The organism is Bacillus sp. FSL K6-1338, assembly GCF_038006965.1.
In the GTDB taxonomy this organism is placed as follows: Bacteria; Bacillota; Bacilli; order Bacillales; family Bacillaceae_G; genus Bacillus_A; species Bacillus_A thuringiensis_S.
In genome coordinates this window covers 57672-115342 of the sequence record NZ_JBBOWI010000003.1, presented here as the reverse complement: position 1 = coordinate 115342, position 57671 = coordinate 57672, and the positions used below count along the sequence as shown (strand labels likewise).

Below are 57671 nucleotides of genomic sequence, written 5' to 3'. Positions count from 1 at the left end.
ACTTACAACTCTACTTAGTGCATGGTGTGTACTTCTGTTCGGTCTAAATCCATAACTATGGTTATGAAACTTAGCTTCACAAATAGGTTCCAATACTTGGAGGATAGATTGTTGTACTAATCTGTCCCAAATTGTTGGAATCCCCAGGGGTCGCTTCTTATCACTGCCCTCTTTTGGGATAAGGACTCTTTTAACTGCTTGTGGTTGATAGTTATTTAATCGTTTTCTAACTTCATGAATAATCTTTGTATCGTTTAGGTGCCAAATATCTTTAATGGTTAAATTGTCAACTCCAGCCGTGTTACTCCCCTTATTAGTTTTGATGTTGCGGTATGCTAATCTAATATTTTCTTCCGAACCGATAATATCAATTAATTTATAGAAATTGTTACCATTAAGGCTATTAGAATATAACTCATCATACTTTCTTTGCATGTCGTAATATTCACTGTGCCTTAGTTTAGTTTTCTTTAACATGGGCTGTAACCTCCCCTTATTTACTGGAGGTTTACATCTCTTTAGTCTTACTCGAAACCATGTCAACCATAAGTAACAGTCAGTTTTCAATCGACTAGTGGCTATCCCTCCACGTTCATTACACGTTTCATAGGTACTGTGCCACCACTTTCACTGTCATAAACCTAGGTTATACAATTTACAATTGTTTTCCCTAGAACCACTTCATCGGAAGCAAGCCCTCAGTGTTGACAGCTTACCACGTTCCGTCATTCCTATCTGTGCATATACCGTTAGGTTTCTCCTATGAGCCTGCTACCTTGATATTGCCTGTAACAATATATGGACTTTCATAAAGGCGAGTTTTACTCATCCACAGTAGCGACACTAATTGTGTCAGTAAGCCTTTCGACTTACTTCCGATATAGACCCGTACCATCAGAGATTCGTCCGCACATACCATACTCTATTGGTTCATAGTGCATACTAACCATAGGTAATTTATAGACTTCCGGTTTATAGGTTACACCACCCACCTCTGAGTGACTTTCGTATCCTATAGGATTACGGTAACTCTCAACCGACTTCACCGAGCTTCATACAGTTCAGTTCTTGCTAACTTCACTGCATGTCGGAGTATTAAAGGAAGCCCTTCAAGGCGTTACCCTATCATTTGACTTCTTGGAATGACAGTTCACTGTTGAACTGTAAGTTCGACAATGCCTAAGCTTTTCACTTAGGAACGTGTCGCACCTCCTTCTGGATCGATAATCATTGCATGCGTATCTGCAAGTGACGTTTCACGAGCTAATTTCATTTTTAAAAGTAAACTTTTTCCGGAACCTGAGATCCCTGTTACACCAATGTTATAGTTTGGCGGGCGATAATCTGCATTACCAAATGAATTTAAAAATTCTACTTGCCCAGTAATTTTATTCTTTCCTATTGGTATGCCACCATTAAATCTCCCCGATCCTGATACAAATGGTGCAAACGTACATAACGCACGTCTATCGATATTTCGATAGGTATCTTGCAGTGTATTTGGTGCACCTAATGGCATAGTAGCTTTCAAACCACTCTTCACACGGTTCCAAGTACTTGCTATCTTAAAGTGAGATGCTTGCATTTCATCTTCAATATACTCACATAAAACGTCCAATTCTTTCTTTGATTCTGCGTAAGCAACACCCATTGTACTCACCATATAGGAGTCGTTTTCATTGAACTGGATTTCATCCATTAAATTGTTTGTATCTTGAATTTTTGCATCTAAGTCTTTTTCTTGGTCAATGTTTCCTCGTGTACGTTGGAAAGAAAGATTGGAACGTAACATCGTCAGCTGCATATCTAATGATCGCATTGCTTTAGCTTTTGGTTCTTTATGAATATCGATCATGACATCCACTTCCCCAGCCGAAGTTAACATGTTGAGCCAATTGGTTTGCATCATACGCGGGTACCCATCACGTGGAATATAAAACGGACGAAAGAACGTATTACTTCCTAAAGATTGTTTAATGACCCCATAATCTTCTGCATCAATTTTCATTCCTTCTGGAGCAATAACATCAAACACTGTTGTTTGATTGTCTAATTGCGTCGGTATTTCCTCTTCTTCCAACTCTTCCTCCTCTAGCTCCAATTCGTCCCTCTCTTCTGCTTCTATTTTTTTCTTTTCCTTTTTCTTTTTTCCGAACAACTTCATGTTTACGCCACCCCGTTATTTGATTTTTCTGCCTTTTCTTCCGCTAGCACTTTCTTCATTAACTCTAGTTTTCTTTCATTCGTTTCCCCTGTTGAATAGAGGGAGAAATTCTCGTTTTCAATTAAGTCCTGGAAACGAGCTTTTATAGCTTTACGACGGTTAAATGCTACATATAAAAGTTCTATTAATTTATCTTTCGTTAACATTTCTACATTAATTTTTGCTTTCGATAGTAGATTTCGAGATGCATTATAACGACGATATAGTTCGTTAAATGCCTTATCTACAATCTTTTCTTCTAACTCGTCCTCTGTATCAGCCGTAATTGTACTAATATCAACCTTGTATGGATAAATTAAATAACGTTTTTGTTCATATCGAGGTTGCGAACGTTGCCAGTACTCTAAATTATCAATAACTTCTTGACCATATAGAACCGTCTCTGGTGTAAGGTCCTTCGCACCTTTCATCGTTTCTGTCATTTTTCGTACAGGATCTGTTAAATCTACAAACTTACTTTGAATATATACTTTCGTATTAAACTCTAATGTGGTTAACCATGATTCAATTTTGATATCAATCGCTTCTTGTTCCATATTGGAAAGTAAATAATAGTTAACTGGATGTGCTTCCGCAATCAGGACAAATGTGTCATCATGATACCGAATCATATGATTATCGATTTCCTTAATGTCTTCTACAAAATTACGAAAGAAGTCAACATTATCCTCATCAATTTCCGGTTCAGCAGACATATTTTTTTTATTTTTCTTTCCAGCTTTTTCAGTAGTGTGTTTCTCTACTCCACCTTGCTTTTTCCCTTTTTTCTTAGAACCAAACAGCGGTTTTCCATTCATTTTCCGATAAAAGAAAAATCCTACAATGGCTATCGCCGCAAAATATATCATTTCTAACATTTACAGATTCTCCTTTGCCCATGTAGTTGGCTCGTACCCTTTTCTCCACTTACCTTTTTCGGAGCGGCTACGCATTTTAATAATTAAATACTTATCTAGATACATGTGTTGTTTTTCTTTATATATAAACGCAAACGCTATTACACTTACTACCGTTGGTAGTGCTAAAATTAAGCAAATAAAAAATGCTACTACCGCATCAATAGGTGCAAATAACCGCCATAAGAATGGTACATATAAATAAAGGGATGCCCCGCCACCCAATAGATAAATCAATTGGCGTTTGCTCAGCACACCTAATAGTGTTTTTTGCTCCGAAGTCATATCAACAGGAACAGTTACTTTTCTCATTCTTTTTCCTCCCTTGTATAAGAGAAGCTCTCCCCAAATCGAGGAGAGCTTGTACAAACTCTTATGTTAGATTGTCGTAACCCAAGCAGCGATATCGTAAGCTTTGATCATGACAAAGCCTCCAATTGCTGCGCAGGCTAAACCAATCATAGCTTGTGTACGGTTTTCAGGATTCTTCCCTTGTGCACCAGATAGTTTAATAGCTGCAAATACAACGCAAGCTGCCACCCATATTCCCCCAAAACCAATTAAGGTTTTCACCAAAGTGTTCATGCTTTTTTGGACGGTTTCAGCATTGGCACCACTGCCACTACCACCAAGCCCCTTCGTAAAGCTACTTTTTGCCAGTAAGAAATCTCCTACAGATGTTGTCATAAGTTTTGCAGACAACCAATTCAACATAATTCCTGCACCTCCAGGTGTTTTTGCTCGCAAAACGCAAAAAGACCTCAATACACGCACACGTCCCCTAAGGACATGGCGCATATTGAGGTCTTCTCTTATATGCGAACTGATTAATTTTATATTTTCATTGTAAAATCTTATTACTTTTATATTATAGCAATACGTTTTTATAAAAACAAGTCCTTGTTTACACCTTTATTTATACCCTCTTTGTTAGGATCGTACCATACTATAAGAATTAAAAAAATATTACCGTCCTTAAGACCTAAAGCATTCATATCTTCTTTCAGTGAGCAACATGATTCTATTTTATCCATTTTGGAATTTTATCTCTAAGGGTATTCGCTTCTTTTTTCTTATTCATTTTAATCTCTCCAACAACTTATTATGCTCCTTAATAAGAGTATACTACCTATTAAGGAGTGTCTAAGCCTTGTGTTTATCAAACTATTCATTAGAAACAAAAAACAGGTAATTGTGCGTTTTTCACAAGTACCTGTTTTTCACTACTTCTATCTACTCTTTGTTTCTTAAAATTTCATTAACCTTTTCGACACTTAATTCAGTGGCTTCCGCTATCTTCTCTATAGGTACACCTACTTTAATTAAATTATGAATCATTTCTATTCTAGCTTCTTTTGCAGCTTTTTCTTCTGCTGTCTCTATTTCTGATATTCTATCTTTTATTGCCTTCTCTCTCGCCTCATATAAGCGTAAAAAGTCTTTATCACTACTTAAACGCTCCCAATCCTCTATTGCCTTTTTCAAAACTGGATCTTTTTCCATCGCGATTCCCTCCAGGATTGTAGTTAATTTCTCATCTTCATATGCAGGAAATAATAATAGCCAACGTGCTAATATATCCTCCCATGGATCCATTCGATCTTCTTGCCATTCTCGAATTACTTTTGGAATCTCAAGAAAGTGCAATTGCATATTCTCTGAAATTATGTGCTCCGATTTTTTGTTCATGACTACACCGACATTATGAAAGTCCTCTTCTCCTGGAAACAGAATGAAATCCACTATATTAATACAAATAGTTGGTCTTAATTCTGTATACTTCATCCCCTGAGTCATTTGAGAATAATACATGCCAGCCCAGTAGAACAAAGATCGCTCAATCATGTCTTTTTTGTCGCGAACCTGTATCTCTATATTTAATTTTATACCATTATTCAGAGTAGCTCGCAAATCTAAAATAGACAATTTATCATCCTTTTGTTCCCTTGGAAGATGTGGATCATCTAAATGCAAAGAAATAATTTCCTCATCTAAAGAAGATTGTAATACCGCATTAAGAAAAGCAATGAGTATACCCTCGTTTCCTTCTACTCCAAACAAGCGCTTGAAAGCAAAATCAACTCGTAAATTTACTAGATTTTTTTTCATAGATGTATTCATATTCTTCTACCTTTCTTTTAGTGAATTTTTATCCTCTGTAGTAATTAGATATAAGAAAAAGATAGAATTACAAACTCTATCTTTTTCAATCTACCTATTTATGAAAATATCAACCTACTTTATTGTTTAATTACAACAAACCCTTGTACTAATATGCTTTTAAAACATTATATTTAAGACCCTTAAGAGAAAATAATTACAAGAAAGTTTTACACTAATGTATTTCCTTTAGGAATGCATACTATCTTAATTATTACAAGAAAGTTATGGACTATCCTACTAAAATAAATTATTAAAAATTTATACACTCCCACTTAATACTTGAGCATAAATAAAGAGTGTGTTCTGAAAAGGATCAAAACACACTCTTTATATTTTTTCTTGTAAAACAAAAGTTCAGAACAAAATGGGTTAACTTTCTATCTATATCCCTTTGTTTGTTTATAAATTCGATATTAATTTTCTTCTTCTCTTATTTATTCATCATGCTCACTATATCTCAATAAAAAAGCCGAAATCATAGATAGATTTCAGTTTATCCTTTTTATAAAAGAGTTATATTTATTTTAAACTCACGAATGAATTTTTTTGTTTTAAAAACGATGATTTATAATCCTTAGCCCACACTATCTTTTAGTTTGTTTGATTATGAGCCTTGATCAATTTTTCAACGTATTCTTTTATATCCCCTTCGCCTTCCCTTACAGCCACCTTTATACTTGCAGCCTCTTTTATTTTAGATAAAGTAACTACTTTATCTTTGAATTTTGTATTTAATAAATATCGAACTCTTCTTTTTTGAAAATCTTGTAAAGATTCTTCAACTGTGACAATGTAACTTTGTAATAAAGAATGATTTTTCTTTTTTTGACATTTCTGGTATACACCTAACATTTTCGTAACAGCTGCATACGTTTTTCTAATTAACTTGCCTCTATTTTTTTCATATCCATCCCAGTTATTAACTATTTTTTTTGCTTCTTCGATTAATATCAAATCTTCTCTATTGTAGCTTTCTACACTCTTTTTTTTTGAATACTTCCCCAAAACCTTAGGTGGTGAATGTTCCTCTAACCACGCTCTCTCATAATTGCTTAGCCACGCATATGCTGCTCTATTTAAATCACTTAATTTCGCTCTCGTATACGCTGGATATTTATTTCGTAATTGTATCCAATTATGCTTGTACTGAGCTGTTTTCTTTTCTCGAGCGACCTTCAAACTGTCTTCTCTCAATTTTTTAATTGAGACATTTTTACGATCCTTTAATATTTTTCGTATAGTCCGTGGTGTAAAACCCGTTTTCATAGCTATTTCTTTTTGTGTTAATCCACTAGATAAAAGTTTGCTAAACTCTACTTCCCATACGTGACCTTTTTGAATAATCCTATTATTAAAGAATGCAACTTCTAGGGGGTTTTGTTCCCATCCCCTAAGTCTATATATATAACCACAATCACACTCAAAATCCCCTTGAATTTCTCGATTCAATCCGTGAACACTGATTTTCACCTTATCTACACATTTTTGTAAATAATGATTCGATAGGGAATTCATGCATAACCATGGACCTTTTCCAAAGGGTTCATACAAATATTCATTTTCAAAAAATTTTTTTACTGAGCCACACAAACATCGCATAACCAAAATATGCCTAATGGGATGACAAAATTGTATACTACCCTTCCCCAGAATATAATTTCCCCATGATGATCTTTCATCTATGTCAAATGAAGATTCTAACATCCTTAATAGGGTTTGCGAATAATGATCTTGAAGTAACTCCCTTAAGCGCTGATGTCTTTTTAAAGCGGGGTATCCAATCCCTTTAACCTTCAAAAGTGTCTCATATTTCTCAACGTAATAATCTTTTGAAAAAGACGAAAAATTTTTATCCAGCAAATATTTTACATCTTCTGCAATTCCTATTAATTCATCCACAAGTTCACTTTCCATGAATACTTCAATGCTGTTACTATCCTTTAGATTTGGATAGATAAAATTATGAGACCGAAAAGTCGTAATATTAACCGGATGTTTCTTTAGAGGTAATTGATGTTTAATGCATACAAAAACTCCTGGAACCTGATGTACTCTATTCCAATAACCTTCACCATAAAGTTGATATTGTTCCTTTACGCATACAGAGCAATAATATAAATGCTCTTTTGACTTTATATTCCCTTTTTTCAAACTAAATAAACTCTGATAAACTTTTGAAGAGATTCCTATGCTTAATTGTTCGTACCATTCTTTTGTTTTAAATGGTCTTATAAGTGGAATCAGTGAATGCCTTTCTATAAAATACTTTTCAGTAAACACATCTGAAAACACCTGTAAATTATCAACTAAATATTTTAATTCACCAATGGATTCAATCCCGAGGAAACAGCCACTTTTATTAAACAACTTCTTCATAGTATGCTTTTTTGATAAATCTGGACTTCGAATATGATATCTAGAGACTATACTATAAAACAATTCATCCTCATACGGTACAGGAAAATAATCAAGCATTTTACATCACCTTGATTCTTTATAATTAAATTCTTTTAAAGGGTCCTTAATATATCCTTCACCATTGAGAGCCTCATACGCAGACTTTCTATTCTTTTTACCTTCATCAATGATACACTTTAATTTATTTCTATCCTCTACTACAACTTGTTTCTTTTTGTTCTCTTTATCCTTAATATATTGTAAAGCTTCTTTCATCAACTCACTAATTTTAGAGTTAGGTGATTTATTTAATACATATTTCGTTGCTCTTTCTGCATCCTTCTCGTTTATATCTAAGTTTATAAGGGAAATAATCAATTTCTCTACCTTTGTTGGTTCTATTTTCTGGCGCTCTTGTGCGATTTTTTCTTTTTTATCTTGGAGTTTAGCTCTCATATCAATTACTGGAAGTTTATTAAATATATAATCTTGTATATCTAACGATACAATATCTTCATATTTTGCAATCTCTGTTTCACAACCAGATTTAAGAGCTTGAAGCATAGGTTGAACAAGTCTTAAATCTTCTTTACCAACTTTTCTGATTAGTTCTGATGAAATTTTTTCAATGCCCGTTTCAATCGCTCGCCCCTGTGCTAGTAAAAACAACTTTATAGCTATATCAGTAATACCCTCGCTTTCCTCGTAAATAACATCTAATAAACCTTGATTTAGTTCCACATGTTGCTTTGTCCACTGATAATCCCACATACTTGTAATTAAAACTTCCCAATCTTCTTTATTACTCATTTGTTGCCAGACCATGTCTCCTTGTCCACTACCACGACGTGCTTGTCTAAAATCTTTTTGTAAAAGGCTCCTAGCTCTCATGGTTCCAATTATCATTACCGGAATTCCAATTTCATTAATAAGAGTAACAAAAAAATTCATCATTTTCTCTGAGGCATCCCCTGTCGCTGCCAACAGATGTTGAATTTCATCTATGATCAATGCACCAACACAATGTAATCTAGAAATTTGCCCCATCCTAGTTACCATTGAACTTATAGAATTAGAGGATTTCCCATAACTTTCGAGATAGTTTGTACCAATTAATTGATCTATCTTGTCAAAGAAGTTTTGACATAATGACTTTAACGACCCATCATGTGGGCAATTTAATTTTAACCAAACAATTTGAAGCGTATTGAGGGGATATCTATGAATAATAAGTTGAGGATATAATGAAAGTATTCGTTCTATAGCTGTTGATTTTCCAATTCCAGAGAAACCCATTAATGTGAAACTAGATGCAGTAGCCCGTATATCCGCCGGCAGACTTAAATTATTTCTTTCTACTAATTGATGATGTAATTCATTTAGTACTTGAACATGTTGCTTTTGAAGAGGATTCCGATTCACATATCCATAGCGTAAAAATCTTGAAAAACGTCTTTCCAAGTCTAATGTTTGAGAGATTGGTTGAAAAAAACGAGTTAAACGTAATAAAGCATGAAATCGATGATGATCTGATAAATTTCTTTCTTTTTCATGATAATTGGGTAAAAAGCTAAGTTGATCAAAAGCTTCTTCATATGACAATATGCCAGGTAAAGCTTCTATCAACGGATTCCCCTGATAATCAACTAATTGCTGTTGTTGATAATGAGCTAGAACAGCGTATGTCCCATTATCTAACTGTATTTCTCTTAGATTGTCACTCATGCTTATGCCCCCTCCTTTTATTGAATAATTCTTTAACTGAGCGACGCTTGAATTCATCTTCTTGTTGTTTGTCCAAATGAATAACCTCTGGTAGAGCCTCTTCTTCATTGTTATCAAGTTTAAATACTTCCTTAGTTCTTCGCATTTTTCTCTCCAATTGGGTATGATGCTTAATGTCTTTAATTTTCTTTTTCTTTGTTACATGCTTTGTTTGTTTTTTGCTTGCTTCCTTAACAGCTTCTTTAACAATAGATTGAATATTATCAAAAAAGTTAATTTCATTTTGTAGTAATATATGTTCTTCTTCTTTGTAACCTTTACTTTCTAAGCTATTTAACTGTCTAACCTCCTCTAAGGCTTTATCTTGATACCGCTCTTGATGTTTTAATAAATAGCAGTTTTCAAATATCTTTTCATCCTTTGTATGAATATAAATATTATTCATATTTCGAGGATCATAAGAAACATCCACTTTCCAACTTTTCTTTGTTCTTGCTGTAGCAAACCATGATTGTTGTATTGCCGTGTCACAGCTATACAACATTTTTTCAAATCTGATTCCTTTTGCAGTGACTGTAGCAACACCTCTCGGCATTAAATAAAATTTCATGATATCAGGATGAATGACTCGTAATTTCCCAGAGCGATTTTTTATTCCCCATTTCCACAATTCAATTGGTGTTGGTTTTACATTATCAACTATCATATCTTTGTCCCGTATATAATTCTTCATATAAAAATTTTTATTGTAATGCAGAATAAAATTGATAATAATTTTTGTATATTGTTCTATATCGAGTTTCGCCTCTAAACGTGGATCTTTTGCCCCCCTTTCACCCCAATCTTTTGAAACATATCCAGGTAAAAAGGGGCGTATTGTTTCTTGAGATGTATCAAATAATTTTTCTACAATTCCTTTCCAGTCTGGACGAAAAGATGGATTATTTTCCACTGTAATATTAAGCCCTTGTATCAAATGATTTACATTATATCCTTCTAACTCTCCGCGATCTCCTAAAATAATCTCTGGTAGATGTGCTGCTGGCCAACAATTATCTGTAATATTAATACCATAATCCGCACAAAAGTCCTTTTTATAAACTGTAGAATTCAAAAGTGCCATCATCATTCCAGTCCATGAGGGACCTTCAATCCCAATATAAAAACCAGTAATTAAATGGGTAAAGACATCCGTTACATAGTATATAGTTGGTCTCTTCAATACCCAATCAGAATTATAACGAGAAACTATATATACGTTAGCGATTGTCGCATCAATTTGATATCTGGATCCTGGTCCAAAAACTTCAAAAGAAGACGAACCTAAAACGGCCCTATGATCTCTTTCGAATTTCTTTCTCCCATGCTTAGCTGACGTAATTTCTTCAACTCCATATTCTTTATGAAACCAATAATAAAACTGTCGAAAAGTAGGAACGGTATCTGCGTCTTCAATCACAATATACTTTCTTCCATCTTGATAACGAATGCTTGCCTGAAAAGCATCCCTAATCATCATTTTGTATGTAAATGTCAGTGTATTTTCTGGATTTGTAAAATAATAATTTTGTATAGCTTTCTTGAATATTTCTTTTAATTCCGATGTAATATTGATTCCCGTGCTATTTGTCATTCTCGGTCTACCCGTCTTATTTCCGCTCCAATTCTTCGACTTCCCCTTATTACCGCAATTTTTAAAATCAGGAAGTAAGCTATCTCTGACCTTTCCTCTTTGCCAATACCGCTTTAAATATTTGTAAATCGTTTGCTTTGAGCAACCAAAATTCCCTCTCATTTGTCTAATTAACGTACCTCTTTTATCTCTTTTATAAATGTTAGGTTCTTGAATTATTAAATCTTGTATAATATTCCATGCCTTATCTCTCATAAGGATATCTTTTTCTGTCAATTCTTGATGATTTACAACTGGAAATACTTCATCATTGCTTACTTTCATATACTGTCCATTCGAAAAGCCTTCTTGAAGACTTTTCAGTGTATCTACAAAAGGCATAGCTTTTTCATCATACACATCGATTAAATATGTAATAACATTACTTTCATCTATCCAGAGTAATCTGTATATCTTTGAATCATCAATTGATTTAAATATTTCATTAACTGATAGCGTAATCAAAATTCTCATCGCCTCTTTCACTAAAAGCTAGTTCGCTTATACTTAAACCTCGCATATTTAATTTTTGCGTATTGATATCTACAAAAATTAACTTTCTAGCTAATAAATGTTTAAAATAATTAATTGACGCACCTTGTTCCAAATTATACTGTTCTTCAAACTCATTGCAGCTTTCTATAAGGCTCTTATCCACATTTTGAAATGTCATTAAGTAACTAAAAAAGAATTTTACAAAAGTTTCATCTTCAATTTCCTCGAGATAATAGTGCTTATGAATCCACGAAATATTATGACATGTTATATCAGGAAAATCCTTTTCTGTTACAACTCCCCAATCGATTCCTTTCCTTTCCCAATATTCTCTTTCTATCTCAAACTTTTCAATTACTCTTTCATTTTCTAATTCACTACTAGGTTTTATAGTCCTAGCAATATATTTAATTTCTTTTCCGTCACGAACCGTCAGGAAAAAATCTGTTGTCAGAACTATTAACGTTTCAGTTCCTTTACAAATAGGATGATGTATCCCTTTCTCTCCAGCAATTTTATATGTCAATTCTCGATTTAATGGAAATTGTTCACGAATATCAATAACTTCTTCTATCCATTCTAATATAAAAAAATAATCCCTCTCTAAATCTGATAAAAACTCATGTCTCCTATTAGTTTTCCATCCCATTAAACGAGAGCTATTACCCGTTGAAGATACATTTTGTATCGTTAACCAGGGTTTATAGTTATTTAATTCACCTTGTCCTCTGCCTTCTTTTATATACTTCTCTATTTTCTTTTCCGTCCAATCATTTTTACGCTTTGCCATTTATATATCCCCTCTTAAAAAATTTTTATTATTTACATTATCGGATATTTTTATGCGTACAATACATATTCTCATTTATAAAAAAATGGATATCTTTTATAAAATATCCGTTTCACTCTTAGTGTTGATATAGATTTTGTAATACTTGTTTTAACTCTGGTTTAATTGCAATAATAGAACGCACTGTTCTTACTTGTTGTTCTGCATCTTCTGTATTAGAAGCATGACCTAATTCTAATAATAATCCTGTAGCAACTGTACCTGTACGATTACGTCCGCCAGAACAATGGAAAAATACTTTTTTATCTTGTTCAACAGCTTCCCTGACCGCTGCAATTGCATTTCTTACTGATTCATCTTGTCCTTCTACACCTTCTACGATTGAATAAGCATGACGTTTAGTTCCAGCCGGAAACCCTTTTGGTTCTTCTCCTCCAGCACGTAAATCAAACACCTCTGTAATCCCGTGCTTTTTTACTGCGTCTTGTATAGCGTCTACTCCACCAATATATACTTTTCCTTTTACGAGTTCGTGATAGTTAGTCATGTTTGTTAATCTTCTTCAATTAATACTTTGCAGCAATTCGATTCGCCACCTATTACAAGTCCTGCACCTTGTTGATCTTCTGCATAGTCTAGTGTCAATGTATTTACAATATCAACGACCTTTGGATCCATGGCAACTTCAATACCATTTACTGTTTCTGTTACATCATTTTCTTGCGCTTCTCCTAAATTAATACCGTAGCTTGGTCCACAGCATCCAGCACCCTCAAATGTAAAACGTAGTGTTGAAACACCGTTTTCTTTCATAGTAGTTTCAATAAAACAATGCTGTAAACATTTATTTTTATAATAAAAGAAAAACTCGTATCTAAAAAAGTTTGTGCAAAATACGAGTTATATTTGTTACTAATTAATTGTTTTTATAAAAAAATTTATTAAATTTTTTTCATACCTTGAACTTCTAAACAATTAACCTATTATTCGAAATATAATTCTTCAACTACTTTAGATTCGTTTAACATTTGATATAAAATAGAAATATTACCCTTGGAGCAATACGCCCATTCACGACTTTCTGAAAACGTAAAATACAAATACCTTTTAGCTCTAGATAAACCTACAAAAAATGTACAAGTATCCTCCTGTTGTTGTTGAGAAAAGCTCCAAAAAGCATTATCATCAAATCCTACAAAAAATACCGCTTCATATTCCAATCCCTTACTTTTATGAATGGTCATAATTGGAATAGAGTTTTTCCCTTCAAAAATATCAATAGCAAGTAACCAATCTTTTGTTTCTTGAAAATAGTTGTATAAATGATATTCAACATCTTCCTTCAATTTGTTAATATATTCACCTTGAGAATACTGAGGATAGTATTTTCGTATTTGATTTAAATCGAAAAAATTAAGTATTTCTATAACCAGCTCCCTCAATTCTTCTACATGGGCTACTGAAGATATTTTTTTCTTTACAAGCTTCAAAAACTCTTTCAGTTCCCTTCTTAAATTATCATAAGAATATTCATTTTTAGATCCTTGTATTCCTTCAAAGATAATTTTAGAGTTCCAAACCAAAAGCCAGGCATCGCTATTATAAATATCTAAGGCCGCTTTTAATACATTAAGAATAAGATTTACTACATCTTCCTTTAACAAGTCTTGAAATACAGTTTCATTTCTAGCCTTAATATTCAATGGTTTTAGTTCTTCAATTATTGATGTTGCATATTTGTCAACTGTTTGTTTTACAATTATGCAAATCTCATTAGGAGTAGCTCTATGAGTCTGTATTAGTTCCTTAATTTTCGAAACTATTATTTTCGTCTCGATTTTATAATCTGAAAAATACCATATTTCTGCTATACCATCATCTTTAGACCATTTTGGATTAGGTACCGGTGTAAATGGATTATCCTGTAAATAATTATTTACAATCTTCTGTATTTCTAATAATCTGGGTGCCGATCTATGATTCATTTCTAAAGAATATTCTCTAGCTTTAAAATCTTGTTTATAACACTCAAAAATATCTTGTTTTGCACCAGCCCAAATCATTATTCTTTGTCTATTATCTCCTACTGCTGTAATAAAAGTATGAGTGTTAAAAAAGCAAACCTTTACAAGTTCATACTGTAATGCTGTAGTATCTTGAAATTCATCTAAAAATACATTACTATACGTCTCCCTTAAGGACATAAGAATATATGGATTATTTTCTAGAATATGAATTGCTAAACGAGTAATCATCGGAAAGCTCAAAGTAGCTTTATGGTTTTCATCTCCTTTTAATAACAGATGCCATACATTTTTTATTAAATCATTTTTTTCATTCGCCAACCTCCCACTTACTAAACGATTAAGGAGAATTTTTTTTGTCTCTTTATCATTAATATACATATTAAACTTATTAAAAGCCCTTACAATTGCATTTTGCTGCCTATCAACTATTTCATAATCAGGGTTAGGTCTATATTCTTCTGGTAGTGCATTTAAAAATCTATCTAATATACTTTTAGCAAACGAATCAAATGTCTGAGATGTAAATCTATTCATCAATTCATTAGATACCCTTAAACCAACTCGCTCTTTCAAATTAGATGCTGCATCTTTTTTAAAACTAATTGCTAAAATTTTTTTAGGATTGGTACAGTTATTAGTCTGTAATAAATAGCTTGCTTTTTGAGCAAGCAACTCTGTTTTCCCTGCACCTGGTCCTGCGACTACTAATAAATTTTTCAAATCCTTTACAGCTTTTAAAGCTTGATTCTCTAAGATTAACCCATCACTTGGATGCCATTCTTCAATAGAATTTCTCATCTCTTTCATTCCCTTATAAGAATAGTTTTTGCTTTTTCACATAATCTTTGAATTACTACAGGCATATCTTCCTTTAATTTTTCATCTTCAATGTAATTTACGGCTTGTAAATGTGTTACGGGTTTCCCTCTTGTTAAGAAGAAGTAATTATACCAAACCATTAATTCTTTTTGAGTATCAGTATATGTTTCCCCACTTCCCCCTTTTTCCTTGAGAGTCCGTTTAATACTTTCTTTGATTCGTTCTTTATATACTTCTAATTTTTTTTCTTCACTAGTTAGGTTATGGAGTCGTTTCTGTTTTTCACCTTCCCTTATTTTAATAAGCGGACCTTCCCCTTCATTTAATGTCATTAAATAATGTGCTAAAAATTTCTCAATCATTAAAAAGTCTATATCTAAAGGACTAGAAAAATATATATTATAATTTTCAAGAAATCTGCCCCAGTTCCCTAAATTCTCAACTTTTGCTTTCGAATCCAATTTCCACTTATGCATATTTTCTAAACGATCATCTGATAAAACTGCGCCTCCTTTTAGTTCTAGAAGGGATTCTTTCTTAGCTCCAATTTCAATTAATTGTTTCAGAGCATATTTAATTCTTCCCCAACCTCCTCCTTCTCTCTCTCTATCTAAATCTAATAATGTAATAAACGGAATATCCAATTGACTTAACAACTTCCAAAAGTGATTTACATGTCGACCACCTAAAGGTACAACAGAAATACCTACGGAATCTAATTCATCTGTATATAGACGTAAAAATTTAGGTAAAAGTATTTCTTCACTATCACCTTCACCTAAAATTACTAATGAAGAGAAATAAAGTTCTGGGTAAGCTTTAACAGCCTCCTTGACATATTTATATGCCACATCTTGTTTGTCTGGTAAGGTAATTTCTTTTACGATAGTAGTGCAATTTTCCCTGTTAATTCTCAAATGTCTAATTTCAGTCGGCTCTATTCTTTGAATTATAGTCGGGTTATGAGAAGTAATTAGAATTTGAGCATTGTTATGACTTTGTATACTTTTAAGATTTTTAATAACTTTACCTAATAAATGCGGACTAACATGATTTTCTGGTTCTTCAACTAAAACTAATGTTAGTGCAGGAGGATCGACATTCAAAATCCTTTCTCCCTCCACAACTTTTCTTTTTATTTCATCTATTGCTTCATTTTCTAACTCTAAAAGGGAGTCGATTAAAGTTAAATAAAATAGGGACTGTAACCCATCACCTAATTCATTAACTTTAAATGCTTTTTCAGTATGTGATGGAGTAAATTCTACATCTAATTTTTTTAAAATTGTATCTAAATCACTACTACCAAATTTTATATTGGCCTCTTTATATCTAGAGTCATTATGATAATTTTTCCATTGGGAGGAAATTATTCTTTTTATTGTAGCAATACCTTGTTGATTAGCAACCTGCATATCTAGTGCCTCTATTTTTTCATTAACCAATGTTTTATCTGTTTCTTTCCAATTAATTTGTTTTAAAATTCTCCATAGAATTGTACCCGTAGCGTTTTTTAATTGTTCTGTAGGGTTTCTTACAGCGGGTATGTAAATAACTTTTATTTTCGATTTATCATGCATTGATAACGGTTTAAGATTGTTACTTCCATCTTCCTTTTTTTGTGTTACATAATAAAATTTATAGTCAATAATCCCTTCTGGATCACTTCCTCTTTCCCAACTAGCTTCTAGGCGCATAGCAATATAAGGTTTACCACCTTCTTTGTTTACTACAAAGTTTTCATAGTATATTGGGATTGCATAACTATCTGCCTTTTCGTCTTCTTTAAAGAATTCAAAGTGTGCTTCTATAGATAAATTGTTTTTTTCTATCTCTTCAGGTGATTGATTAAAAGGAACGTGAAAATCAGCTTTTTTTATTTTACTATCTCCAAACAGTTTTTGAAGCGCACTAAGGACTGCTGTTTTACCTGCACTATTATGCCCTATGAATGCCGTTAAATCTGTAATATTAATAGTAGTAGATTTCGGTCCAAAACTACGGTAATTATTCAATATCAATTGGGTCAATTTCATAAGAATCTCCTTTTAAAAAATATTTTTATTAAATATAAAATATGCTACTTTTACTCACACTTCCATTATAAAACAAAAACCAACACTTGGAGTATCAAGGTTGGTTTTTTTATCCATTTAATTAAATATTGTAATCCTCCAAAAAATGTTTTACACTATGTTCGCCTATCCAATACTTTATAATTTGAATTTATTTATTCTACAGATAATAATTTTCCCATTTTCATCACATCTACACGCTCGCCGTCCATTATTGCGTTAATTTTTTATTAAATAAAAAAGGAACAACACTGCTACCTCAAATATTAGTTCTTTTAAGTATTGAAATCAGCGTAATTTATATATTTCCCCTATAATATTACTATGTCAGACATTTTTATACTTAAAATGACTTCTTATCCATTATAATTCTAGGGGGATACATAGTGACCAAAATTAAACTCGACTTTTTTGAAGAACTAATCTCATCACACAATACAGGCTTAATTGTAGGAAATGGATTCAGTATGAACTTTGATAGCTGTTTTAGCAATATTTATGGCTGTTTAAAAGAAGGAAGCTATGCTTTATCTAAAAATGGTGTATTTTCCATTTCACCAGGTGCTAAACCTCATACTAAAGCAATAATTAAGGAAAATTATAATAATGTATTAAGGTATGTTCGTACCCTTAATCAAAAACAATTAGAGGAAATTTTTAAAGATGCTATAGCCTTTGCAGGATTTATTACAACAAACTCAACTATTTGGGATTTTTTAAATCAAAATAAACATTTAAATCGATTAAAAGTTGGACCAGATATGCTAGAAATTACAGAAAATATCTATAGAATTGGTATTACTAAAGGATTTCAATTTGTTAATATTGAAAATTGGCCAATACTTATATGGTTATTTCACTTGATTGAAGACCTAGCTGAATTTAAAAATTATAATCAGCAGAATAACCGTTTCATTACCCTCCTTAAAATAGGTGGACGAAAAAGCATATCGCCGCCTAACTCAGCAGGAGATGTAATCGTAAAAACAAAATTTAATGGTTTTGCAATTTACTATCGTTTGCTTATGTTAACTATCATCTTTGGAAACGGAAAAGCAGTTGATTTAAAAAAAGCAGAGTATGTAGAAAAAGTTAATCGACACTCGTTGACATGCTGGTTACAAGAATTCAAAGAGCTGTTCAGCTTAAATTATGATCTACTTCTGGAACAAATCGGTCATCGACCTGTAACTTATCTACATGGGCATTTCCGAAATAATGCAGCAGGGTTTTCGTATTTTCAGTCATACTCTATGAGATATGGTGATAAACAATATTATACCAACGATATTATATTAGGTGACTACGCTACTACGAAGGTATTAGATCAACTCATACATTCCCTAGCAATGAAAGATATCGCCTTTGAACAACCACGAGTTGATCCATTAAAAGAATTAACATTAAAAATGAATGAATCCAAAATAAATCATATTGTATTTTTTGGTATGCATCCAGAAAATGATTACCACATTTTAAGTGGAATATACCATAATTTTTTAACGACTAAACTAGATACTCCCATGATTACATATTGCTACTTTAATGAACAGGAGATAGAGGATTTCACTTACACTTTCTATAAGATTACCGATTCAATTTACAGAAATAAAAATTTAATTCCTCTGCATTTTGTTGACTCTAAAGAAGTTATTAATCGATATTTTGTGTAAATATATATATCAATCTATGTTATAACTGGTAACTGTTTAGAAAATAATAAAAAGATGTTTTGAACAAATTACCTAAAAATGTCCAAAGATCCTAAGTGTTTTAATTATATGTTTGTAAATAAAGTAACCATCTATCTAGCTATCATGCATAATAGCTAGATAGATGGTTACTAAGGTTGTTTAAATACAGACACTTACTTTCATTGTAAAATTTTTAAAATAATAAAATATTTAACTTTCGAAGAATGAATCATTTACAATGACTTCTTAGAAAATCAGTTCAAAAAATAACTTCTCAATACTTTTGATCAATCGTTGAACTAAATATTTCTTCTAAAAAAATTTCTGTTAATTCCTTATAAACAAACATTTTAACACTGTTTTCAATATTACGGACATTAGTAAATCGATCTACATTTGTTAACAAAAAGGATTTTAAGTCCTTTTTATGTAGATATTCAACATCTTCTTTACTGAACTCCATAAGAACTTCTTCATAGAATTTACTTACAAGCCTAGTTTTACTAGCAGTATCTAAATGATTAAACTTTATAAAATGCGTAAACCTAGAGTAAAGAGCTGAACCGATTGTATCATGTATTTCTTTTACTGAATTAAAATTAGATGTACAGATTATGATTGTGTTTGTAAGATCTACTTTATAGTTGTTATCTTCATAAATTCCTTCATCGAATATTTGGAAAAATGCCGAATAAAAATCAGATGGGCATTGACTAAATTCATCCAATAAGATTACATTACCTTCATTTCTTATTAAATCTTTTGTCAGCGCTTTCCCTCCCATTTCTCCTCCAAAAAGGTAGTTATAAAATTCATTTGCTTTAAACATGGACAATTGCTGCCTACACAAAGGTGCTGAGCTTATACAATTATTAATAATCTTAGCACTTTCTGTTTTCCCAACACCCGGGGGTCCATAAAACATTAATACGATTGGCTTACTGGATTGTTTATTTATTAAAGGGTATAAGGCTGTTATCATTTGTTTTAATACACTATCTTGCCCTAAAATTTTCTCATTAAAAGTTAAAGCAACTTTCCTTAAATCATTTTTCGTTAAAGGTTCTCTCTTGTATTTTTCCTTCATAACTCCTACACATTGTTCTGAATGCTTTAGACTTTCTAAACCTTTAATAAAGTTTTTAGGAGGGTTTTGAATAACTGCATGTGATATATAACCTAGTTGAATCCAGCTGTATATGAGATACGGTAAGTTATCTATAAAGTGATCTCGAAAAGAAAAGAAGTCCTCTGTCTTAGCTACTAATACTATTTCTTCATCTTCATTTTGTTCTTTAATTGACACAAGTATAGTATCTAGAGAAAATTTATCTAGATTTTTAGCTAACTCTTTAAGAGGAAATCTTTTAAAACTTTCATATATCCTGTGTTCTTCAGTAAATGTGTTGAAAGCTGTATCTGGTCCTTCGAAAACAAAAAAATCGGTCATTCTTTATTCAACCCCCGCTAAAATAATATCTATAATATCTAAATTATCCTTTTCGCTAGAAGGCTTTTCATTTTTTTCATTTTCAAAAGCATCGAACCCTAAACTTTCACTGTTCACATCCTTCTTCGGCTGTATTTCATACATGAAGTTCAATGAAGCTTCCGTTGCTTCTCCTACCTTTACTCCATAAAGTGTTAAAGACATCAATTGTAAATCTTGTAATCTATAATTATTTCTAAATCCATCTAAATTGAATCTAACAATAGATTTTTTTGAATCCCCATCTACTGCCACTAGCTCGTAATATCCTTTTGCACTTTCTAATATCTCGTCCATTTTATGAAAGTTAAAATTTTCAATATCACTTTGTAATGTATTTTTACCAAAGTCTTCTTTTAAAATTTTTATAAAAGGCGTGATTGATTTCAAATACGTTGCAGACTCCGCTAAAATTGATAAATCGTTCACTTTAATTGTTTCTAATTGAATTTCTTTATCTCCTTTTTTCGGTTTGGGATTATACAACAGTTCTAAAAAACTAGTTAAAATGGTATTAGTAATATTGGTAAAGATAATATTTCTTTTATTTCTAGATAAACCTGCTTTTAAACTTCCTGTAATACCTGTAGTTAAATTATCTAACCATCCTGTACCAAAAGCACCTTCCCCACCAAACTTACTTGCCTTTTCAACCATACTTTGCAAAATTTCTTCAGATCTACCTTTATTCTTAATATCTATTAAGTCTAAAGCAGACGCTTCATCAAAATATATGATTTTTCTCATTTTATACGCTCCTCAACTATATAGAATACTTATAAATAAAAAATCTCTTATTTGTTAACTAAAGGAATAAATACATTTCCTTCTATTATATAAAAGAAATGATAAAGATGATATAAACGTACTATTTAATACCATCTTTTCAAACAATTATTTTTAGTATTAGTACACAAAATTCTGTAATTATAAAATAAAAAAGCATGACTTGAAATTGTCATGCTTTTCCTTATGTTTCATGTTTCATTCTTCATTCATACATATATTTACTGTTCTTTTTTCAAGATTCTCTGTATTTTTTCTACACTTAATTCCACTGCCTCTGCAATTTTTTCGAAAGACAAGCCCATTTTACTCAATTTTAGAATTATTTGTTTTTTCTCCCCCATGGCTCCTTGCTCTCTAGCGGTCTCTATCTCTGATACCTTATCTCTTAGCTCTTTTTCTCGTGCTTCATACAAACGGCGAAAAGACTCATCACTACTCATATGTTCCCAATTCTGGATTGCTTTTTTCAAAACTGGATCTTTCTCCATTGCTATCTCCTCCAAAATCGTTGTTAATCTTTCATCTTCATGTGCAGGAAAGAGTAATAGCCAGCGTACTAATGTATCTTTCCATGGATCGACACGTTCTCCCTGCCATTCTTTTATGAGTTTTGGAATTTCAATAAAATGCAACTCCAGATCCTCTGTTATAATACGCTTCGATTTTCTATTCATTACCACTCCTACATTATGAAAATCTTCTTCCGGAAAAATAATGAAATCGACTAAATTAATACAAATTGTTTGACGTAAAGACTTATAAAACATGCCTTTTTTTAATTGAGAACTATACATGTTTGACCAATAATACAAAGAACGTTCCTTCATATCCTTTTTATCTCGAACTTGTATCTCTATATTCACTTTTATACCATTGTTTAAGGTAGCACGCAAATCTAAAATAGACAGCTTATCATCCTCATGTTCCTTTGAAAGATGTGGGTCATCTATATGTAAAGAAATAATTGTTTCCTCTAAAGTTGATTGTAACACTGCATTCAGGAAACTAGTTAAAATTTCCTCATTTCCTTCTACTCCAAATAGCTGTTTAAAAGCAAAATCAACTCGTAAATTTACTAGATCTTTTTTTGTATTTGTATTCATATTTATTCCCTCTACCTTTCTTTCCTACAGTGGATAACTATAAAAATCCCTATCTATAGACATAACAAAAAGATAGAATCATTCATTCTATCTTCGATATCCTAGTTATTCATAAAAAATATAATTCGCTTCGCGGGTCTTATACTTTTTATAATTTTCCTCTAATTGCAAAAGCAACCGAATTAATATATTTTTGGAATTTAACAACTCATTTGTATTTACACGTCATTACTTTAATTATGCATTAGTCTACAACTTTGTTGTAAAGTCCATAACTATGTTGTAAATTCTACAACCTTCTTGTATAATCCACGACTTTGTTGTAATTATACATTTATGACCTTCACAATCTCTGAAATACAGGTTTAAATCCCGCTTGCATTGTATCATCCAACCCCTTACCTTGCGTTGGATTCCATGCAGCTATGATTACGTTATAGCCCTCTGTCTTTAACTTTGTCGCAAAGTCTATAAGAGCTTTTCTTACTTTTTGATTCTCTACTAAATCGGCATCAAACGCTAAATAGACATTTTCTACACCCATATCCTTTAATACAGGCATAGTAATTCGCCAAGCATTTACACCAGGAATCGCAAGAACCGTTGTTCCTATTTCAGAAAGCTCCTCTTTATTAAATCTCTCTGGAAGCAAATCAGCAACCAGATCTGCTTTCATAGCTCCCTCTGTAATCATTACTGAGTTGGTTTGATGTAAGGTACCAGAATTCCAATGTTTCAAATGAGAACTTGGTACAGCTACATGTACAGGAAGTGGATTTTCACTACCGCCTGCACCAGTTCCTTGATTTTTGTTTGCTGATGAGACCCACAGATATTTTTGCCCTTTATGAATCTTTACAACAATTTGTCCCTCTTGAAATGGAATCTCTACCTTTTTGCTCACTTCTAGTTCGCCTTCAAAGATACAATCACCATTTTTAATTATCTTCACAACATTAGGCTGTTCGATTAATTCTGCTTGAACTCCAGTAGGTGCAGATTTCACATGAACGGAGTTTTTCACTTCATCCACACGAACCTGCCATCCAACAATTTGATTGTACTGATTCCGAAAAGGAATCAATATACCAGGAGATCCTGACATCAAACGAAGAGAACGTTGACCTTTCTTCATCTCATAGAAACCCGGGATTCCCTGCCAGCAATTTTTATTCCCCATCTGTTTAAATAGCTGCTCCCAAACAGTCGTATACGTATTATCCTCCTCTAACACAATTTGTTGTTTTAAGAAAGAACGATATTGACGTATTTGTATTTGTTCTTCGCTCATTTTTCTATCTTTTAATAAATGTGCATGATGATGCTCTTGTAATGGTATGAACTCCATTAATTTACGATTAAACACATTTAATTCCTCATTACTTTTCTTATCATGAATCTGAATTTCATCCACCTCAGGCAATTGATATTTATCTTTTCCTTTTATGTAGTGAATGTAGCTTGGATTGCCCGTGTTTTTTCCATAAATCCATTTACTTTCTACACGTGTACATGCTACCTTCTCTTGCGAAACATGCAGCATGCAATTACCTGTATCATGACAAATCGGACACGTGACACGGTAAAATTCCCACCAGCTACCTCTTGGATAAGCACTCGTTAAACGAAATTGACCTTTTTGAATGTTATAATTCATTATTCCCCACTCCTTGTATACTGTTTATTATATATGGAATTGCTACTTCCATTAAACTCTTTATAATTCTATTTAGATATTCTTTTTGTTCATCAATAAAATAAAAAGACAGAAATTCATAGTCGTTTTTAACTACGGATTTCTGTCATTCCCTCTGCATATACACTTTTACATAGTTTTGCAAATTACTCATTAAGATACACTCACACCCGTTAAAGAGAATAGATCTTCTTTTGTCGGATTAAGTGCCTGTAACCAGCTATCTACATTTAGAAAGTTTACTTTTTTTAATTCTTCACTTTTTTCTGCACGCTTAACCACTTCTAACACTCCATTATGATGCACAATCATCGCTAGATCATCCTTCTTAAAAAGACAATCCACATCTGCAGGCTTTACATAATGGCTGTGTAGAATCGGTTTCCATTTCTTAATGGAATACCCTTCTATTTCTAAGAAACCACGGATTGCAGTAAAGCGATAACTTGTCCCTCTAAAGCATCGCTCCAATAAAAAAAGGAAATCTCGTATACATCCATTGAAATAGACATGATACAAAAAGATTTCCCCTGCTTGTTTGGCTGCTCGCTGTGACAAGTTTGATGGTTTAATGGAAAACTGATAACAATCTCGTTCCCAAAATGCTCCTTCCTTTGTAACTCTCATTCGGAATGCACGCAAATTTGGCATAAAATCATCTGGATGTGCAGAACAAAATATAGATACTTCATAACTCATTTTCATTTAAACTTCCCCCTGGTTATATATTTATCGTTTTCGGACAGAAAACTCCTTCCTCAAAAGTGTGAAGGTGTGAAACACCAATTTTAGGTGGGAGGTGAATGTCGGTTGGCATAAGCCAACATATTTGCTACCATATACTTGTACAGATTGCTCTTTGAAAACTGAAGATATGAAGTTGGTTGCAGAAAAACGTTGCAACCGTAAAATCTTCAACGTTCTTTCGACCCACGTTTGCTGAAGTTGCGAAAACCAAGCTAAAGTAGGAAGCGTGGTGAGTCAACGTACAAGATACTTATGTTTTCACCGTAGGGACTACGGGCAGAGCCTGCTAAGATAACCGGTGGATACATCGGTGTTCGCAGGAATCTCCCACTTCAAAAAATCCGTAAGGACGTTAAGTGGTGAGTAGTTCAACTGCAATATAATCTTCTGTATCACGGTAAATGCTAGAATCACGCTTTCGAATTGGTTGAGTAACTTCATTCATCTGAAAGATTTTTATTATCTCCTCTAATGATAGTAATGGTTTATCAAGTGTAATTGCATGTTTGTATTTCATTATAATGATCCCCTTCCAAAGCAAAAAAGCACAAATCTTGTGTTTTTCTCACAGTGTTTTTTATTTGTATACCTAAATCTAAAGACCTTTTTACAAGTGATTCCTAACTTGAAAACAACACAAAAAGGGCTCCTTCAAGTCGATTAAAAATGTGCATAGCAAAAAAAGCTATATATACACTAATCGGCTCAAAGAAGCCCTTTCATAAATGAAACAAGACGCAACTTGCTTCTACAACTCAACCACAACACAATAAGGTGTGGGAATAAACGGAATCAATTAAACAATAACTATAATTCCATATTAGTGAATTCATACAAAAATTTCAATAATTTTTATGTTTCCTTAAGATATCCCGCTCATTTTTTTAAAATTCATATGCTTTATCACTACCTTGGTTTCTTCATCAAATGATATAACTCCCCCCACGATAATATTTAATTTAATATTGAAATTCTCTAAAACTCGATGTATTATATTTTTGTGTTTTTCTCAGTTCCCAAGCCGAGAATACATCATCACTTCTGAAAGGACCCGAACTCCAGCGGGTTCTTTTTTATTTACTTGAACTCATTTTCGAATTATTGTATTATATTTTCGGGTCTTGCTCCATAAATCATTATCAGGAGAATCTGCAATTTTGCAGGTTCTTTTTTGTAAAATAAAAAAGCAGCTGCTAGGCTAATTAAAGTTTGTCTTATCACCAAATAAAATGATATATATATTCTCCCGTTATACTTTCATCAACTCCTGCAACTCTAGCAACTCTCACTATGTCCGCCCCCTGAATGAAATACATTGTTAGCATAACTGGCACCCGCGACCACATAACACGATAAAGCTCATTCACTCTTTGCCTAGTCGTAACAATTAAATCATTAGCAGGTCCATTAATCCATGCAGTTGTTCTAACTGAAGTAAACGGAAGATCTATCCCATTAACAACTATTCTTGCAATACTTTGCGTTATATCCACATCGATCCCCTCATTCCAAGAATCAAATATGTTTCCCATATTTACATAAGTATTCTTAGTTACAAGAAATGTTTAAAGTGAATTCTTTATAAAATAAAAAAGCAACGGATTCGCTACTTTAAAGTAAATTAAACTATTCCCTTTTCTTTTGCTACTTCGTACAAAACAGTACGACTAACTCCAGTTTCATTGCATATCTTCTTTACGGTATAACCATTATTCTTACGATCTTTAAATAATCCCAAAGCTTGTTTCATACTTTTATTTGTCTCAGTGCATTTTTTAGACTTTCCTTTATACACACCACGTTCTTTTGCTTTTTCAATCCCTATTATTTGTAATTCCTTATGTTTAACCCTGTTCACGCTATATATCTTCCCATGGCATTCAAGACATAGCATTACCATATTACTAATTCGATTTGTTTCACCTGTCAATAAAGGAACAATGTGGTGTATATCTAAATCACTTGTTTCTCCACAATTTGCACACTTTTTAGGTAAAGTCTTTAAGTAATCCGTGCGATTCATTTCGAATTCCTCTCTAATATGCATTTTTACCCTCCTCAGCATTTAAAGCTGATTGTTTAGAATCGTTTTCTTTTATATACCTATAAAGGTTGCGCGAGCTACATCAAACATCTCACATACTTCAACTTTTGTTTTACCAGAAGCAAGCATTTCCATCATTCCTTGTATTTGTTGAGGAGTATGAGCTTTCTTTCTGCCGCCTTTTTTTCCTCTTGCTTTGGCAGCAGCCACACCAGTAACAACACACTCATTAATAACTTCTCGTTCCATTTCAGCCATTGCACCAAATATATGAAATAGGAACCTTCCCATTGTTGTAGATGTATCAATTCCATCTTTAATAGAAACAAAGTGAATGCCCTTTTCATTAAACTCTTGAAGTAAATTAACAAGCTGATGCATTGTTCTTCCTAGACGATCAAGTTCAATTGTTTTTGAGACATATAATCACTACTATTTCTTTAATTCCTTTTTGTGTTACTCTAACAAATTTCAAATGTATATAGAAGGGAATGACCAAAATTTAGAAATTCATACATCTATGTTTATAGGAGGAGGTTTTACTATGAAATTCAAAAAGACAGAATTAGAAAACGGGACTAGAATTTCAGAATGGGAATTTAAATCCATTGGATTCATCTTCGCCATCGCTGGTTTAATCCGAGCTCTCCATGAAGCAGGAATCATTTGATTCTTACTTTTCTTGTTCGTTTGTTTTGTTTAAATGGGCTAATCTATCAATTCTATAAAATCCATTAATCCAACTATTACATATTAGCGTCTCACTCATATACTATAGTAGATTGCTAGAAAGGAGGCGTAACTATGGATAGTTGCGTTGTATTTGTAAATGGACAACCTTTTTTAGTTCTTTCAGTGGCTGGTATTGAAATTGCTAGATTAGAGATTTCTCTTCAAGTAGCATTAGCTTTAAGAGTACTTGGAATACCAATCTGCGATTAATTACCACATCAAAAAAGAGGGCATTAGCTCTCTTTTTTATTTTCCCTATTATCTCTTAACAAATAAGACCGGAAAATTCCTGAACAAAAAAGAGTGCTTTGAAGAAAAGCACTCTTTCCAAAGACTTTACCAATCTCGACGATCATCGTGATTATGATCACGGCCATGATCATGATTACGTCTGCGACGACACTCATCACAATCGCAGTCGCGTCTACAATGACAGTCGTTAAAATCGTTTCTTCTACGTCTACGACCGCATCCGCAAAATACTAAATCATCCCAAAATCTATTACAATCTCGAGAATGCCCAAAATTATTATCCCATCCCATAGATATGATTCCCTCCTCTAAAAATAGAATTCATCATATTCTATGATTAAAAGGTAAAAATAGTTTGTTTACTAGTCTATGTTTGAGACTAATAATATTTCAATTTGCAAGTCTATCTCACCCCTTATCTTTCCTTAACAACAAACAAGACGCTCCCCAGATCAAGGCAGTGCCTACGATAATTACTATTGGTTTAATCATTAACAATTATATCTGGTCCCTTCTTCAACATGTACGAGAAACCCGAAATAAATACAACACTAAATATAATAATAGAAGACCACATATTAAAATGATATTCTTTACCTGCAACTAAATTATATATGTTATGTACCAAGAAATTAGTACCTATGATAATCCCACCTAAAAATGCACTAATTAATATGCTCATTAAATAAAATTTAACTTTCTGAAACATTTTTCCTCTACCCCTTTTCTAAAATAAACTTTTTTTGAGTTTCTTTAGAAAATTATACCATTTAGTTTTCGGGTATTATTAAATCCATAGTTAAAATAAGGTTATATTAAGGATATGTTTTCTATTCAAATGTTCATTTTTTTCAATAAAAAAAGAACACTATAAAGTGCCCTAAGCTTCTGAGTATAAAATATAAGACAATGCCTTGCCCGTTCTAATGGCGCAACCTAAAAGAGCTTTATAGCGGAATATATATAGCTCTTGGAAAAGGAATAAGTTGGTTGGCATTGAATCGATATTGCATGTTTGGGAATTCCTTATGTGCAATAAAAAAGCTCTATACCTATTTATAGAGCTTAAGTGAGTAACGGTATATTTATATTGACCTGATATTGTATGATGAAAGCCTCCTTATGTGCAAACGAAAAAGAGCACTCCCCCATGAAGTGACCCCTAAAAGTTAGACACGGTTATTTCATTAGGCAGCTTGATAAAAATGAGTTCGGTATTGTACCGGACTCATTTTTAATTTTGCCTTAATCCGTTTCGTATTATAATAATCTATATATTTTTCTAATTCTATTTTAAAATGCTCTACACTTTCAAATTCTTTTATGTAGAGGAACTCCGACTTCATAATCCCAAAGAAATTCTCTATTACTGCGTTGTCGTAACAGTTTCCTTTTCGAGACATACTCTGTACGATACCCCTTGATCCAAGTGTACGGACGTATTGTCTCATTTGATAATGCCATCCTTGATCCGAATGCATCAGTAGCTGGTGATTTTCAGGTAAGCGTTCTAATGCTTTCTCTAACATCTCTGAAACAAGTGAATACGTCGGTCTAGAACCAATTGTATAGGTAATAATTTCACCATTATACAAGTCTAATACAGGTGATACATACAGTTTCTCTCCAAACAATTTAAACTCTGTGATGTCCGTTACCCATTTTTGATTCGGGGCATCTGTATAAAAATTACGCTCTAAAATATTAGGTGCAATTTTACCGACTTTCCCTTTATAGGATTTATATTTCCTCATACGCACAACACACTTTAATCCAAGCTCTTTCATAATGCGCTGAACCTTCTTGTGATTCACTTTCTGATCACGATTCGTTAACTCATCACGAATGCGACGGTAGCCATAACGACCTTCATTTTCCTCATAAATTGCTTTAATTTCAGCTTTCAAATCGGCATCTTGATCCGGACGATTCATTTTCTTTACTAAATCATAATACGTACTCCGTGGAATACCAGCTAGCTCCACGAGTGCCTTCACCGAATATTTATGCCTTAATTCATAGACTACTTGTGCCTTGTCTTGTTTCGTGATTTTTCCTTGTTTTGAACTAAGGCATTCAACTTTTTTAAGTACTCATTTTCCATTTCAAGCTGTTGAATACGTGCTTCAAGTGCTTCGACTGACCCTTCAGCTAAAGCTTGTTTTACTTGTTTATTTGAATCTTTTTTCATGGATGGACGCCCCTTTTTCTTAGATTGAAGGGCATCAATTCCTTGTGTTTCGAGCTGTTTTTTCCAAACAGAAATCGTTGAAGGGGCAGGAATATTAAAGATAGCTGCCGTCTCAAATAAGGACATACCGTTTTCAATCATAAAGTTTAGTACGTCTAGTTTAAATTGTTGTGTGTAATTTGTACATCGTTTTAGAAAAGCTTCCAGACCATTCTGTTTATATTGGTTTACCCAATTCAAAATGATTGTGTCACTTATACCGAGCGATCTACCCATTTCTCGATAACTTTCATTTCCGTTCAAATAACGTAGAACGATTTGTATTTTTTCATCAGCTGTAAATTTAGCCATAGAAAAACTGCACCTCCAATTGTTAGACTGTGTCTAACAATTGGGGTGCAGTTCACCAATAAGTGCTCTCGCTAAAAAAAATATAGGGGAACATGTTGGAAACCGTTCAGTATCATTATATGATATCATTCCCAACTATACCTAAGTCATGTATTAAAGGGGGTTAATGTGTAATTTCTACATAACAAAGAAAAAAGCACCCGAATAGATGCTTAAATTAAACTTATTCATTATCAATATCTCTACTTTCATCATTAACTGATTTCTGGTCTAACATGATTCCTATATCCGGCGGCAAAATTAACTCTATACCAGCTACTGGTTGATTGTCCTCATTAAAATAATACTTTTTTATCTTATTCAATTCTTCATTTTTCTTATTTTTACTCATATTATCCCGCCTTTTATGTATGATATTAAAAACTTTTCTTAATATGTACATTGAGAAAGATAATATACTATTTTTCAACTCTCACACAACTTATAAAATTTTTACATAAAAAAAGAACACCCATAATTGATAGGTGCTCTGATATATAAAATGGTTTCCATCCACACATTCCAATATATGCTCGTCCATCTCAAAAGATGCAAACAAAAAAGCACCTGAATAGGTGCCTTTTCAAAACGTATTAACGCGAGTAGCGAACACAATGAATTCTTCTCGGTGTCATTACCATCTTATGTTCGAGATTCTTAAATATGCCTAATCGTTAAAATGTTTATTATGAATTCGCTATCTATCCACTCTTTATTTTTTACTAGTTTTAACAATAGGAACTTTTTTTGCTGGTATGAAAGGATTTTCTAAAATAAATAATTTGGTTGCGATGCTTAGAAGCATAGCAACCGTTCTACTAACACTTTTATTATCAGTGTTTTTAACACTAACTTTGACCGTTGGCTACGCATTAAGTTAAACGTAATTCTTCACGAATAAAAACCAATATTCCGTCAATACTGTAGACAACCCATTTCGAACCATATTCCATTACCTGAGCAGTTAGCTTTTGCTAGCTGCTCTTTATTTGTACAAGGTACTCAATTGACTGGCGTATATATAATATTCTGAGTTCCTTTCTTTATAAAATAATCGTTATAAAATGAGGCTCGTTACGAGAGCACTTTACTAAGTGCTCTTTTTATATTCCAACTTAATACAAAATGAAATTTTTATTACATTTTTTAATTCAAATATCCATTTCATCAATGTATAAAGAATATTACTTCTTCTTTAAGTATCTTTATGAATAAAATTTATAACCTTTACTCCACTTGGATCTATATTAAAAGTAATAGTTTCTATGCCATTCGGAGGGTTATGAGCTCCTATATAAGTTTTATATTGAACTGTAACAATAAAATTAAAGTTTTCTTCTGGGAAACGTTCAATTTTTATAATTTTTGTATCCGTTAAACTATACTGATGATCTGGTCCAAGCTTCCTTCTGATAACTTGACTTGCATATGGTGCTAATAAAGTATTATAAGAATCATAAAACTCTTGATCATTACTATTAACCGCTTTGATATCTAACGGATTTAAAAATAAAAATACCATTACAATTCCAAAAAACAAACTAATCACTTTACCTTTTAACACATAATCACCCTTATTTAATTTGGATATCCGTTAACCTCCCCAGCATAAGAGATGACTATTCTTCATCCTTATTTAACTTCTTTTATTCAAATAGCGTTTTTGTTTAGTTTCACTCTAAAATTAAAATTTTCATTTTTTCATTCAACCAAGTTCATAACATATTCTTTTCCTCTGATAAAATAATGATTAGGTGTCCCACGCGCATTTTATCCCCTGGAAATAATACCTTTCACGTACTTACGTATTAGAAACTTCATTTCTGCTTCTTCCGCAATAGCAATTTTGTTCACTTTTTTGATACATTTATGAAACATTCACATGTTATCTTCAATATGTTCTATTCTTTTTGAAAACCATGTGAGAATACCAAAATAAGAAGCCCTAGAGCCCTAACTCTAGGGCTTCTTGTTTTCAAATAAGGATTTTGTATTAAAAATTTTAAGATGCATACATACCATATCTTGTGCACCTTTTTTATATAAATCTTGTTCATTAGGCGTCTTTAAAAGCGCTCTTTTTATTGAAAAACTACACAAAGAGAAAAAACTCATACAATGTAAAATGTACCCTATAGAATAGACTTTTTTCGAGTGTCAATTTTATAGGGTACATTTTATTATTTTCTGTCTTTTTTATTTACCTTAAAGTAATCCATTCATAGCTTGCCCACTCTTTTGGTTTCTTATCGTACTTAATACGACCAGTCGTACAGAATGATGCAATCATCCATTGTATGAGATTCATCTTTGCATATGGATCAACACAATCCTCTATTTTTTTCAATTGATAACCCGTACTATTTTTCTGCCAAATTGTATATAAACGAAAATGTGTTGTCGTAACAAGTCTAGCTTTTGTTGTAACTTGCCATTTTGCAATTTTCGTTAGATCCTCTTTGACTTTTCTATCATACTCTTGTTTTATGACTTTATAACTCTTATCTTTATTAATTAATCCATTAGAAAATGAAAAAGGCATTTGATGCACCTCATAGACGGTTCCTTCTTCATCCCCTAAAATGTTTGATTCTACTAGAAATATATTCTTTAGTTTTAACTGTTCCGTTAATTCTTTTCCGCTCCGATAAAAAGTTTTTTTCATCTGCTGAAGCAGAACAACCTGTACAATTAATCCGATAAGTAACGGATACGCTAGTATAAACACCATATGAATAAACATATTTGCAATAAGTACCCCTACTAGTGCGAATATCGTGAAATAAATATATGTTTCTCTTTGATGAATGATTCTACTATTCAAGCTAACATACCTCCGTTTTGATAGATAGTGAACGCAACATACACAATTGCTCCTAATAAAATAGAACAAGCCCCTGGAAAGCTCTGTATCAGCTTGATTTCTTTTTTTGGTAGTTTTGCCCCAAATATAGAAGCAGCATGCTCCAATTGGTCTTTAATCGCTCCTGCAAACCCTAAAATTTTAATTAATCGATAAACACTAGCAATCCAAAAGAATAGTAAATGGAAAGCTGTTAATGTAATGGCGGTAAGCATAGCCGATTCTTCTACTACATTGCTAACATATAAGGCTACCACCACAAGCATTTTGGTATCACCAGGTGAAGAAAATTTAAATGTCTCTAGCAATAAACCACACGCTAAGGCCATGACTAGTACAATTGCAATCTCTTTCCCTGTTCTTATTCCGGCAAAATACGTGATTCCTATCCCCAATATTAAAAATAGTAGATGCCACATATTCTTTGTTTTTCTATATTTCAAATCAGTAAATACATTTAGGAACATGTAACTTAGTAATAATCCCACAATATACAGACCCATTTTCTTTACTCCCCTCTTAATTTCAAAAAAATGCTGTGTAAAAAAGGGAACCACTTTTAGGTAGCCCCCTCTTTTATTTTTATATTTATTTTTTGTTCCAAGAATCAACATCTGCATTGCTTGATGCTTTTGTGAATCGTGCCAGGATCGTATCATAGCCTCCTTGGATTGCCTTCCATACAAATGGGCCAATTACTAATACGATAATCACCGCTAACGCGATTAACATACCGTTTTCTGATGATAATTGTGAGTCTTCATTTTTTAACCAACTTTTCATTTTTGCTAACATTTCATTTCGTCTCCTTTATATATCGATTTTAAGAATTTATTTGAATTAGAACTTATCTATTTAAATCTTTAATTACTTATTCCAAGAATTTACGTCTGCATTGCTTGATGCTTTTGTGAATCGAGCTAGAATCGTATCATAACCACCTTGGATTGCTTTCCATACAAACGGGCCAATTACTAATACGATAATCACCGCCAAGGCAATTAACATACCGTTTTCTGATGATAATTGCGAATCCTCATTTTTTAACCAATTTTTCATTTTTGCTAACATGATTGAATCTCCCTTATCCATTTATTTGAGCTATACGTAATAAACATCATTCATCTAAATCTTCTATTACTTGTTCCAAGAATTCACATCTGCATTGCTTGATGCTTTTGTGAATCGTGCCAGGATCGTATCATAACCACCTTGGATTGCTTTCCATACAAACGGGCCAATTACTAATACGATAATGACTGCCAAGGCGATTAACATACCATTTTCTGATGATAATTGTGAGTCTTCATTTTTTAACCAATTCTTCATTTTCGTTAACATATATCTTGCTCCTTTACCTATTCCATTTTTGATAATGTCTTCTATAAGCTTGCAAATCCTTGCATTAAAGATTGAATAACAATCACCATTGGATAAATCACAATACATCCAATAACTGCGACGTTAAATTTATTCATTTCCATTGGCTTATTTTGAATGAGACGGTTATAGTTTTCATGTTTTAACTCGCGCATCATTTTAATTTGTGCGTCCATAATACGAAGACTCTGTACCTTGTCCGTTTTTTGCGCTTGTTGCAACGCGATTGTAAAGGTATTTACTTCTGGACTATTTAAAGCTGCTGCAAAGTTTCGAAATGGTTGATCCGATCCTGCATACATTTCTAATTCCGCAGTAAGTGTAGATACATATGGACGAAGATGTCTTCCAGCATATATTTGCGCCTTTTTTACTGCTTCTAATGTTGTATGTGTTTTTAACAACTGCAGCATAGGAATTAGATACTCTGGTAATTCGAACTTCCTAGCTTCTATCGCCTGCTTGATTCTTTTCTTTAATAGATAATCAGGATAGAAATAAAGCAACGGTGAAATCAATACACCCACTTTAAATAAGTAGTAATCATGGAACACCGTACATATCAAGAAAACAGAGGTGAAAATGATAGGATATGCAACCTTCATTTTTAAATATTCTTCTGGTTTCGTATCCAAGCCAGCTTCTTCTAATTTTTTCTGAATCTGCTCTTTCTTTTCTTCTGTCAGATACTTATGTGATAACGACTGGAAGGGAGCGAGCATCATTTGATTTAAATTCTTCTTTTCAATTCGTTTTGCATTTTCTACATAGTTCGTAAGTAAGCTACCGCTGTCTTTTTTACTTTGTAGAAAGGTAGAGAATACCCAATACATGACAACGAATACCACTACAGCTAAAATCGTAGCCACCTTATTCCCCTCTTTCTGTTGGGTTATAATTTGCAATCTTTTCTACACGGGTTGCTAAGAAAAAGACAATGAACATATTTACCGATAACGCGATTTTCCCCATCATAGAACCTGCTAAAAATCCATATGCTTCTTTTGACATCAGCATAATCAAAATCGGCATGGCGATAACGATTAAGCAGTTCTGTACAAAGGCACGTTGTGCTTGCGATAAACTAGAACGCAATCTTGCCAAGTACAACTTTTGTTTTTCGAAATCTTCTGCAATATCTAGTAAGACTTGCACTGAATTCGCTCCACCTTCTCGGCTACACACTTCCAACATTTCATGGAAGAATACCAATTCTCTAAAATTAAACGTTTCATTGAATCCTCTAAACGCACGATGCATTGTGGTTCCACCTTCTAATAGAAGAGAAACTTTTTCTATTTCTTCTTGAATGCTTTCATGCATCATTGGCTTTACTTGTACTAACACGCGTTTGGCATTATTACTAATTTGAAGTGCATTCGCAACTGCCTTCATATAAATAGAGAGGCGGTCAATGACAACCAAGTAGTAACGTTTTTTTCTTCTATAGAGAAGAAACCTTGGAACTAAAAAACCACATAAAATGGTAATCAGTGTATAAGGATCTTGTCCAAATGAAAAATAGAACACTGCTGCAATACTCATCCCAGAAAGAATCGTATATATCCAGTACATACTCTTTGTCAATTTCCATTCGTACTTTTGAGCTTCTTGGATAACGGATTGCGGTAGATACATTCGTATCCCTTTAATATTCCTTAATTCCAAGCGCCTTTCTTCCTTCTCATTTTCTTGTACAAATTGAGAAAGAGCAGAACCCTTCGATTTTGCAAAAAGTAAAACGAGCAATCCTACACTAATAAAGATTAAAAGTATACATCCATAGGCTAACAAACTATGCATACTGCACCTCCTGTTTTGAAAGGAATGGTGCATAAAGAGCTGGATTTACAGTAGAAGAACGGAATTTCTTCTCCATTTCAGCTGACATCTTGGCTGTAATGATATGATCTCCATGAATCTTTCCTACTCTCTCATTCATTTCATCGTATTCCTCACCCGACGGAATAAATTGAGAAAGCTGATTGAACTGTATATCATCTTGATAATCCAATAACTCAATCATCTCTGTAATATAGCGATTCCCATCATCTTTCTTTTCTAAAAAGACAATCACATCAAATGTCTGTGAGATTAATTCATATAAATACTGAGCATCGATATTCGCACCACTTTGCAGACACATGAGCATTAAACGTCTAACTGCTTCTTTTGCACTTCTTGCATGGACAGAGGTGAAACCAGGATGTCCTGTTTGGAAGAAGTTAATCATTTTTAACGCTTCTTTCCCCCTCGATTCCCCTACAATTAATCGCTTTGGTCCTTGACGTAAAGCATTTGTTAACAATCTATCAAAGTCGATTGCATTTTCTTCTACTTCCGATGCCCTACATTGCATCGGAACAAAATGATGTTCCGGAAAAATGCGATGCAAATATAATTCAGGGTTATCTTCTACTACAAGAGTACGTTCTTTTTTCTTTCCTTTCGGAATGTGAGAAGCAAGATATTTCATAAACTCTGATTTTCCGGTACCTGTAGCTCCAGCAACTAGAATATTCATTTTGGCTTTCACGGCGGCAGCCAAAAAGTCCAACATCTCTTTTGACGCTTGATTGGTAGATAACATACGTTCTTCAGAGGCACGAAGGTGATCTGCATTCTTACGAATCGTTATTGTTGTTCCGAGTCCCCCAAGTTCATCTAACGCAATATTGATACGGATATACGGAAACACGCAGTCCACATATGGCTTTGCTGTATTCAATGACTCTGATGTACTGTTTACCATCTTATAAGCTAGAGCTTTCACTTCTTCTTCCGTCTCAAATCGGTAAGGAAATGTACATTCTCCCTCTCCAATTTTTTCGTAAATAATTTCTTTTGTGCCATTGATATAAATATCGGTTACATCCTTATCTTCTTTTAAAGGTTCTATAATCCCAAATCCAACAATTTCGTCACACACCATATTTAGTAACTGTTCAGAAGGTACATCTGAAACAACGACTTGATTGCTTAGTAAAAAGCTTTTAATAATTTGCTCCACAGCTGTTCTCTTCTCTTTATTCATAAAGGATTCACTTAAGATATCACGATGTTCCTTTACTAAAAATGCACGAATTTCATCTGTAATATCTTTAATTTGTTGAGCTGTAGTTGTTCCTAATTTTCGAGCTGATTTGGAACGAATCATATAACCAAAGTGATATAAATCCACTCGATTTCGCTTTAAGGCAACTTGTTTTTCCTGTAAATAGCCCCACATATTACATGCCTCCTTTTTAATTTCGTAAACCAAAGAGACCCTTTTTCATAGAGGATTGCTGGGATGGAATATTAAGACCAGCTGCTTCCATAATGTGATGGACCTTTGTATTAATTTGTGGGGAGCCAAATTGCATCCCCCATTCGTAACTCGTACGATCTCTGTCATACGGAATTGTCACCGCAATTTTTTGAGAAGAAAGCTTTTCAATATCTTCTACATAATTCTCATCTGCCATATTTAGCACATGAATCATTCGAGGTAATGTTAGCTTTGCATTTTCTATTAATTGTAATTCTCGCTTAATTGCTATTGCACCACGAGGGTTGCCATTTAGCACATGAACAACAATATCTGATTGGTATAGGATTGGATAACTCAACACCTCTGATAATTCAGTTGGCACCGAGAGAATGATATAATCGTATTCTGTATCTACAAGTGATTCGATCAATGTCGTTACGAACAATTCTTTGTTTTGAATCTCTGGGAATTGAGCCAAACTATAACCTGATGGAAATACCAGAAAATCCATCTTATCGTGCAATTTTTGCATCAATCTGGGATTCACTTTTTTCTCTAACAAATCTTGCTTGGTACAAATATAATGCGAAAGATTATATTCATTTTCTTTTCTTACAAGCTCTAGCATGTTTTTACTCTCATGGCTAAGACCGGTTCCAACCGCAAAACTTGGTCTTACTTGGTCCGCTTCTACATAAAGCACCTTTTTCCCTAGATGAGCTAACTCATTTGCCAACGTAATACTTAACGTACTTTTTCCTACGTTCTCATTTGTGGCATAAAAGGCAATGATTTTTACTTGCCGATCCATCTAAAAAACTCCTTTCTTACTTAGATTCGTTCAGATACTGCGCTACATACTCTTTTACATTTTTAGAAATTGGATTGGTCGAATGCTTCTCTACATAGTCTAAAATGTTCTTTTGATCAGATATTTGCGAGAATCCTTCAGCTGGTTCTAGTTCTTTCCCTGTTTGTTCTACTTTTTGTCCGACTGCAACAGGAATTACATCTCCAAGCGTTTTTGCACGATTTAAATATTGAAGCTGTTCAGGTGAAACAGCCAGTGTATATAATCGCGTTACCTTTGGCTTTTGTTTTCCTTCTTGTTCCTCTTTTGATTCTTTCTTTTCTAGCACGAAGGCATCTTCTGTATTGCTATCTTTTGCAGCAGTCACACGTACACGTTGGAAAAGGCCACCGAATACTACCTTTTCATTGTCTCCTTCTTTTACAACCTGTTTGAAATATAAGTCCACATACGTGTTCGGAATAATACTATTCCCTGAACTTGTTTCCAAATCAACGAGTAACGGAAAGGCCACTTCGCCATCTTTCAAATTTAAAATTGCAGAGTCCGGTAACTCTTCTTTCTTTACTACTTTATTTTTAAAGAGATAACTATTTTCTGTAATGGGCTGCCCATCATTTGTCCACTTACCTACCACTTCTTTTTTATTTGCACGTAATGCATTGGGGGGAATCGCATCACCAGGTAATGTTCGTTCCACTAGCATGTCTTCTTTAATTTCTGTATGCGCAGGTATATCCTTTGCGGCTACAACAATCTTTGTTGGTTTTACTGCATTTTCGACTGCGAAATGATTGTATCCATAGATACCCGCTACTGTTGCAGCAGCTAAACCTACCGCAGCAATCTGCTTCTTTTGAAACTTAGATGGCTTCAATGTTTGTATTCCTCCTTATGTAGCCTTTAAACGCAAAAAAAGGACACACCTATGGCATAATGCGCCTTAGGTGTGTCCTTTTAGCTAATCTAAAGTCTATATGAAAATGTTGGATTTGGTTTCTTTAATATTACAATTTCAATATTATGATATATGGAGTTTCATGTCAATCATTTCTAAAAAAAATATTATTTTTGCCATTTCAAAACTCTGACACGAAAACTCAAAAACCCTTAAAAACGTTGTCATATCAAGGTTTTTAAGCTATTAACCCACACTCAAATATGGTATAATGAATATAATGTAACTGAATATTTTAGGGTGGTCGGTTGCTTTCCTTTCTCTTTTATTTTATGGAGAAAGGAGGTGACAATATGGACATTCTTTTCATGATAGCAATTGAAATTCTGAAAGTAATTGCTAGAGAAGTCGCTGTGTTTTTTGCAAAACATATAGGAAAATACCTATCAACGTTTTGGAAAAAAAGACAAAAAAAGCGACGAAAAACGAAAAGAACCACCCAACGCCGCAAACGTACTTGGTGGTTCAATAAAAAATAACTAAATTTTTAGTAACCAACCACCTTGCGGTAGCAGTTACATATGGCGAAGTGTTACCAGCACTTCGTCTTCTTTAGTTTATGCAAAAACTATTATTATAATACTTCTACACATATTATAACATCAACTATAGTACATGTCATGCAGATTTATCCACGATAGTAAGTAAAAGAGACAAGATTATTATTAAAACGAAATCAACTTCGTTCCTGTTTCAAAATACTTTGCAGGAGCATAACTCTTCCCATTCCGATCCTGAAATTCGCCTCCAATGTATAGCGATACAATTATTGCGACAACCCCCATAATAATCACACGTCTAACACGTTGTTTTTTCTTTTTATCCACTCTAATTTCCCCTTTCTATGAAAAAAAGGCACATCCCATTAAGGGATGTGCCTTTGGTTTATCCATTCAGCTACTAGTTTATGATGGATATATTATTGTGTCGATTCAACCTATTATACAATACTACTTAACTATTTTCTATTCTTCATATAGTACCAGTTTGATAAATCAGTAATAATATGTTCCTTTCCAACCCAGTTCCATCCTGGTGTTTGCACAGGAAATGGAAGATCTGCAAGCACCCTTCTCTTTTTAAAGTCATCGTATGCGACTCCTTTAATTTCTACCTCACTTGTCAGGCACAAGCTCATTTCATTTACACCCGCTGGTTTTGTTTCAACATTGAATGCATATTTCCCATCTTTCGTTTTTAATGGAGCATACCATTTACGTTGGCCATCAATAATTTTTTCTTGACCATCCCAATATAGAGACTTAGTTGGTTTTTTGCTATCGAAAACATGTCCTGTTATTTCAGACATATACATATTTTTAGGTTGGAATCTTGATGCTAATCCATTATTAGAAATTGCCTCTAAATCTTGTGTTGTTTTTAGCCCTTCATCTGCAAATGGATATTGTGCCGTTGCTGCTGTAAAAACACCAGGATAATTTTCATTCCACTGATTTTTATATGTTCCATTTACTTGATACGAAAAACCATAGCCACTATGAAGTTTAGAAGGTGATAGATTATCAATACTTCCACTTAATGTTTCATAGAACATTTCTCCCGCTGTATCTTCTTCCGACACACGTTCGCTTACTGTTTCTACTACACCTTTTACACTCGTTACTCCACACATTGCCTTTTCTCTTGAAGGTTCATAAATTGCTGTTTTAATAGGATTATTTTTGTATGTGGTTTCTTCTATATCTAGACGATTACCAGCAGGGTTAATTTCCGCCTGAATGGTTCCCTTCCCTTTATGTTGCCAATCCAAGTTTAGTGTTTTCTTTTCTCCCTCAGTTAATCTTACCTTTTGTAAAGCTACTTGTTGGCCGTTATGTTTTAACACAACTACTGTTTCAGGATTCGTATATTTTTCTTCTAATACATCTAACTTTTTAATTTTATTCTTCTCTTTTTCTAACTTCTGTCTTGCATTATCTAGCTTACTTGCCGCATTATCTAGTTTATTTTCTTCCCAAGAGCAGTCTCTATCATAATAATGATCCTTTCCCTCAGCATCTACTTCATGAATTGGATTACGGCGACAATAACTCAAACTGGACTGCGCGCTATCTCTATCAGATTCAGCACTGTTTATTTCTTGCTGTGACTTATTAATATTGTTATTTACCTTTGCTCTATATTGATCACGCTCTGGTTTAAAATTATCACGTGATACATCTACTCTTGTTTTGATATCTTTTCCTTCTCTTGCTGTTTCTCCTTCAATTCGATCAGCAGAAAAATCAATTTTATACTTAAAATCATCTTCATCTCCTGGATCTGGGTGAGGTGTTACTTCAGTACCACAGTTACCATCTATAGTGAAATCAACAGTTTTCTCGTTTGATTCCCTCTGAACAGCATCAAGAACTTTAATTTTCGCAGTATATCGACCACACATTTGTGGCTGCCACTTTAGTTCTTCTGACTTAAATTGCCCTGCATCACCTTCATTGGGTTTTTGATTATCTTTTTGCGGAGTTGAACGTAAGTAATTTTCCTGATGATACACGGTTTCGCCATCTTTTGTAATATCTAACATCCATTTAACTCGGTTCCGTTCTCCAGCAGCTTTTTGATAAGGGTTTACTGTTGTTCCATTAGGATCTCGGTCATTGTATCCTTTATTTTTACTTACATACTCAAAACCGTTAAATGTAAATTTAACAGGGACATCTTTTTTTCCAATCTTGGCTTTAAAATCTTTTATTTCAGGTTTACTTGTACGCACATACCATAAACTATATTTATTAACCCCTTCTACAGCCCCAGCACCCGCATATCCACCAGAAAGATATGCCATATCTCGAATCCAATAAAATTCTCCAAAACTCTTTAAATCTACAGCCCCAGAAATTTTATTTGGAATTATATTATTTAAAACAAAATCTGTATTTCCCCAATATTTATCTTTAATAACAGATGCATTTACACGTTCTATTTCTGTTACCATACGATCACCGACCGGAACTGAATTATTAAAATACCCTTCATTTGCAATTCTTACAAATGGCTCTGAACTATCTTCACTTTGCACTAGATTTTGTCTAGGATTATCCCAATTAAAAGAACCATTATAAACCGCTGGATAATGTATATCTGCTTTATATAATGTTTTTACGGGGTCAAACCCACTTCCAGGGCGAAAATATTTACCTGGCATTTGTAATTGAGAAGAAATAAATGTATCGTCATTTCCATTGTAAAAAGGAATATCAGCATTTTTCGCACTTGCTATAGTTGGAACCATTAACATTGTTGAAGTACATAACGTTAGTAATAAATTTCTTTTTAATTTCATTATATTTTCCTCCTAGAATAAAAAAAGGACACACCTGTACCATGGGCTGGTACGTTAGGTGTGTCCTTTCCGTATCTTTATTAAATGTTATATTTAGTTTTTAAGATGATAGTTATATTGTAACATTAATTAGCTTTAATTTGAATATACATTGTATCAATTGCCATAGTTTGTCCAACACGAATTTTATAATTACCTTTTTGATAATTATTTATATTATCTGCATCAATTGTTTCTTGAATTTCTTTATCCAAATTTAAACCAGTTAAATATGTAACCCATCGTTTTGTTAGCTCTACAGTTGCTGGTTGATTATCTACAAAAACAATTTCAAAATCGTCCTTTGTCCCACCAACAGCAAACTGTCCACCTACATATGACCCCTTAGGATAATACATACCATCGTCCATTATATGTACACTACCAAGTAAATCCTTATATTTTAAATTTGTATTATATTTTTTATTAATTTCTTTCAAGATACTTTGAGCTTCTGGAGTAAAATGTGGTTGTGCATATACACTTTCTAATGCTTCTGGATAATATTTAAAACCTGGTTGTACAAGATCTGGATCGAACCCTTTAGGTACTTCTGGTTTTTCTTCTGGTTTTTCTTCTGGTTTTGTTTCAGGCTTTGGATCTGGTTTCACTTCTGGTTTTTCCTCTGGCTTTGTTTCAGGCTTTGGATCTGGTTTCACTTCTGGTTTTTCCTCTGGCTTTGTTTCAGGCTTTGGATCTGGTTTTACTTCTGGTTTTTCCTCTGGCTTTGTTTCAGGCTTTGGATCTGGCTTCACTTCTGGTTTTGTTTCTTTTTCAACTGCATTAATAGAGTTATATAAGAACTGACTATACGCTTCACGTGTTACAAACATTTTTGGAGAATACATATTATCTCCTGTACCAATTGTAACCCCATTTTCCTCTAATGCACTAATTGCACCGTAAGACCAAGAATTTTTATCAACATCTGCAAATTTTGATGTTTTCGTTGCCTTAAATTTAAAGGCATTTGTAAGTACTTGTGCCATTTGTTCACGAGTTAAAATATCGTCTGGACCGTACTTCCCATCACCAAATCCATTCACAAGTCCTGCTTTAGCAAGTGCCAAGATTTCTTTTTCAAACAAATGTCCTTTAATATCAGTAAAAGGATTTTTGAAGCTAGCATCTGCATCTGCAGGTTTAACGTACATATAAATCATACGAGCAACTTGCCCACGGGTTACATTGTCACCAAAGCCAAAGATATTATTTCCGTACCCTTGCACTACTTTACGATTTGTCAAATTATAAATTGCTTTTGTTGACCAGTGATTTGCTGGAACATCATTGAATTTTAATGAGTCTGTGTTATCAGCTGCTTTCGCTGTAAATGCTCCTGCTCCTAATAAAGATGTACCCATAATTGTTAGTGCTGTTGCTGTTTTTAAAAATTTGTTTGCCATTGTTTGTTCCTCCAAATATATTAGTTTTTTCATAGATTCCTTTATTGTACCGAATTTAAATATAAAATCCAGATAATTTAACATATAAATTTATGAATTAATGTTTTTATAACCGCCGTTCCATATGGTAAATATTACCATATGGAAATAGGCTTGTAAAGTATTTTTATATATTTATTTTTAAATATATTTTTCTAGCAAAAAAACTACACTTTTCAGTATAGTTTTTCACCTCTTTTTATACATATTGATATTTTCAACGGAAATAGATTTGTCCCATTCCATCTTTGTTAGCCCATATAGGTGCTTTCACACTATCTATCCCTATCATTTTAAAAATAAAGAAGTGATGTTCAGCTTTTATCTTAAAATTCAATGGCTGATTATGATCTACGCGCCCTTTTGTATATTCATATTTCCATCCATCCATATTCTGCTCTTTCATTTTCTTCTCTATATCAGGGATTAGATTTACGTTTTTCCCTTCATACGTGTACTGAAAACCACCTGTTTTTTCTGCTAATTCTACTGTACTAGAAGCAAAATCATGTGCCTTTATTAACTGCATTCCATACAGTACACCTTCTGGTATAAGAGTTATCAATAGTAAAGAAAGCGTTAGAAAAAGCGCTGTTGTTACTGTATTTTGCATTTCTTACACACCTACTTTTTCTTATTTATTTCACGTTTCCTCCAGCTTTCTTATTGTCAGAATCTGCTTCATAAATAAATATGTGTTTTGCGTTACTCTTAATGCTGCCTTTCTTTTCGTCAAATTGTTTAGTATAACTAGCAGCTTCCGCTTCTCCTTCAACCGCAATCATTGCAGGTTGCTCTTGTACAGCATGTACAGAAAACGCTCGTTTTGAAGCCGGATCCTTAAATGTTGTATTTTGGTTATAAGACTTTTCAAATTCTTTCTTTGCGATTTCTGGTTCAATAGCAATTTCTTCTTGCGCTCGTAAAACACCTACTTTTACGGCTTTATCCATTGCTGTACTTCCAGCACGTTCAAGTGCAGACTTATTATCGGTGTGTGTTGTATCTCCAATAATCATATCTGTCATTAAGAATAAACAACCAACAAATAATAATAATGAGGCAGCACCTATAATAAATTTTTGCATTCCTCTTCATCCTTCCTTAACTTTCAGACTTTCGAAACCGAAATCCACTTAAAATGGAACTTTTCTTTTGTTTCAATAATTGGTTTGGTAGCAATAACTCTGCTATTTCCTTCATTATTCCTTCTAACTCTTTATAATAGTTCCGACTAGATAGTAACGTACTACTATTTAATTGAGATTCAAATACATCTTCTATCTCATATGGTGGTAAAGCAGTTAATACCTTATCTCCAAAACATTCTTCTATTACTTCATGCTTTAAAAGTGCAGAAGAAAACTTATTCCCAATGATTCTCGTTTTCTCTAAATCTAAGTAAGAAACGAGCTTTCTCTCTTTTGGTGTAAGAGGATGCGCTATCTTTAGCAATTGATGCAGATCTGGTTCTGCTACAAAGAAAATAAAATCTGCCATTTCGCATATTTCATGGTATAAATCTTTATCCCAATCGCTCCCTGCATCAATAATAGATATAGGTGCTTCTTGGTTAGCCAATAAAACCTTAATAAAATGGTCAAAGTCTTGCTCTGTCTCATTTTTCAGCTCTTGGTCCACTATAGGATTCTTTACGATATAATTTATTCTTCCTTGCTTCCATTTTGGAATTGATAATATATCAGATTCCTTCTGTAGCATCTCTTTATATCGCTGCAACATAAATTCACTACGATAGTTTTCTGGTGCTTCTGTATATCCCTTTAATAACGGATACGTATAACCATCATCATATAGATTCTCTATATAATTCACATCAATCTGTATTTCATTTAAGTAAGCAGCTAAAAGATGTGAAACAAAAGTAGCACCACTTCTCCTGTTCATACTGGCCACAACAATTGTTCTTCTTGGAATAGCGATACCGATTTGTTTTTCATATACCGGCTCAAAAGCCAATTTATACTGTTTTTTTATAACAGGTGCTTTTGGCATCTTCTCTGAAACAGACTTACGCTTTTGTTTGTTTTTAAATAGTTTGTTGGAATTAGAGGAAGGTTCATTGCCGCCGCCTTCCTCTAATTCACTTGATGCTTCCTCTTCATCATCAACAGGAACCTCAGGCAACTTTGTTTGTTGCGGTGCCTGACTTGCCCCTACAATTTCCGCTACATTTTTAATATCAGATTCCTGTAGCAGCTGTGGGATGACTTTATTATCAATATCAATTTTACGAGAGTTAAAAATGTCATAGATACCTAGATAAATCAGTTTCGCCAAAAACTCATCATCATTTTCACGCTCAGTAAATACCACAATACGAATATCGCGATTAAAGCGAATATCTCTTAATTTCTGTAAGATAATCAATTCACGTTTCTCTTCATGTCCCGCATCAATATTTAATCGTTTGTCATTAATACATAGAATATTGGGCTGTTCCGTATCTAGAATTTCATCTAGATACTTGATGTGCATCACATCACTATCAGCTACTTCAAATCCCGCACCAATAAAATCCTCACGTAAATATGCCGTATACACAGTATCGCTAATAGCTAAAACGATTTTTTTTACCATAGTGAACCTCCTACAAACTCTAACGTCGGATTAAAATCATGTTTTCAATTGGAATTTGTGCCTGAAGATGAACCTTCCCAATAATCTCATTCAAAATATACTCCATTTCAACTTGTTCCATTGAACGTGGAGCTCCAAAATCAGAATTTAGTTTTACTCGTATTTCTAATCGATCTTGTATCTCATGTAAAGGTGTATCAAGATAAAGAAAACTGTAGTATAAAACACCATCTTCAATATTTTTTTGAATCATATCCTTTGTTTGATGAATAAATGTAACCTCAGCAACCTCAATAAAAGGATTATCAATGGTTACTTTGCTATTCCAATTTAAAGTCCAAATCTCGCAATGCTCTTCCGCATGCACAACAACTCCGTTTACAGAAGGCGTAATTGAGAAGAAACGATCTACAGGAACTTTGGTTAATAAAGTGGTATCACCTTTCACTAATTCAAATCCTCTTTCTAATCGTTCATGTTCAAAAGCATATTCAGCACCACTGTATGCAACTTCACAAAATACTTGTTCTAATAATGGACGAATTCCCTCATATGTTCGTATAGCAAACACACTAAATTCCTGTGTTTCATCTGTTCGAATGATTTCGTACAATTCATATTCGGATGCATTTGCTAGGGCAAAAGGAATGTCTTTTATAAAATTCGGATCAGCATATAAATTCTCAGGTATTTTTGTTTCAGGATGATGTATAAACTCTAGACATAATTGATACCCTTTTAAAAATGCATTCTTAACAGCTGCAGGGAATAGAGTTTCAAAACGCTTTACATTATTTTTAAACGTTTTTTCTTCAATTTCGTTATTAAATTCTCTTTCTTGTAATATATTTGCTTTATTTCCTAGCAATAAAAAGTAGTGATTAATAATGCAACTAATATTCTCCTCAAATGCTGCATTGCCCTCACAATACTTTGTAAATCTCTCTTTACTCATGTTTACAATTTCATTCATAGTTCAAATTCTCCCTTTTTTGATATTTATACAAAAAAAAGACACACCGATGGCAGGTTATGTGCCTTCGGTGTGTCCGTTTAGCTAGAAATTAAATCTATTAATTTGTATATTTCTCTTAATTAATTGTTGTTCACGTATAAGAATACCTCTATGAATTTTAAAAGTCAATAGATTAATTACCCCCTTGGAAACTTATATTTATTCCTTCTTTCTATTTTTCTATGTATCTAATCTAAGAAAATACAAGTAATTAAATATAAATAATGACAAGTATTTTATATACAAACAACAAGAAATATATATAACTAAACACAATTATTAATTATAAAGGGATTTAGCAAATACCTCTAAAGCCTTGTATTACATACGTCCCTTGCTATTAAGATAAATTCCCTATCGTAATATCCCCAATACAAACAAGCCTTCCATCATATAAATCACAAATTAAGAAGTTAAATACCATATTACTCAGAATTCACAAGTCTATAATAATATAATTAAGATATTCACAAGTATTGAATCGAATTATAAACAAACTGAATCGTATTTAAACGTAGCGTTAGCAGCTTATATACTTGCGTAAAAATGCTCGTAGAAATATTTTCCTAAATAAAAAAGCATGTCTTCAAAGTAAAGAACATGCCAAATAACCCTTGCTTTTAAGTGATTTTTTAACAAGGGCTGCTGTATTTATTTTTTTAAAAATTACACAAAGTCAGGATAAACACCATTTTGCTTATAATAATTTATCCTTGTATCGTGTCTTTCTTCTACAGATAAGCTTTTTTCTTTAAAATCCGTCCATGAATCTCTAAACTGTACACGCATAAATGCTGGAATAGAGAATATTTCTTGCTCTTTTGTGCAACTTTCAACTTGATCTAACGCATAAGTCATTGCGTAAATTAGTAATTCATTTTGTTTTTGTTTTGTTGGTAAATAGATTGCGTGATCAACAATTTCTTGTCTAAATGCAGTCATTATATTTTCTTTATCTTTTTTTCGTAACGCTTGTCCCATATGCTTTAAACGAGACACTGCTTCTTTTCTGCACTTTGCTATTGGTCTATTTAATTCTTTTTTATCATTCTCTATTACGCAGTTTGAAGAAAACACCACACTAAACTTCTCAATGATGATTTGTTTTACCTGTTTTCTTACACTTGTAATTCGTGAATCATTAGAATTTTTCTCTTTAGAGTCAATTGCAGTAAATTGCACAATAGGTTTTATAATTTCTATGTATTGTCGTACTTTTTTTGCATTACGCTTTAATCTTTCTTTTAAGAAAGCCATTCTTCTTGTGATCTGGAACTCATCAATATTATGTTTATAATGTTCCATACCCACTTTTCTTGAAAAAGTGTTGATTAAATTTAGAAGGAACATAATTCCCCTATTATCACGAGCCTTTACTAGACTACTCAGTATCATTGTTTGGATAAGGTGAAATGGAATACGGAAATACGAAAGCGTTATACCTGACATGTTTGAAGTTTCCGAAGCAGTATGGTTATACAATGCATAATCTACAATTTCATATACAGTACGATTTCCAACAGGTGTTTCTTTTACAAAATTACGCTCCAAACAAACTTGAAAACCTGTATAAATTGTTGTGTAGGGAATCCCGCTTTTCTTAGCAAGATCCATTATTTGAAATTCACGTGGAAGCATTCCTATATCATTACATTCAAAGTGAAGCAAGATGTAAGTAGCTAAAGCTGAAGATGGTAACTCTTTTCTTTCATTTTCTAGTTTTATGGTGTTTAATAGTCCATCAAAAAACTTAACACCATGAACTTTAAAGTTCTGTTGGGAAAAAGCCATTTGCGTATGCATAATGTTGCTAACTCCTTTCAAAAGAGCAGAAAAAGGCACTGTCATACCACGGATACAAAATATCACTCATAAAAAAAGTAATATATGTATTATCACGGTAAACAATGCCTAAAAATACGCAAGAAATCCCCTTTTTAAGTTGCACAAATACATAAGATACAGTAAAATTATCTTATAATTTCATGCAAAATAAAAAGGTTTATTGGCTTTGTTTACCGCTGTCGATCGGAAATTTCTTTTGGGAATTTTTGTGCGGTGTACCACAATGAAGTAGTTGGCGCTACTTCATTGGGCTGATGAACCTTTTTTGCTTTATTATATTTTATTTTTTTATTATATAAATATTTTATCGTTAATAAATCTGTATCTAGAAAAATACAAAATTATTAAAGTAACTACATCATATATAGTTTTTTTCATCGTTGCAAGGTGATTTTCTAAAAGTATGACCTTTATTGAATGATTATAAATGAAAACTACCACTCAAACACCCCATTGAGCATCGCTCAATCAAAAGCCAAACCAATACAAGTAAGAACAACCTAAATATCCATCGATCAACTACCTGATTAACGCTCAATCAACAAAATATTGCTGTAAAAAGTTCGCACATGGTGCTTTTATCATTATTTTCACATACAATCACCCGATTAATCACCAATCGCTCACGTCATAAAACCAACATTATTTTCAATAGATTGAGTGGTGATTGAGTGGTTGGTTTTATTATATTAAATGAAGTCTCGATCAGTCAATTAATCACCGGTCAATCAGTTTATTATTTTGAGGTGGCTGATCAGCGAATGATTGAGTGGTTGTTTGTTTATGAAAGTTTTAGAGGAAAACAAAGCGTGCATTTCTAATAAAGCTGATTGACTGGTAAACTATTTTTAAAGGATTAATGTAAAAAGTTCGCATAATAATAGTTTGATACTACTAATTAAATAGAATGAAACTATTATTAAATAGGAGGATATAGATGGAGAAAATTAATTCGATACCAAAACCTTTTTTCGAAACTTTGGGAGAGCATGGTACAACTTATTTGGTATATGGGTACAGAGTTGCACAACCTAAGTTATATTTAGGTGAGTTTAATTCATTAAAAGAAGCTAGACAATTCATCTATAAATATGCTTATAATAATCCTCAATGGCTAAATGCAGACGGAGACATTAATGAATATAATAATAAACCATCTAGACCTGAAAGTGCTAATAAAAGGTATAAGGGCGTAATTGAAAAAGAATATAAAAAGTATGCCGATTTTAAAGGTTGGAAGAAATAAAATTAGCAAACTCTTTATATTGTAAAATAACAAAGTAAACTATACTTGAGTGCCATGATTATTACAGTTTAAAACAATAGTTGTGAAACACCAATTTGAGGTGGGAGATGAATGTCAGTTGGAATAAGCCAACATATTTGCTATCATTTACTTGTACAGATTGCTCTTCGAAAACTGAAGAGATGAGGTTGGTTGCAGAAAAACGTTACAACCGTAAAATCTTCAACGTTCTATCGTCCCATGCTTGCCGAAGTTGCGAAAACCAAGCTAAAGTAGGTAGTGTGGTGCGCGAACGTACAAGATACTTATGTTCTCACCGTAGGGACTACGGATAGAGCCTGCTAAGATAACTAGTGGATACATTGGTATTCGCAGGAATCTCCCACTTCAAACAGCCCGTAAGGACGTTAAGTGGTGAGTAGTTCAAAAATGATATTAAAGATAATCAAAAAATAAAAGACTATCAAAAGATAGTCTTTTATTTTTTTCCAAAAAGCTTTGAGAAAAACCCGCCTTTTTGTTCAGTATTTTCTTGTCTCTGAGCATTAGCGCTTTTTTGTTCTTGAATTAGTCGTATAGTGCTCATTAGCTTTTCGTCACGTTCCTCTAAGCGCTTATTAATTCTATCAAAATTATCCTGACTTTGTTTTGCTACAGCCGCGAAGAATTCCATGTTTTGCTTTGATAATTCAGCCGTCACTTTAGCTGTAACTTCCTCCGTAATCTTTTCTGTTAAAGCCTCAATCAAATCTGTATTTATCTGTTGTGCTTTAACTAGCGATGTTTCTTTTGACTCATCATCGCCATCAACATATTCAGCATCAACATTACGAATAACTGTAGGATCCATATCTAAAAGCCCCACAATCTCATGCTTTTTCTTAGACTCTGAATAATAATGTTTAATCTTCTTTACTGTATCAATACTATCCTCATGAACATATTTAAGTTGGCGTTCTTTTTTTATGTTCAAGTACTCATCAAAATCATTTAACCATCTACGAAGAGTACTTTCAGGTATATCAAGCATGGTTGCTACTTCAGATACTCGATAATAACCATCGCTTAACTGTTCATCAATCATTTGCTCACCACCTAACTATATGATGCTTGTCCTATATACATTATATAAAAATTCTATAGAAACTAAAAGCACACCTTTGTAGAATACATAAAATATCATGTTTTTTTACTCTTGATCACTCGACCATTCATTGCTCATTCATTAGGTTTTATGTCCAAAATTACTATGTTATTGAGCGGTGATTAGTTGGATGAGCGCGATTTATTAATCACCATGTACAAAACCAGCACATCATAGCGGCAATTAATCTATTCTTATATCAATGCAGTTTCACATATTTTTAATTTCGCATAAGAGTTATTAGGTACAAACAAAGGGATTTATTGTCGTAATAATTGCGTGAAATTAACCCGATATTATTTCGTGTAATATTACGGTTAATATTACGGAAGTATTTGAAGTGTTGATATTAAAAGGTTCTTGATAAAAACGTAGAGATATATTATAGTTAATACATACGATACTTCGGAAGTATATCCCGAAGTATCTACGGTGATTATATCGGGACTAAGTCCCTTAATATTTTTATTGCTTTTTGTGTCTATACATAAATTTTGCTTTTTATTAAAGGTGGTGTGAAATTAGTGTCTAATATATCAATGAGCAGCAATGAAATTATTGATGTACTCTGTGAGAATTTAAATGATGGTATTTGGGCTCTACGTGTCCTATATGCTGAGGGAGCAATGCACAAGGAAAAACTTTGGGATTGTATCAATCAGTATCATAAAGAATATCAAATTGAAAATGAAAAAGATTATGAAGGAAAAAAGATACTTCCATCGCGATATTCTTTGGATATTATGACTGCACGACTTGAAGGGGCAGGGTTGATATCTTTTAAACCCTTTGGACGCGTTCGAGTTTACGAAGTGACAGATCTAGGTAATGTTTTGATCAAAGAACTAGAAAAAAGAAAAAAGAGTTGAGAAAAACAACTAAAATATATACTTGAGGGAGGATATACATATGGCAGGCAATTTTTCAGAAATCGAAAGCCAAGGAAATATTAGTTTAAAATTTGGATTCTTAGGACTAGGTATGGGTGGATGCGCAATCGCAGCGGAGTGTGCAAATAAAGAAACTCAAATTAAAAATAACAAATACCCATATCGTGCGATTCTTGTTAATACAAATAGTCAAGATTTTAACAAAATTGAGATTAAAAATGGGGGAAATGTACGTAAAATACAGTTAGAAGGATATGAGCAGGGTGCAGCTCGTAATCCACAAATTGGTGAGGAAGCATTTGTAAAGCATGAATCAAAGATTTTCGAAGCAGTTAAGCAGGAATTTGAAGATCGTGATTTCATTTGGATTACTTGTGGCCTTGGTGGAGGAACAGGAACTGGAGCTCTATTAAAGGCAATTGAAATGCTATATGAACATGATTACAATTTTGGATTATTACTAACTTTACCACGTGATGCAGAGGCTTTAAAAGTATTAGAAAATGCAACTTCACGCATTCGTAGTATTGCAATGAACCAAGAAGCTTTTGGCTCAATTGTATTAATAGATAACGCTAAACTATATAGAAAATTTGAAGAGGAAAATCCAAGTGCTTTAGCAAACGAATATACTAGCTATAGTAACAAATACATTGCTGATGCATTACATGAGATTAATCTAGTTACTTCATCATTTACACCGTTTTCAGATACACACTTTGATGCGAGTGAATTTGCTCAAGTAATTAATACACCAGGCGTTTTATCATTAGCAAAACTAGAACTAAAATCAAATCAATTAGACACTGAAAACCCGCTAGGTTACTTGACTCAATTAGGGAACGCACTAGAAAAAGGCGTTTTATACGATACAGAAAGAGAAGAGCTAGAAAGTGCTAAAAAGAGCGCACTATCTATCGTTACATCACCGCTACGAGCAGGTCGATTATATAACTTCTCTTTCCTTAACCAAATGGAAAACTTCTTAAAAGAAAGAACTCCATATGTAGATGAACGTCCTATAGCTCCATATGTTAATAAACATACAGCGAAAAAAGAAGAAGATATAGTAAAATTCTATTCAGTTGTTGCAGGACTACCATTGCCAAAACGTGTGAGTGATATTATTGATGAGATTACGAGAATTAAAGAAGAACGTGAACAAGCTAATTCTAAAAAATCAAATGCTGTTTTAAATAAACTTTTTGCATTTGATGATTCAGTACAAGAAGAAAAACCTAAAAAGAAAAAATTGAATTTTGGTGCTGAACCTGAAGTAGAAGTTGCTGACGATTCACAACCAGCAAAGAAGAAATTATCATTCTAAACAAAAGACCGACAAATATAATTTTTGTCGGTCTTTTTCTATTTCAAAAGCAATAAAAAACTATAAGGAATAAGTATAATATCTATTATATTTTCTGTATGTATAATACGGCTTTACCTAATGTGATAGTTTAAATAAATTGTTAGGCCGTCCTAACAATTGTATTCGTATACTTTATCCTTTAATAAATTGTTCGGTTAAAACATGTCTTCCGTCCGAACAATTTTAAAAGAACTAAAAGACTATATAAATCAATGTTTCTAGCATATTTTTAACAAGAAAAGTAATCCAAACTTCAGCGTACGAGTTTTAGTATCTAGATTAGCGCATATTCAGTTTAAAATTTTAATAATTTACAACAAAATTTTGCTGTAATAAGATATATAGAAATAGTTGTTATTTATTGAAAATAAATTCGAATTATGGAGTTGCATATAATGAAAAGTAAAACGTATAAATATACAAGTAAAGGCACACAGAAATCTTTTCGTTTAAAAGAGGCTGATATATTTGTATTTACATTTTTATATTACAAAAGACATCTTACTACAAGACAAATTACTCAGCTTTATAGTGCATTCGAAGGCAGGGATTTTTCTGAGGATAGTGTGTTTACAAAACTAAATCGTTTTTCAAAATATGGTGCTATCCTAACTAAAAAAATTGATAAAAGAGATGATAGTATAACCAGACGTGCGACATTCTCCTTAAAAGATAGAATGGTTGATTACCTTCAAGAACTAGGAAGGATTCCTGTAGGATCATCAAAACGTAGATATTCTTCTTCAATCTCACTACATACACTCTGCTCACGAGAAATATTAGTACGCACACTTTTAGAAGTGTCAAAGAAGACCAATACGAATAAGATATTATGCGAGCTAGATATTCGCTCATATCATCAAAAACAAAAGAAAACAGAAATTGAAGATGCAGGTTTACTCTTAATTCCCGATGAACATATTTCATATCAAGACAAAAATATTTATATTGAAATGGATATGTGCAAAGAAACCAATGCTACCTTAGTTGATAAGGTGGGGAAGTATATTGAATATGCACAAAAAAACACTAAGAATATAACTGTTGTTTTTGTTATGTATGACAAGTCGATGTTCCTTGCGGAAGATGCAGAACCACCATACGTACGCATGAAAAATCTTTTATTTTCTATGCGAGAGTATCATGAACTTTTAATGAATCTACCAAATCTAAATATGTACATCTGTTCTTTGAAAGAAGCTGGAGATGTTAGTTCAGATATCATTCTAGGAATAGATGATAATCAAAACTTTGAACAAGATATTCTTTTGCCTTTATCTCAACGTACAGTAGGAGATGCTGATTGGCGCTACGCATTTGTTGAAAAAGTTCAAACATTTAAGGAAACAATAGATGGTGGTCTTAGACGAACGTATAGGAGAGATAAAGATGCTATGCAAGATTTCTTCTTTATTTTTGGCAATGAAAATGATTACCGAATGATTGCTAGATTAGACGATGTTGTGTTTTCAAGAAGAGAAGGTGATGAGGGGGTGCCACTTGTTGTGATCTATCCAAAGCGCAAAAGGGCTAGAGATATACTTTTAATGGACACTTATGACAATGTACTACTTCTATCGCTCCAAAATGAAAGTGTTACTATTGACTCGGATGAACAAATCATGGCACGTACTGCAAATAACATACACCCAAAAAGACGCAAGCTTGTTGAATTATACTAATCGTTTATTTTTTATATACTTTTATACAATTTTATTGATTTTTATTATTTAAGGTGATAGAATTACGTTTGAACTAAACACAAAAAACTACAATCAAATCAGAACATATGAAATTAAGGCAAGCGACACACGCTGTTTTTACAGTGGGTGTCGCTTGCCTTTTTTTATATGGAGAAAGGTGGAAAATCAAAATGGAATTACAATATGCAACTACTACTACTGGGGGAGTGTTCTCTGCTAGAGAAGCGTTTAAAAATCCTGAACTAGTCCTCAACCATATGACAGAAGAGGGGGCAACGTTTAGTGTTTCTCTACAAGATATCCAAATCCCAGGAAAACCGAATTACTACTGGTATGATGTAATCATTGAAACAGCAACAAATAAAAAAATAGAAGTAAATATTGCGGTACTTTCTCAGGAAGAATATAACCAGCTCTGTGCAAGAGATAGTATTGATTTATATTTAAAACAAACTGAAGATGCAGCAAAATTCTTTTTAAAAAAATCAAAGGAACTATTTCAACCAGAATTCAATAATCGATTCAAGTTTAAACATAAAGCTCAATTATGTCTGTAAGAGGTAGGTGAGTCTATATGGAGACATTTAAACAACGAATACCGTTATTTACTACAATTGGCTTAATTAGTGGATTTATTCTTTCATTTGGATTCGGTTTAGTAAACTACATCAAGTTACTCTACTATGCATTTGAACCACCGTCTTATCCTATAGAAATTACATATGTACCGCTTATTTTAATGTTCTCCTCTTTGCTATTAGGAGAATTCAGCTTTAGGTTTTACAGCCGTATTCCTGCTTTGCATGTGAAAAATGGGAAATTAATAATTTTGATTACTTCTCATATTGCAGTTGATATTCAATTTTTATGGTTTGCAACTGCTCCGATCCATGCAAAGGTTATTCCGTATCTTACAGATAAATCAAAACATGTTAATTTTGGTGAGTATGAGGCCATAGGTCATGTTTTAACAGGAAATTTTCACACACTCACTATGATTTTTGTCTTTTTACCTACAGTATTTATGATTTTATTTACACTTTGGTATAGTGGCCATATTGTTCGTTACCGAGAAGAAATATTAAAGTGGGTACAAAAATACGAATATAAAAATCACAAGTTACAAAAATGGTTTAATAGCCAAGAAGAACAAATATACCCTGACGTAGAAATTGGACCGCATATTGAGCATAAAGAGATGGTTCGTATTAAGGGGAAAGATAGAACGCTAAATGGAATCATTATTGGTCCAATCGGTTCTGGTAAAACATCAAGTTTAATTATTCCCATGATTAATCAAGATTTACACTGGATGGTATGTTTTATAAATAAGTTTGAAACCGCGTATAAAAAGAATGATTATGATACAGAAGAAGTAAAAGGGACCTTTTTAAA

Annotated in this window: 57 protein-coding genes and 2 pseudogenes (2 of these 59 cut by a window edge); 11 read left to right on the top strand and 48 right to left on the bottom strand. The window is 33.0% G+C overall.

Annotated features, from left to right (window positions below; genetic code table 11):
• From ltrA to NZ044_RS29835, 15 genes and pseudogenes are all read right to left on the bottom strand, one after another.
• On the bottom strand, window positions 1–477 hold the start of the coding sequence (gene ltrA / locus NZ044_RS29905; RefSeq protein WP_252598036.1) for a group II intron reverse transcriptase/maturase. It extends 1356 nt beyond the left edge of the window; 477 of the gene's 1833 nt are visible here — the first part of the coding sequence; it begins with the start codon at window positions 475–477; its stop codon lies off the left edge, out of view.
• Window positions 478–1210: 733 nt separating this feature from the next.
• Window positions 1211–2164: pseudogene (locus NZ044_RS29900) on the bottom strand (hypothetical protein); the annotation flags it as partial.
• Between the two features lie 2 nt (window positions 2165–2166).
• Complete coding sequence (locus NZ044_RS29895) at window positions 2167–3081, bottom strand: hypothetical protein (protein ID WP_061662886.1); 915 nt, start codon at window positions 3079–3081, stop codon at window positions 2167–2169.
• Complete coding sequence (locus tag NZ044_RS29890; protein ID WP_001233534.1) at window positions 3082–3432, bottom strand: PrgI family protein; 351 nt, start codon at window positions 3430–3432, stop codon at window positions 3082–3084.
• 66 nt (window positions 3433–3498) lie between these two features.
• Entirely contained in the window at window positions 3499–3918 is a 420-nt protein-coding gene (locus tag NZ044_RS29885; RefSeq protein ID WP_016083212.1) for a hypothetical protein, read from the bottom strand.
• A gap of 86 nt (window positions 3919–4004) precedes the next feature.
• Window positions 4005–4154 (bottom strand): hypothetical protein, encoded by a 150-nt coding sequence (locus NZ044_RS29880; protein ID WP_375231570.1) that lies wholly within the window; start codon window positions 4152–4154, stop codon window positions 4005–4007.
• 199 nt (window positions 4155–4353) lie between these two features.
• Window positions 4354–5241 carry an Rpn family recombination-promoting nuclease/putative transposase gene (locus NZ044_RS29875; protein ID WP_061662887.1) on the bottom strand — a complete coding sequence of 296 codons (888 nt, stop codon included), beginning with the start codon at window positions 5239–5241 and terminating at the stop codon, window positions 4354–4356.
• Window positions 5242–5874: 633 nt separating this feature from the next.
• Entirely contained in the window at window positions 5875–7758 is a 1884-nt protein-coding gene (locus NZ044_RS29870; RefSeq protein ID WP_340950060.1) for a TnsD family Tn7-like transposition protein, read from the bottom strand.
• Between the two features lie 6 nt (window positions 7759–7764).
• Window positions 7765–9405, bottom strand: a complete 1641-nt coding sequence (locus NZ044_RS29865) for an ATP-binding protein (protein ID WP_340950061.1) — start codon at window positions 9403–9405, stop codon at window positions 7765–7767.
• Complete coding sequence (locus tag NZ044_RS29860; RefSeq protein ID WP_440032823.1) at window positions 9398–11542, bottom strand: Mu transposase C-terminal domain-containing protein; 2145 nt, start codon at window positions 11540–11542, stop codon at window positions 9398–9400. Before NZ044_RS29860 ends, NZ044_RS29865 begins: the two co-directional genes overlap by 8 nt.
• Window positions 11523–12362, bottom strand: coding sequence for a TnsA endonuclease N-terminal domain-containing protein (locus NZ044_RS29855; RefSeq protein ID WP_340950062.1), 840 nt, complete (start codon window positions 12360–12362; stop codon window positions 11523–11525). Before NZ044_RS29855 ends, NZ044_RS29860 begins: the two co-directional genes overlap by 20 nt.
• A 118-nt stretch (window positions 12363–12480) precedes the next feature.
• Window positions 12481–12909 carry a protein-tyrosine phosphatase family protein gene (locus NZ044_RS29850; protein ID WP_340950063.1) on the bottom strand — a complete coding sequence of 143 codons (429 nt, stop codon included), beginning with the start codon at window positions 12907–12909 and terminating at the stop codon, window positions 12481–12483.
• A 5-nt stretch (window positions 12910–12914) separates the two neighbouring features.
• Window positions 12915–13175 carry an adhesin gene (locus NZ044_RS29845; protein ID WP_340950064.1) on the bottom strand — a complete coding sequence of 87 codons (261 nt, stop codon included), beginning with the start codon at window positions 13173–13175 and terminating at the stop codon, window positions 12915–12917.
• Between the two features lie 170 nt (window positions 13176–13345).
• Window positions 13346–15196 carry an ATP-dependent helicase gene (locus tag NZ044_RS29840; protein ID WP_340950065.1) on the bottom strand — a complete coding sequence of 617 codons (1851 nt, stop codon included), beginning with the start codon at window positions 15194–15196 and terminating at the stop codon, window positions 13346–13348.
• Window positions 15193–17244, bottom strand: coding sequence for an ATP-dependent nuclease (locus NZ044_RS29835; RefSeq protein ID WP_340950066.1), 2052 nt, complete (start codon window positions 17242–17244; stop codon window positions 15193–15195). The genes NZ044_RS29840 and NZ044_RS29835 overlap by 4 nt, the downstream gene beginning before the upstream one ends.
• A gap of 425 nt (window positions 17245–17669) precedes the next feature.
• On the opposite strand from NZ044_RS29835, the gene NZ044_RS29830 reads away from it, so the two are divergent.
• Window positions 17670–18956: a hypothetical protein gene (locus tag NZ044_RS29830; protein WP_340950067.1), complete on the top strand. Its 1287-nt coding sequence runs from the start codon at window positions 17670–17672 to the stop codon at window positions 18954–18956.
• 295 nt (window positions 18957–19251) lie between these two features.
• Here NZ044_RS29830 and NZ044_RS29825 read toward each other — a convergent pair whose 3' ends face one another.
• From NZ044_RS29825 to NZ044_RS29785, 9 genes are all read right to left on the bottom strand, one after another.
• A complete protein-coding gene (locus tag NZ044_RS29825) occupies window positions 19252–20427 on the bottom strand; it encodes an AAA family ATPase (RefSeq protein WP_340950260.1) in 1176 nt (391 codons plus the stop codon).
• Between the two features lie 3 nt (window positions 20428–20430).
• Window positions 20431–21213 carry a DUF6414 family protein gene (locus NZ044_RS29820; protein WP_340950069.1) on the bottom strand — a complete coding sequence of 261 codons (783 nt, stop codon included), beginning with the start codon at window positions 21211–21213 and terminating at the stop codon, window positions 20431–20433.
• 260 nt (window positions 21214–21473) lie between these two features.
• Window positions 21474–22358: an Rpn family recombination-promoting nuclease/putative transposase gene (locus NZ044_RS29815; protein ID WP_340950070.1), complete on the bottom strand. Its 885-nt coding sequence runs from the start codon at window positions 22356–22358 to the stop codon at window positions 21474–21476.
• A 343-nt stretch (window positions 22359–22701) separates the two neighbouring features.
• Window positions 22702–24015, bottom strand: coding sequence for a DUF3854 domain-containing protein (locus tag NZ044_RS29810; RefSeq protein ID WP_340950258.1), 1314 nt, complete (start codon window positions 24013–24015; stop codon window positions 22702–22704).
• 192 nt (window positions 24016–24207) lie between these two features.
• A complete protein-coding gene (locus tag NZ044_RS29805) occupies window positions 24208–24759 on the bottom strand; it encodes a hypothetical protein (protein ID WP_273634909.1) in 552 nt (183 codons plus the stop codon).
• A gap of 394 nt (window positions 24760–25153) precedes the next feature.
• Entirely contained in the window at window positions 25154–25318 is a 165-nt protein-coding gene (locus tag NZ044_RS29800) for a hypothetical protein (RefSeq protein WP_001996075.1), read from the bottom strand.
• Between the two features lie 700 nt (window positions 25319–26018).
• Window positions 26019–26333 carry a hypothetical protein gene (locus NZ044_RS29795; RefSeq protein ID WP_273634910.1) on the bottom strand — a complete coding sequence of 105 codons (315 nt, stop codon included), beginning with the start codon at window positions 26331–26333 and terminating at the stop codon, window positions 26019–26021.
• Between the two features lie 89 nt (window positions 26334–26422).
• Entirely contained in the window at window positions 26423–26848 is a 426-nt protein-coding gene (locus NZ044_RS29790) for an HNH endonuclease (protein WP_273634911.1), read from the bottom strand.
• Window positions 26849–26896: 48 nt separating this feature from the next.
• On the bottom strand, window positions 26897–27226 hold the full coding sequence (locus tag NZ044_RS29785; protein ID WP_273634912.1) for a recombinase family protein: 330 nt from the start codon (window positions 27224–27226) through the stop codon (window positions 26897–26899).
• 163 nt (window positions 27227–27389) lie between these two features.
• Between NZ044_RS29785 and NZ044_RS29780 the strand changes: the two genes are divergently transcribed.
• Window positions 27390–27515: a hypothetical protein gene (locus NZ044_RS29780; protein WP_273634913.1), complete on the top strand. Its 126-nt coding sequence runs from the start codon at window positions 27390–27392 to the stop codon at window positions 27513–27515.
• A 134-nt stretch (window positions 27516–27649) separates the two neighbouring features.
• A complete protein-coding gene (locus NZ044_RS29775) occupies window positions 27650–27787 on the top strand; it encodes a DUF3956 domain-containing protein (RefSeq protein WP_000376554.1) in 138 nt (45 codons plus the stop codon).
• Between the two features lie 126 nt (window positions 27788–27913).
• Here the strand turns inward: NZ044_RS29775 and NZ044_RS29770 are convergent, their stop codons facing one another.
• The 4 genes from NZ044_RS29770 to NZ044_RS29755 all read right to left on the bottom strand — a co-directional run bounded on the left by NZ044_RS29770 (window position 27914) and on the right by NZ044_RS29755 (window position 30762).
• Window positions 27914–28120: a hypothetical protein gene (locus NZ044_RS29770; RefSeq protein ID WP_240383841.1), complete on the bottom strand. Its 207-nt coding sequence runs from the start codon at window positions 28118–28120 to the stop codon at window positions 27914–27916.
• A 193-nt stretch (window positions 28121–28313) separates the two neighbouring features.
• Window positions 28314–28538 carry a hypothetical protein gene (locus tag NZ044_RS29765; RefSeq protein ID WP_273634914.1) on the bottom strand — a complete coding sequence of 75 codons (225 nt, stop codon included), beginning with the start codon at window positions 28536–28538 and terminating at the stop codon, window positions 28314–28316.
• A 478-nt stretch (window positions 28539–29016) separates the two neighbouring features.
• A protein-coding gene (locus tag NZ044_RS29760) for an IS3 family transposase (RefSeq protein ID WP_340950255.1) occupies window positions 29017–30371 on the bottom strand; the annotation gives its coding sequence in 2 pieces (ribosomal slippage) (window positions 29017–29918 and window positions 29918–30371; 1356 coding nt in all).
• A gap of 223 nt (window positions 30372–30594) precedes the next feature.
• Entirely contained in the window at window positions 30595–30762 is a 168-nt protein-coding gene (locus NZ044_RS29755; protein WP_172442926.1) for a hypothetical protein, read from the bottom strand.
• Window positions 30763–31092: 330 nt separating this feature from the next.
• Between NZ044_RS29755 and NZ044_RS29750 the strand changes: the two are divergent.
• Window positions 31093–31291: pseudogene (locus tag NZ044_RS29750) on the top strand (hypothetical protein); the annotation flags it as partial.
• Between the two features lie 314 nt (window positions 31292–31605).
• On the opposite strand, the gene NZ044_RS29745 reads toward NZ044_RS29750, so the two are convergent.
• The 11 genes from NZ044_RS29745 to cpaB all read right to left on the bottom strand — a co-directional run bounded on the left by NZ044_RS29745 (window position 31606) and on the right by cpaB (window position 39594).
• On the bottom strand, window positions 31606–31974 hold the full coding sequence (locus tag NZ044_RS29745; RefSeq protein ID WP_240383839.1) for a DUF3888 domain-containing protein: 369 nt from the start codon (window positions 31972–31974) through the stop codon (window positions 31606–31608).
• A gap of 636 nt (window positions 31975–32610) precedes the next feature.
• The gene (locus tag NZ044_RS29740; RefSeq protein ID WP_273634915.1) at window positions 32611–33234 is read right to left on the bottom strand and encodes a hypothetical protein; all 624 of its coding nucleotides are present in this window, start codon (window positions 33232–33234) and stop codon (window positions 32611–32613) included.
• A complete protein-coding gene (locus tag NZ044_RS29735) occupies window positions 33231–33776 on the bottom strand; it encodes a hypothetical protein (protein WP_273634916.1) in 546 nt (181 codons plus the stop codon). Before NZ044_RS29735 ends, NZ044_RS29740 begins: the two co-directional genes overlap by 4 nt.
• Before the next feature lie 85 nt (window positions 33777–33861).
• Window positions 33862–34068 carry a hypothetical protein gene (locus tag NZ044_RS29730; protein WP_000879960.1) on the bottom strand — a complete coding sequence of 69 codons (207 nt, stop codon included), beginning with the start codon at window positions 34066–34068 and terminating at the stop codon, window positions 33862–33864.
• A 72-nt stretch (window positions 34069–34140) separates the two neighbouring features.
• Window positions 34141–34344, bottom strand: a complete 204-nt coding sequence (locus NZ044_RS29725) for a hypothetical protein (RefSeq protein WP_000879955.1) — start codon at window positions 34342–34344, stop codon at window positions 34141–34143.
• Window positions 34345–34410: 66 nt separating this feature from the next.
• A complete protein-coding gene (locus NZ044_RS29720) occupies window positions 34411–34614 on the bottom strand; it encodes a hypothetical protein (RefSeq protein WP_000956353.1) in 204 nt (67 codons plus the stop codon).
• Window positions 34615–34655: 41 nt separating this feature from the next.
• Entirely contained in the window at window positions 34656–35522 is an 867-nt protein-coding gene (locus NZ044_RS29715; protein ID WP_033700066.1) for a hypothetical protein, read from the bottom strand.
• Window position 35523: 1 nt separating this feature from the next.
• Entirely contained in the window at window positions 35524–36456 is a 933-nt protein-coding gene (locus tag NZ044_RS29710) for a type II secretion system F family protein (RefSeq protein ID WP_273634917.1), read from the bottom strand.
• Entirely contained in the window at window positions 36449–37882 is a 1434-nt protein-coding gene (locus tag NZ044_RS29705; protein ID WP_273634918.1) for a CpaF family protein, read from the bottom strand. The genes NZ044_RS29710 and NZ044_RS29705 overlap by 8 nt, the downstream gene beginning before the upstream one ends.
• 16 nt (window positions 37883–37898) lie before the next feature.
• Window positions 37899–38717 carry an AAA family ATPase gene (locus tag NZ044_RS29700; protein WP_273634919.1) on the bottom strand — a complete coding sequence of 273 codons (819 nt, stop codon included), beginning with the start codon at window positions 38715–38717 and terminating at the stop codon, window positions 37899–37901.
• A gap of 16 nt (window positions 38718–38733) precedes the next feature.
• On the bottom strand, window positions 38734–39594 hold the full coding sequence (gene cpaB, locus NZ044_RS29695; RefSeq protein WP_000804774.1) for a Flp pilus assembly protein CpaB: 861 nt from the start codon (window positions 39592–39594) through the stop codon (window positions 38734–38736).
• Between the two features lie 374 nt (window positions 39595–39968).
• Between cpaB and NZ044_RS29690 the strand changes: the two genes are divergently transcribed.
• Window positions 39969–40154: a hypothetical protein gene (locus NZ044_RS29690; RefSeq protein WP_000353169.1), complete on the top strand. Its 186-nt coding sequence runs from the start codon at window positions 39969–39971 to the stop codon at window positions 40152–40154.
• A 186-nt stretch (window positions 40155–40340) separates the two neighbouring features.
• Here the strand turns inward: NZ044_RS29690 and NZ044_RS29685 are convergent, their stop codons facing one another.
• The 8 genes from NZ044_RS29685 to NZ044_RS29650 form a co-directional block, all read right to left on the bottom strand.
• Window positions 40341–40502, bottom strand: a complete 162-nt coding sequence (locus NZ044_RS29685; protein ID WP_170954504.1) for a hypothetical protein — start codon at window positions 40500–40502, stop codon at window positions 40341–40343.
• Between the two features lie 131 nt (window positions 40503–40633).
• A complete protein-coding gene (locus NZ044_RS29680) occupies window positions 40634–42979 on the bottom strand; it encodes a hypothetical protein (protein ID WP_098349391.1) in 2346 nt (781 codons plus the stop codon).
• Between the two features lie 125 nt (window positions 42980–43104).
• Window positions 43105–44424 carry an S-layer homology domain-containing protein gene (locus NZ044_RS29675; protein WP_340950248.1) on the bottom strand — a complete coding sequence of 440 codons (1320 nt, stop codon included), beginning with the start codon at window positions 44422–44424 and terminating at the stop codon, window positions 43105–43107.
• A 256-nt stretch (window positions 44425–44680) separates the two neighbouring features.
• Window positions 44681–45076 (bottom strand): DUF4320 family protein, encoded by a 396-nt coding sequence (locus tag NZ044_RS29670; protein ID WP_001181739.1) that lies wholly within the window; start codon window positions 45074–45076, stop codon window positions 44681–44683.
• Between the two features lie 25 nt (window positions 45077–45101).
• Window positions 45102–45551 (bottom strand): hypothetical protein, encoded by a 450-nt coding sequence (locus NZ044_RS29665; protein WP_098349393.1) that lies wholly within the window; start codon window positions 45549–45551, stop codon window positions 45102–45104.
• A 16-nt stretch (window positions 45552–45567) separates the two neighbouring features.
• Entirely contained in the window at window positions 45568–47064 is a 1497-nt protein-coding gene (locus tag NZ044_RS29660) for a hypothetical protein (protein ID WP_098349394.1), read from the bottom strand.
• A gap of 19 nt (window positions 47065–47083) precedes the next feature.
• Window positions 47084–48037, bottom strand: a complete 954-nt coding sequence (locus tag NZ044_RS29655; RefSeq protein WP_098349395.1) for a hypothetical protein — start codon at window positions 48035–48037, stop codon at window positions 47084–47086.
• Window positions 48038–48745: 708 nt separating this feature from the next.
• Window positions 48746–49882 carry a hypothetical protein gene (locus tag NZ044_RS29650; protein ID WP_098349396.1) on the bottom strand — a complete coding sequence of 379 codons (1137 nt, stop codon included), beginning with the start codon at window positions 49880–49882 and terminating at the stop codon, window positions 48746–48748.
• Between the two features lie 979 nt (window positions 49883–50861).
• On the opposite strand from NZ044_RS29650, the gene NZ044_RS29645 reads away from it, so the two are divergent.
• Complete coding sequence (locus NZ044_RS29645) at window positions 50862–51170, top strand: hypothetical protein (protein ID WP_098349397.1); 309 nt, start codon at window positions 50862–50864, stop codon at window positions 51168–51170.
• A gap of 478 nt (window positions 51171–51648) precedes the next feature.
• On the opposite strand, the gene NZ044_RS29640 is transcribed toward NZ044_RS29645, so the two are convergent.
• Window positions 51649–52254 (bottom strand): DUF3967 domain-containing protein, encoded by a 606-nt coding sequence (locus tag NZ044_RS29640; RefSeq protein WP_098349399.1) that lies wholly within the window; start codon window positions 52252–52254, stop codon window positions 51649–51651.
• Between the two features lie 599 nt (window positions 52255–52853).
• Between NZ044_RS29640 and NZ044_RS29635 the strand changes: the two genes are divergently transcribed.
• The 5 genes from NZ044_RS29635 to NZ044_RS29615 form a co-directional block, all read left to right on the top strand.
• Window positions 52854–53183, top strand: a complete 330-nt coding sequence (locus NZ044_RS29635; protein WP_033673638.1) for a hypothetical protein — start codon at window positions 52854–52856, stop codon at window positions 53181–53183.
• A gap of 40 nt (window positions 53184–53223) precedes the next feature.
• The gene (repX, locus tag NZ044_RS29630; protein ID WP_098349400.1) at window positions 53224–54531 is read left to right on the top strand and encodes a plasmid replication protein RepX; all 1308 of its coding nucleotides are present in this window, start codon (window positions 53224–53226) and stop codon (window positions 54529–54531) included.
• Between the two features lie 437 nt (window positions 54532–54968).
• Complete coding sequence (locus NZ044_RS29625) at window positions 54969–56255, top strand: replication-relaxation family protein (protein WP_098349401.1); 1287 nt, start codon at window positions 54969–54971, stop codon at window positions 56253–56255.
• Between the two features lie 191 nt (window positions 56256–56446).
• A complete protein-coding gene (locus NZ044_RS29620) occupies window positions 56447–56833 on the top strand; it encodes a hypothetical protein (protein ID WP_098349402.1) in 387 nt (128 codons plus the stop codon).
• Window positions 56834–56850: 17 nt separating this feature from the next.
• Window positions 56851–57671: the start of a DNA translocase FtsK gene (locus NZ044_RS29615; RefSeq protein ID WP_098349403.1), read on the top strand. Its footprint extends 2509 nt past the window's final position; 821 of the gene's 3330 nt are visible here — the first part of the coding sequence; its start codon is at window positions 56851–56853; its stop codon lies beyond the right edge, outside the window.

Bases quoted from the DNA above. Each gene is read 5' to 3' on its own strand.
- NZ044_RS29895 (WP_061662886.1), bottom strand. From the start codon at position 3,081: ATGTTAGAAATGATATATTTTGCGGCGATAGCCATTGTAGGATTTTTC.
- NZ044_RS29890 (WP_001233534.1), bottom strand. From the start codon at position 3,432: ATGAGAAAAGTAACTGTTCCTGTTGATATGACTTCGGAGCAAAAAACA.
- NZ044_RS29885 (WP_016083212.1), bottom strand. From the start codon at position 3,918: ATGCGCCATGTCCTTAGGGGACGTGTGCGTGTATTGAGGTCTTTTTGC.
- NZ044_RS29880 (WP_375231570.1), bottom strand. From the start codon at position 4,154: ATGGATAAAATAGAATCATGTTGCTCACTGAAAGAAGATATGAATGCT.
- NZ044_RS29875 (WP_061662887.1), bottom strand. From the start codon at position 5,241: ATGAATACATCTATGAAAAAAAATCTAGTAAATTTACGAGTTGATTTT.
- NZ044_RS29870 (WP_340950060.1), bottom strand. From the start codon at position 7,758: ATGCTTGATTATTTTCCTGTACCGTATGAGGATGAATTGTTTTATAGT.
- NZ044_RS29865 (WP_340950061.1), bottom strand. From the start codon at position 9,405: ATGAGTGACAATCTAAGAGAAATACAGTTAGATAATGGGACATACGCT.
- NZ044_RS29855 (WP_340950062.1), bottom strand. From the start codon at position 12,362: ATGGCAAAGCGTAAAAATGATTGGACGGAAAAGAAAATAGAGAAGTAT.
- NZ044_RS29850 (WP_340950063.1), bottom strand. From the start codon at position 12,909: ATGACTAACTATCACGAACTCGTAAAAGGAAAAGTATATATTGGTGGA.
- NZ044_RS29845 (WP_340950064.1), bottom strand. From the start codon at position 13,175: ATGAAAGAAAACGGTGTTTCAACACTACGTTTTACATTTGAGGGTGCT.
- NZ044_RS29840 (WP_340950065.1), bottom strand. From the start codon at position 15,196: ATGAAAGAGATGAGAAATTCTATTGAAGAATGGCATCCAAGTGATGGG.
- NZ044_RS29835 (WP_340950066.1), bottom strand. From the start codon at position 17,244: ATGAAATTGACCCAATTGATATTGAATAATTACCGTAGTTTTGGACCG.
- NZ044_RS29825 (WP_340950260.1), bottom strand. From the start codon at position 20,427: ATGACCGATTTTTTTGTTTTCGAAGGACCAGATACAGCTTTCAACACA.
- NZ044_RS29820 (WP_340950069.1), bottom strand. From the start codon at position 21,213: ATGAGAAAAATCATATATTTTGATGAAGCGTCTGCTTTAGACTTAATA.
- NZ044_RS29815 (WP_340950070.1), bottom strand. From the start codon at position 22,358: ATGAATACAAATACAAAAAAAGATCTAGTAAATTTACGAGTTGATTTT.
- NZ044_RS29810 (WP_340950258.1), bottom strand. From the start codon at position 24,015: ATGAATTATAACATTCAAAAAGGTCAATTTCGTTTAACGAGTGCTTAT.
- NZ044_RS29805 (WP_273634909.1), bottom strand. From the start codon at position 24,759: ATGAAAATGAGTTATGAAGTATCTATATTTTGTTCTGCACATCCAGAT.
- NZ044_RS29800 (WP_001996075.1), bottom strand. From the start codon at position 25,318: ATGAAATACAAACATGCAATTACACTTGATAAACCATTACTATCATTA.
- NZ044_RS29795 (WP_273634910.1), bottom strand. From the start codon at position 26,333: ATGGGAAACATATTTGATTCTTGGAATGAGGGGATCGATGTGGATATA.
- NZ044_RS29790 (WP_273634911.1), bottom strand. From the start codon at position 26,848: ATGCATATTAGAGAGGAATTCGAAATGAATCGCACGGATTACTTAAAG.
- NZ044_RS29785 (WP_273634912.1), bottom strand. From the start codon at position 27,226: ATGCATCAGCTTGTTAATTTACTTCAAGAGTTTAATGAAAAGGGCATT.
- NZ044_RS29780 (WP_273634913.1), top strand. From the start codon at position 27,390: ATGAAATTCAAAAAGACAGAATTAGAAAACGGGACTAGAATTTCAGAA.
- NZ044_RS29775 (WP_000376554.1), top strand. From the start codon at position 27,650: ATGGATAGTTGCGTTGTATTTGTAAATGGACAACCTTTTTTAGTTCTT.
- NZ044_RS29770 (WP_240383841.1), bottom strand. From the start codon at position 28,120: ATGGGATGGGATAATAATTTTGGGCATTCTCGAGATTGTAATAGATTT.
- NZ044_RS29765 (WP_273634914.1), bottom strand. From the start codon at position 28,538: ATGTTTCAGAAAGTTAAATTTTATTTAATGAGCATATTAATTAGTGCA.
- NZ044_RS29755 (WP_172442926.1), bottom strand. From the start codon at position 30,762: ATGAGTAAAAATAAGAAAAATGAAGAATTGAATAAGATAAAAAAGTAT.
- NZ044_RS29735 (WP_273634916.1), bottom strand. From the start codon at position 33,776: ATGGGTCTGTATATTGTGGGATTATTACTAAGTTACATGTTCCTAAAT.
- NZ044_RS29730 (WP_000879960.1), bottom strand. From the start codon at position 34,068: ATGTTAGCAAAAATGAAAAGTTGGTTAAAAAATGAAGACTCACAATTA.
- NZ044_RS29725 (WP_000879955.1), bottom strand. From the start codon at position 34,344: ATGTTAGCAAAAATGAAAAATTGGTTAAAAAATGAGGATTCGCAATTA.
- NZ044_RS29720 (WP_000956353.1), bottom strand. From the start codon at position 34,614: ATGTTAACGAAAATGAAGAATTGGTTAAAAAATGAAGACTCACAATTA.
- NZ044_RS29710 (WP_273634917.1), bottom strand. From the start codon at position 36,456: ATGCATAGTTTGTTAGCCTATGGATGTATACTTTTAATCTTTATTAGT.
- NZ044_RS29705 (WP_273634918.1), bottom strand. From the start codon at position 37,882: ATGTGGGGCTATTTACAGGAAAAACAAGTTGCCTTAAAGCGAAATCGA.
- NZ044_RS29700 (WP_273634919.1), bottom strand. From the start codon at position 38,717: ATGGATCGGCAAGTAAAAATCATTGCCTTTTATGCCACAAATGAGAAC.
- NZ044_RS29690 (WP_000353169.1), top strand. From the start codon at position 39,969: ATGGACATTCTTTTCATGATAGCAATTGAAATTCTGAAAGTAATTGCT.
- NZ044_RS29680 (WP_098349391.1), bottom strand. From the start codon at position 42,979: ATGAAATTAAAAAGAAATTTATTACTAACGTTATGTACTTCAACAATG.
- NZ044_RS29675 (WP_340950248.1), bottom strand. From the start codon at position 44,424: ATGGCAAACAAATTTTTAAAAACAGCAACAGCACTAACAATTATGGGT.
- NZ044_RS29670 (WP_001181739.1), bottom strand. From the start codon at position 45,076: ATGCAAAATACAGTAACAACAGCGCTTTTTCTAACGCTTTCTTTACTA.
- NZ044_RS29665 (WP_098349393.1), bottom strand. From the start codon at position 45,551: ATGCAAAAATTTATTATAGGTGCTGCCTCATTATTATTATTTGTTGGT.
- NZ044_RS29660 (WP_098349394.1), bottom strand. From the start codon at position 47,064: ATGGTAAAAAAAATCGTTTTAGCTATTAGCGATACTGTGTATACGGCA.
- NZ044_RS29655 (WP_098349395.1), bottom strand. From the start codon at position 48,037: ATGAATGAAATTGTAAACATGAGTAAAGAGAGATTTACAAAGTATTGT.
- NZ044_RS29650 (WP_098349396.1), bottom strand. From the start codon at position 49,882: ATGCATACGCAAATGGCTTTTTCCCAACAGAACTTTAAAGTTCATGGT.
- NZ044_RS29645 (WP_098349397.1), top strand. From the start codon at position 50,862: ATGGAGAAAATTAATTCGATACCAAAACCTTTTTTCGAAACTTTGGGA.
- NZ044_RS29640 (WP_098349399.1), bottom strand. From the start codon at position 52,254: ATGATTGATGAACAGTTAAGCGATGGTTATTATCGAGTATCTGAAGTA.
- NZ044_RS29635 (WP_033673638.1), top strand. From the start codon at position 52,854: ATGAGCAGCAATGAAATTATTGATGTACTCTGTGAGAATTTAAATGAT.
- repX (WP_098349400.1), top strand. From the start codon at position 53,224: ATGGCAGGCAATTTTTCAGAAATCGAAAGCCAAGGAAATATTAGTTTA.
- NZ044_RS29625 (WP_098349401.1), top strand. From the start codon at position 54,969: ATGAAAAGTAAAACGTATAAATATACAAGTAAAGGCACACAGAAATCT.
- NZ044_RS29620 (WP_098349402.1), top strand. From the start codon at position 56,447: ATGGAATTACAATATGCAACTACTACTACTGGGGGAGTGTTCTCTGCT.